This is a genomic window from Phyllobacterium sp. GQ127, assembly GCF_059758635.1.
Genome location: NZ_JCAXDZ010000003.1, coordinates 396401 through 450969, shown reverse-complemented (window position 1 = coordinate 450969; position 54569 = coordinate 396401). Strand labels below are relative to the sequence as shown.

Sequence of the window (54569 nt, the reverse complement as noted above, 5' to 3'; positions counted from 1 at the left end):
TGCAGGCAGCGAGGCCATGGCCCCCAACTGGTCGCGGATCGTTTCCAGTCCGGCAATCTGCTTGCCTTTTTCCTTGGCTTCCTGTGCCAGCTTGATATCAAGAAACGCGGCACCCTGCTTTTTCCGGGCCATTTCACAGGCGGGTAGGGCAAGCATGCTTGTGAGCATCCAGGGTTGCATCTTGTTTACAGAGCTCAACGGAATTCCCCGTTCTGAAAGGGCGGCTTTGACACCATCCAGCTTGTCTGCGGGGATGACCTTTTCCAAGGTCGTTCCATCTGTGAACATCATCAGTTCCGGCGACTCGGCCATTACCTTCATTATGCCTTTGGGATCCAGAATTTCATCTGTTTCGATCACAATCGGATCGGCGGCACTATAAGCCGCTTGAGCCGCATCGGAGAGCTTCAGAACACGCGGATCAGTCAGATGCATTGTGCCGTAAAGCCAGGAAGGTTTGATGCCGGGCTTTTCGATTTTCCAGAGGAGCCCATGGCCATTGGGTGTGGCGGCGGCCTCTTTGCGCAATGTTTCAAGTTTTGCAGGGTCCGATTTGGCCATTTCCTCTATCAGATTACTGCCCGCGCACGTTTCGTCCGCGCGGGCATAGCCAGCGCTAAAAACCACGGCGAAAAATGATGCCAGCAGAAGCCAGCTCAATCCCGCGCAAAGCCGCAACAAGGCATCGGCATAACGGTCAAATGGAGACGAAATATTATTGTCCATCAATAGTCTCAACTGCTTCAATCACGCGCGGGGATGCGCTTTGTCGTAAATTTCCATCAGGCGATCCGTATCGACGCCCGTATAGACCTGTGTCGTTGAAAGGCTGGCATGACCGAGCAGTTCCTGAATGGTCCGCAGATCACCGCCACGACCCAGCAAATGCGTCGCAAAGGAATGGCGTAGCGCATGTGGCGTTGCAGTATCAGGCAGGCCCAGCGCTCCACGCATTTTCTGCATATCGCGCTGGATTATGGCCGAATGCAGATCGCCGCCGCGCGCACCGCGAAACAGCGGCTTGCCTTCCTCCAAATCATAGGGGCAAAGCTTGCGATATTCCGCAATCGCCCGGTGTACAATCGGAAGCAGGGGAACCATGCGTGTCTTGCCGCCCTTTCCGGTAATGGGAATTGAGCGGGCATCGGGATCGGTCAATGCTCCACCATCCAATCCGAGCGCTTCGGAAATGCGCAGGCCACAGCCATAGAGCAGTGTCAGCACGGCGGCATTGCGGGCTGCGATCCATGGCTCTTCATTGAGCTGCCCGCCAATCTCGACAACGCGCCGTGCGTCGATTGTTGTTAGCGGCTTTGGCAGTGATTTGGGCTGTTTTGGCGCACGCATGGCGATGGAGGCCGCCGCATTGGCCATCCCCTGCTTTTCCAGATAGCGCAGGAAGGAGCGGATACCGGCAAGCCCGCGTCCGAGCGTGCGTGCGCCCGCACCATCATTGCGTCGCCGCGCCAGAAATGAGCGAAGATCGGCAATCCGTAATGTCGCCACGTCTTTCAGCGCCGGAGGTTCACCCAGATGGCCGGTGAGGAACTGAAAGAACTGCCGCGTGTCACGCTCATAGGCTTCAAGCGTATTAGTGGCGAGGCGGCGCGTGTTCTTGAGCGACTTCAGCCAGTTTTCGCGCGCATCGATCAGATCGGGGCGCGCGGAAATAAGAAACTGTTCGGTTTTCGGTTGGACACCCACGGCATCGCTCCTCGGCTTTGTTATGCGGACAATGGCATAGGAACCCTTACGAGAACGTTTCGCCTTGGTTTTATCCGGCGTTTGCTCTAATTCGGGCAGAACAGATTTTAAATGGATAGACCAATGGCAAAGTTGAATGATCCGGTTCAGTTGGCGGTGATCGGTGCGGCACATGGAACGCGCGGCGAACTCAGGGTAAAAACATTTACCGGCGACCCCATGGCGCTTGCCGATTATGGGCCGCTTTATGATGTGACCGGCAGGGCTTTCGAAGTGCTGGATATCCGTCCGTCCAAGACTGTCGTTGTCGTGCGTTTTCGCGGCGTCAATGACCGTAATATGGCCGAGGCACTGAATGGAACAACGCTGTTTATTGAGCGTTCGCAACTGCCGCAGGATCTGGACGAAGACGAATATTACCACTCGGATCTGATCGGGCTGGAAGCAATCGACGCAGATGGCAACAGGCATGGCAAGGTGTCGGCCATGTTTGATTTTGGTGGTGGCGATCTGCTGGAGCTTTCCATACCGGGCAAACGTCCCATGCTGATCCCTTTCACATTGGCTGCTGTGCCGCAGGTTGACCTCAAGGCCGGACATATCGTTGTCGATCCCGCCGCCGCTGGTCTTCTTCCTGATGAGAATGAGGATGAGGAGCGCCGCCGTCAGCTTGGCGGTGAAGGCAAAGACAAGTCCTGATGACCGGCTTTCGCGCAACTGTCCTGACGCTTTACCCTGAAATGTTCCCGGGACCACTTGGCATTTCGCTGGCAGGCAAAGCCTTGGCCGAGGGGGCATGGTCGCTCGAGACCGTACAAATACGCGATTATGCGACAGACAAGCATCGCATGGTCGATGATACGCCTGCGGGCGGTGGTGCGGGCATGGTGATGAAACCCGATGTACTGGGGCGTGCGGTTGATCAGGTGGCGGACGAGCGTCCGAAACTGTTCATGAGTCCGCGGGGCAAACCTTTGACACAGGCGCGTGTACGCGAACTTGCGGCAGGCCCAGGGGCAATCTTGCTTTGCGGACGTTTCGAGGGCGTGGATGAGCGCCTGATCGAAGGACGCGGCTTTGAAGAAGTCTCCATCGGCGATTATATTCTGTCTGGCGGCGAAACAGCGGCCATCGTCGTGCTTGATGCGATTGTGCGGCTTCTGCCAGGTGTCATGGGCAATGTGCTTTCAGGTGAAACCGAGAGCTTTGAGACGGGACTGCTTGAGCATCCACACTACACCAAACCGCAGGAATGGGAGGGGCGCCGTATTCCGGATGTGCTTCTTTCCGGCAATCACGGCGCTATCGATAAATGGCGGCGGGCCGAAGCTGAAAGACTGACGCGTGAGAGGCGTCCGGATCTGTGGGATAAAAAGAATCCGCAAAACAGGTGACAAAGCGGCTTTTATGGTGTAATTGCCCGCCAACTCGGAAAATCCGAAGTCTGTTAATCAATGAATGGTGAATTCGCCCCTGTCTCTTGCGAGACATAGAAATGCGGCCAAAGTTGCTGCTTTCCAGTGTGGACGCTCTGACTGTTTGAACAATAAAAGGATAAGACAATGGCCGTCGATATTATTCGTCAGCTCGATCTCGAACAGAGAGCAAAAATCGAAGCCAAGCGCGTGCTTCCAGATTTCAAGCCAGGCGACACAGTTCGTGTCAATGTTCGTGTTACCGAAGGTACACGTACCCGCGTGCAGGCCTATGAAGGCGTTTGCATTGCCCGTAATGGCGCCGGCATCAATGAGAACTTCACAGTTCGCAAGATTTCCTATGGCGAAGGCGTAGAACGCGTATTCCCGATCATTTCACCGCTGGTCGAAGGTGTTGATATTGTTCGTCGCGGTAAGGTACGTCGTGCGAAGCTTTACTATCTGCGTGGTCTTACAGGTAAGGCTGCTCGTATCGTCGAGAAAAAAGACAACCGCAAGAACAAGACTTCAGTTCCTGCAACAGGCACTGCCGAAACAGTGACTGAAGCAACTGTTGCAAAGGCACCTGCTGCTGAATAAGCGCTATGCATGAATTTTGAAAAAGGCGGTCCTTGGGCCGCCTTTTTGTTTTTGAGCGTTTTTTCCTCGTGACTGCCGTTAGAAGAAACAGACATGCTTGCGGGGATTGACGCGCCGGTGACAAGGTGAAATCAGTTTGCCAACTATTTCACGACAAGGGGACTCCGATGAACTTGCGTTCCATTTTTTCGGCCGTTTTTCTGGCAGCGATAACGCTGGCCATGCTTCCCATTTCCGCTTTCTCCGCTGATCTGCCTGATCTGGGCGGCAAAGAGGTGACTGTGGTTACGGAGAATGCCTATCCGCCGTTACAATTCGTCGATCCCAAGACCGGTAAGCCGGTGGGCTGGGAATATGATGCGATGAACGAAATCGCCAAGCGCCTCAACTTCAAGATCGAGTATCTCAATACAAGCTGGGATGCGATGATCCAGGCTGTCTCCGATAATCAATACCAGATCGGTATGACCGGCATAACCATCAATGACGAGCGCAAGCAGAAGGTGGATTTTTCCGAGCCCTATATGCGGTCGGAACAATTCATGCTCGTCCGCAGCGACGAGAAGCGCTTTACCGACGCCAAGAGCTTTTCGGAGTCGAAGGATACGCTGGTTGGCGCGCAGCCGGGAACGAGTAATTTCTATGTTGCCGTCTACAATGTCCTCGATGGCAATGAGCAGAATCCGCGTATCAAGTTGTTTGAAACATTCGGCGCAACCATTCAGGCGCTGAAAACCGGCGATGTTGATCTGGTCCTGACTGACAGCACCGCGGGCAAGGGCTATGTGGATGCATCCGGCGGTGCATTGAAGCTGATTGGCGGGCCGCTCGGTGCGGAAGATTTCGGCTTTATCTTTCCAAAAGGCTCCGATCTAGTCGCTCCGGTTAATGCGGCCATTGCTGCATTGAAGGCTGACGGCACATTCGACGCGCTGAACAAGAAGTGGTTTCTCGACTACAAGCTTGGTCAATAGGTGAGTATGCGTTCTTGAAGCCCGAAGCCGCATCACGCCTGGCGGAAAAGGCTGATTTTCCGTGGTGGCTCATTGTCGCCGCGGGGATCGCTATCGCCTTGGGTCTCGCTATTCTCATCAATCCGCTTTACGGGCAGGTTTTTTCAACTGTTGCGCAAGGCATCTGGATAACCGTCTGGGTGTCTATCGTTGCGTTCTTTCTTGCATCGGTGTTGGGGCTCGTTTTGGCCATTATGAGCCGGTCGGAATATATCGCCGTCCGGCAGATTGCGCGGTTTTATGTTGAGATCATGCGCGGTGTTCCACTGCTGGTGCTGTTGTTCTATATCGCTTTTGTCGGCGCCCCGGCCCTGGTCTATGCATGGAATTTCATAACGCAACCATTGCAAAATGCTGGCTACACTGAGCCGCTGCTGGTGCGGGATTTCTCCCTGCTCTGGCGTGCGATCATTGCGCTCGTTCTTGCCTATTCAGCCTTTCTTGCAGAGATTTTCCGCGCTGGCATTCAAGCTGTCGATGCAGGCCAGATCGAAGCAGCCAAGGCGCTCGGGCTTCGGCGCTTTCCGCGTTTCCGGCTGATTGTGATGCCGCAGGCGATCCGCACTATTTTGCCGCCTTACGGCAATGATTTCATCGCCATGGTGAAGGATTCATCGCTGGTGTCGGTCCTCGGGGTTGTCGATATTACTCAGATGGGCAAGGTCTATGCCTCAGGGTCATTCCGCTTTTTTGAAACCTATTCTGTGGTCGCCTATATATATCTTATCTTGACCATCAGCCTTTCTTTGCTGTTGCGATGGGTTGAACGGCGTCTTGCGCAACGCAACCGGTGATTTCACCTGACAGGTAGCGGCGCATTGTCACTTTTCATGCTTGTTTCTTGACGTTGAGAGGCCTCAAGTGCATATGTCCACGAAATAATCGAAAAGACCCCACTGCCAGGATATCGCGATGATTGCGCCACGCACACTTTATGACAAGATCTGGGATGACCATTTGGTTGACAGTCAGGATGACGGCACCTGCCTTCTCTATATTGATCGCCACCTTGTGCATGAAGTCACCAGCCCGCAGGCCTTTGAAGGTTTGCGCTTGACCGGTCGCAAGGTTCGCCATCCGGAAAAGACGCTTGCGGTGGTTGATCATAATGTTCCCACTTCGCCGGATCGTATCAACGGTATCAAGAACGAAGAAAGCCGTATTCAGGTTGAAGCATTGGCGAAAAATGCTGCGGATTTCGGCGTCGAATATTATTCGGAAAAAGACATTCGTCAGGGCATCGTTCATATTATCGGGCCGGAACAGGGTTTCACCTTGCCTGGCATGACCATTGTCTGTGGCGATAGCCACACTTCGACCCATGGCGCGTTTGGCGCATTGGCCCATGGTATCGGCACGTCGGAAGTCGAGCACGTGCTTGCCACACAGACGCTCATTCAGTCGAAAGCCAAGAACATGCTGGTGCGTGTCGATGGTGTCCTTCCAGAGGGTGTGACAGCCAAGGATATCATTCTCGCCATCATCGGCGAAATCGGCACCGCTGGCGGCACCGGCTATGTCATCGAATATGCGGGCGAAGCCATTCGCGCATTGTCGATGGAAGGTCGCATGACCATCTGCAACATGTCGATTGAGGGTGGCGCACGCGCTGGCCTGATTGCGCCTGATGAGACGACATTCGCCTATGTGAAAGACAAGCCGCGCGCCCCCAAAGGCGAGCAGTTTGATCGTGCTGTGGAATATTGGAAGACTTTGCAGAGCGATGAGGGCGCGCATTTCGACAAGGTTGTTGTTCTGAATGCTGCTGATTTGCCGCCCATCGTTTCCTGGGGCTCATCACCGGAAGACGTCATCTCCGTCATGGGTGCTGTTCCAAATCCAGACGATATTGCGGATGAAACCAAGCGCTCCTCAAAATGGCGCGCTCTGGACTATATGGGCCTGAAGCCAGGTACTCCGATCACTGATATCAAGCTTGATCGCGTCTTCATCGGCTCATGCACCAATGGTCGTATCGAAGACCTTCGCGCTGTCGCCAAAGTTGTTGAAGGCCGCAAGGTCAGCCCGACTGTGGATGCGATGATTGTGCCAGGTTCCGGTCTGGTCAAGGAAATGGCGGAAGCTGAAGGTCTCGACAAGATTTTCAAGGAAGCAGGCTTTGACTGGCGCGAGCCGGGCTGCTCCATGTGCCTTGCCATGAATGATGATCGCCTGAAGCCAGGTGAGCGTTGCGCATCGACATCAAACCGCAATTTTGAGGGCCGTCAGGGCTTCAAGGGCCGCACACACCTCGTGTCGCCAGCCATGGCCGCCGCCGCTGCAATTGCCGGACATTTTGTCGATATTCGTGAGTGGAAGTAAGCCTACCGTAGCTTTCTCTCCATAGGGAGCAGGGTTGTTACTGCACAGGATTGGAATCCAATCGCTTCCCTCTCCGTCATCCTCGGGCTTGACCCGAGGACCCACTCTTACCTTCTGTGCGAGTATTAGGGGGCAAGCCCCTCCTCAACTAGTTCCTCGGGTCAAGCCCGAGGATGACGGAGAGGCGGGGGCTATGAAACGAATTACCGTCCCCGATAGCTCGGCACGCCCTGATCCGGCAACCACAACCCTTCCGGCATCGGCCCTGTTTGCCAAAAGACATCAATGGGAATGCCGCCGCGCGGGTACCAGTAGCCGCCAATGCGCAGCCATAAGGGCTTGACGGTTTCAACAATGCGCTTGCCAATACTCACAGTGCAATCTTCGTGAAACGCCCCATGATTGCGGAAACTGCCCAAAAACAACTTGAGCGATTTGGACTCAAGCAATGTCTCGCCCGGCGCATAATCGATGACGAGATGACCGAAATCCGGCTGGCCCGTCACGGGGCAAAGCGAGGTGAATTCGGGGCAGGCGAAACGTGTGAGGAACAATGTTCCGGCCTGCGGGTTGGGAACTGCTTCCAGAATTGCCTCATCGGGATGCTGCGGCAGCTTCACATTCTTGCCCAACATGGTTGAGCTTTCTGCATAATGGCTCATGCTGCGACCCTCCGCGTTTCATACTCGCCCTGATATTCGCAGCCTTCGCCGCAAGTATCGCGATAGACACCGATCTGCGCAAGGCTCGGCAACTCAGGATAGAAATGCCGCCACAGCCACATGGCGATGTTTTCCAGAGTTGGGGTTTCGAGCCCTTCGATCTCGTTCAGATAGCGATGGTCCAGCTTTTCCCGGGCAGTGCCGAAAGCGGTCTCGACCTGTCCAAGGTCGGCGATAAGACCGGTCCTTTTGTCAGGCTTTCCCTCGAGCGTCACACGCACGCGGAAACTATGTCCGTGCAGGCGCGTATTGACGTGCCCGTCAGGAAAAACATGCGGCAAATGATGTGCCGCCTCAAACGTAAATTCGTTGAAGATTCTCATAAGTGCTCCATTAGCCTTGGCGCAATACAGGCGCCCGCAAAGTCAAACACGGCACCGAAAGGGTTTGCCCTATGGAAGACCGTTCATCTTATGTGTCTGCGTGCTCAGCCGCCAAAGCGGATGAGCGAGGCAATAGGCCGCTGCAGATGCCACATGCGCGGCGGTTTGCGCCGGATCACCGATGACGTCAAGAGGTTGAAGGTAGAAATGCTCAAAGGAAAGCTGCTCGAAACGTGAAGGATGCGTCTCGCTTTCCTTTTGCGGGAAGACCAGTTTCAGCTCGTTGCCGCTGGTTTGGACGAGCGGCGCTGCCGCTTTTGGCGAGACGCAAATCCAGTCAATGCTGCCCGGGGCTTCCAGCGTGCCATTGGTCTCGATCCCGACCTCAAAGCCCCGTGCATGAAATGCGTCGATGAGGGAGCTATCAAGTTGCAGCAGCGGTTCGCCGCCTGTGCAAATCACATAGGGTTTGCCACCGCCACCTTGCGGCCACTGGGCGGCAACAGCATCGGCAAGCGCGTCGGCAGTTTTGAATTTGCCGCCGCCCGGTCCATCAATGCCGATAAAATCCGTATCGCAAAACTGGCAGATCGCCTTTTTGCGATCCCGCTCGAGACCAGACCATAGATTGCATCCGGCAAAGCGCATGAATACCGCTGCGCGGCCCGTATGATTGCCTTCGCCTTGCAAAGTCAGGTAGATTTCCTTGACAGCGTAGGTCACGCGGCCTCCGCCTTGAACTTTTGCCAGCCGCTTGATCGCAGCTCGCAGGCGGGACATGTGCCGCAACCATAGCCCCAGTCATGACGCTTGCTTCTATCGCCGAGATAGCAGGTATGGCTGTTTTCAACGATCAGGCCGAGCAGTGATTGACCGCCAAGTTCTTGGGCCAGTGCAAATGTCTGCGCCTTGTCCAGCCACATGAGGGGTGTTTCGATGGTGATACGGCGATCCAGCCCCAGCGAAAGAGCCACTTGCTGGGCTTTCAGCGTGTCGTCGCGGCAATCAGGGTAGCCGGAATAATCGGTTTCGCACATGCCTCCGACGATCACCCGCAATCCGCGGCGATAGGCCAATGCCGCCGCCAGTGTAAAGAAAAGCAGATTGCGTCCCGGAACGAATGTATTGGGCAGGCCATTTTCTGCCATTTCAATGGCAATGCTCTCAGTCATGGCCGAGCCGCCCAGCTGGCCGATAATGCCGGCGTCGAGCATATGGTCCTCGCCGAGTTGCAACGCCCATTCGGGAAATTGTTTGGTCAGCGCCGCACGGAATTCCTTGCGGACCTCAAGTTCAATTTTGTGGCGTTGGCCATAGTCGAAGCCGACAGTTTCAACGCGGTCAAACTGCGATAGTGCCCAAGCCAGACAGGTGGCGGAATCCTGTCCGCCGGAAAATAGAACGAGGGCGCCCCCGGAGCGCTGAGTCATATTCAATACCTTTCAAATGTGCGGGTGCCATACAGGCGCTGCGCATTTGAGGCAAATTAAATCTGTCCTTAGATCAGTCGAGGCAGCCGGGATGTTCAAGGATTGCGATCTCGTTACGATCCAGACCATAGCGATAGCTCAAGCCCTTGATGACGATTGGTGCATCACAGCTCGTATTGGGGGCGGGTATGACACCCACGACCAGGTGATCGGCAGCAGGGTAAATAACAGAAGGTCCGCTGGCGCGTTTATAGACAGGTGTTGTGCGCCGCACATCCCGTCCGATCACGTCGGACTTTGCCGCTCTTGACCCGACGAAGATGATCTTCGGACCGCCCGCTTCCTGCATGATGACATTGCCATATTCATCGCCATAGGTGTTGCCGTCAGCAAGCGCGATACCCGGTAGACCCGACAGGACGGACAAGACCAGAAGTGATGTGCGCAGCATGAAGCAGACCTCAAGACAGGTGGTGGTTACATCAGCTTTAACCATTTGTTAACGATTGTCATCTGCCTGAATGGATTCAAATCGATTTTCATTCCGGGTTAAGGTTGACGCGAACGGCACAATCAACCAATCCTGAAGCACCCCGGCAACGGTAGGCAGTAATAAAGGGACGGAAGCGACAATGACCAAGAAAGCTCCAGACGAACACGCCATTGATATATCCCTGCTGCATTTGAACGATGCGCATGAATTTTCACCACTGCTTGCCAGCTACGCGCAAGCGTTGAAGCGTGGCGCACCGCGCCGCCCGGACGATTACTATGCTGAAAACCTCTTGCGCGACCGTGCCGCGGAGATTGCTGGTGCGCGGCTGGATGGCAAGCTGGTCGGGTTCGTTATTTTTTATGATCTTCCTGAACCGGTTTCAGGCATGCGGGCAGGGCAGGTGGACCATATTTATGTACATCATGATCATCGCGGCAAAGGTATCGCCAAGGCGTTGATCGACGTGCTTGCCGATAAGGCGGAAGAGCGCGGCTGGACCAAGCTGTCCCTCAATGCGCCGCGTGTGCCGGAGGATGGCCGCAAGCTATACGAGCAGGTTGCAGCGCCTGCGGACTGGACGAGCTTCGTCATCCGCTTCGGCAATCAATAGTCGGCAAATAGAGGATGGAGTCGCTCCAACCTGTGAGCGACTCTTATCGTCGCAGATGAACTTGCCCATATTGCGCTGAATTCAACCGCGCTAGGGTAAATCTGGATAGACTCACTCAACTATTTTTAACGGCATTTTGATTGGTAAATCTGACCTTCGGATCGTCAATTTTCCGCGTTTAAACGATTGAATTTTATAGAAAAACCTTATTGACTTGCTATTCGGGCCAATTCGCCGCATGAGGGTTTTGAATGGGGCTTTGACGCAGTGCAAAAACCGCATTAAAACCCTTCTAAATTGGCTTTAACAGCCTTTCGGCCCTGCCCGCCTTTCTGTCATCCCTGCGGCGTGGCTTTTCTCATTGGGGACGCTATGAGCAAAACAAATTTGCATGCAAACCGGCCTTTGTCGCCTCACTTGCAAATCTACAAACCAATCCCGACCATGGTCATGTCCATTGTCCACCGCATTACGGGCTGTGCCCTCTATTTCGGTACATTGCTGGTTGCATGGTGGTTGATCGCAACTGCGACGAGCGAACAGCAGTTCGATATTGTTTCCATGGTCTATGGTTCCTGGATCGGCCTTCTGGTGCTTCTTGGCTACACCTGGGCGCTCATTCATCACATGATTGGCGGCATCCGCCATCTGATCTGGGATACAGGGCGTGGGCTGGAAAAAGACACCACGACGAAAATGGCATGGGCGTCGCTCATTGCATCCGTTCTGCTGACGGCCCTTGTCTGGGTCGCCGTATTCACACTGCGTTGAGGAGCTTTAGCAATGGCTGATATGCGCACGCCGCTTGCCAAAGTTCGCGGATTGGGTTCTGCGAAAGAAGGCACCGAACATTTCTGGCGTCAAAGGCTGACAGCAGTCGCAAACATTCCGCTGATGCTGTTTTTCATCGGCCTGATTGTTTCGCTGCATGGGGCAAGCTTTGAGGAAACCCGCGCGGCACTCTCACATCCGCTGACAGCGCTGGTTCTCATTCTGGTACTTTTGTCCGGCCTTTACCATATGCGCCTTGGAATGCAGGTCGTTATTGAGGACTATGTGCATGCAGAAGGCGCAAAGCTCGCCTGCATCATGCTCAATACCTTCTTCACCATCGCAGTCGGTGTTGTTTCGCTCTTTGCGATCCTCAAGCTGAGTTTCGGAGTTTAAGCTCTATTATGGCAACTACAGAAAACAAAGCCGCAAAGCCCTACACATTCGTTGACCACAAGTTCGATGTGGTTGTCGTCGGTGCTGGCGGCGCCGGTCTTCGCGCCACGCTTGGCATGGCCGAACAGGGCTTGAAAACAGCCTGTATTACCAAGGTTTTCCCGACCCGTTCCCATACGGTTGCGGCGCAGGGCGGTATTGCCGCCTCGCTCAGCAATATGGGTGCAGACTCCTGGCAGTGGCATATGTTCGATACCGTCAAGGGTTCCGACTGGCTCGGCGATACCGATGCCATGGAATATCTGGCCCGCGAGGCACCAGCGGCGGTTTATGAGCTTGAGCATTATGGTGTGCCTTTCTCCCGTACTGAAGAAGGCAAGATTTACCAGCGTCCATTTGGCGGCCATATGATGAATTATGGCGACGGTCCGCCCGTGCAGCGTACTTGCGCTGCGGCAGACCGCACCGGTCATGCTATCCTGCACACGCTTTATGGCCAGTCATTGCGCCACAATGCGCAGTTCTTCATCGAATATTTCGCGCTTGATCTCATTCAGGATGAAGACGGCACGATTACTGGCGTTGTTGCTTGGAACCTTGATGACGGCACAATTCACCGCTTTGCCGCCAAGATGGTGGTCATGGCAACAGGCGGTTATGGCCGCTCTTATTTCTCCGCAACCTCGGCGCATACTTGCACTGGTGATGGTGGCGGCATGGTTGCCCGCGCTGGCTTGCCTTTGCAGGACATGGAATTTGTCCAGTTTCACCCGACCGGTATTTATGGCGCCGGCTGCCTGATTACTGAAGGTGCGCGCGGCGAGGGTGGCTATCTGGTCAATTCCGAAGGTGAGCGCTTCATGGAGCGTTATGCCCCTTCCGCAAAGGATCTTGCTTCCCGCGACGTGGTTTCCCGCTGCATGACGTTGGAAATTCGCGAAGGTCGCGGTGTCGGCAAGGACAAAGATCATATTTTCCTGCATCTGGATCATCTTGACCCTGCGGTTCTGCATGAGCGTCTGCCCGGCATTTCCGAATCGGCAAAGATTTTCGCCGGTGTCGACCTGACCCGCGAACCCATTCCGGTTCTGCCGACAGTTCACTACAACATGGGCGGGATTCCCACCAATTATTGGGGAGAAGCGCTCAATCCGACGCCGGAAAATCCGGATCGCATCCAGCCCGGTCTGATGGCTGTGGGCGAGGCCGGTTGCGCTTCGGTTCATGGTGCCAATCGGCTCGGCTCCAATTCGCTGATCGATCTGGTTGTGTTCGGTCGTGCCGCTGCCATTCGCGCCGGTCAGGTGATCGACCGCAATTCAAAAATCCCGGAAATTAACGAGGCCTCGGTCACGAAGATCATGGATCGCTTTGACCGGCTGCGTCATGCCAATGGCGGAACGCCAACGGCTGTGCTGCGCGAGAAGATGCAAAGGACAATGCAGGAAGATGCTGCTGTGTTCCGCACATCGGACTCGCTGAAGTCCGGCGTCATCCGCATGGAGAAAATCTGGAGCGAGTTGCCTGACGTGAAGGTGACCGATAGGTCGATGATCTGGAATTCCGATCTGGTGGAAACGCTGGAGCTGGAAAACCTCATGGCCAATGCTCTGACCACAGTTGTTGCTGCGGAAGCCCGCAAGGAAAGCCGCGGCGCGCATGCGCATGAGGATTTTCCGAACCGCGATGATGTCAACTGGCGCAAGCACAGTCTTGCATGGCTGACGCCTGAGGGCAAAGTTACGCTCGGCTATCGTCCTGTCCACCTTGATCCGCTGGTCAAGGAAGAGGATGGCGGCATCAGCCTCGCCAAGATCGCGCCAAAAGCGCGCGTGTACTAAGGGAATAAGAGCATTATGGTTGAACTTGCACTTCCCAAAAATTCGAAGATGCAGCCCGGCAAGACCTGGGAGCGTCCGGCCGGTGCCAATAATTTGCGCGAATACCGGATTTACCGCTGGTCGCCGGATGATGGTGAAAACCCGCGCATCGATACATATTATGTCGATCTGGATGATTGCGGCCCGATGGTTCTTGATGGGCTGTTATGGATCAAGAACAAGATCGATCCGACGCTAACTTTGCGCCGCTCCTGCCGTGAAGGCATTTGCGGCTCATGTGCCATGAATATTGATGGTACAAACACACTCGCCTGCACCAAGGGTATGGATGAGATCAAAGGCGCAGTGAAGATTTATCCTTTGCCGCACTTGCCGGTGGTCAAGGATCTGGTGCCGGACCTGTCGAATTTCTATGCGCAGCACCGCTCGATTGAGCCCTGGTTGAAAACCGTATCGCCGGAGCCTGCAAAGGAATGGCTGCAAAGTCATGAAGACCGCGCCAAGCTGGACGGCCTTTACGAATGCATCCTGTGCGCATGCTGCTCGACATCCTGCCCAAGCTATTGGTGGAATGGCGACCGCTATCTCGGCCCTGCTGTTCTCTTGCAGGCCTATCGCTGGCTGATTGACAGCCGTGACGAGGCAACAGGCGAACGCCTGGACAATCTGGAAGATCCTTTCCGGCTTTACCGTTGCCACACGATTATGAACTGCGCGCAAACTTGCCCCAAGGGTCTGAACCCTGCCAAGGCAATTGCCGAAATCAAGAAGATGATGGTGGAGCGCCGGGTTTAACATAGCAACGGGCGCAAGAGCGCCCGTTCTTAATTTTATGCAATTTTTGATTTATCAGATCAAGCCAGCTTGGCGTCCAGCGTTACTTCAATCGCGCCGAGTGCCTTTGAAAGCGGGCACGTTGCCTTGGCCTGACCGGCAAGCTTTGCAAATGTATCGGCGTCAATGCCGGGAACATCGCCGACAAGCGTCAAGGCGCTTTTGGTGATCTCAAAGCCACCGCCCGCTGCAGGGCTGATGGAAACGACTGCCTTGGCATCGAGGTTGGCGGCCGGTGTGCCGTTCTCAGCCAGAAAATGCGAAAGCTGCATGGCAAAGCAGCCGGCATGGGCAGCAGCAAGCAGTTCTTCCGGATTGGTGCCTGATTTGCCGCTTTCATCTTCGAAGCGCGCCTTGAAATTATAGGGAAGAGCTTTCAGGGCACCACTTTGCGTGTCCAGCGTGCCTTTACCGTCTTTCAGCGCGCCCTGCCAAATTGCCGTTGCTTGTCTGTCCATGAGTGTCTCTCCCTCGTTGAGATATGTATCGGTGTACGTCCGTTAACGTGTAATATCTATCAGTGTTCCGTATCAAATCCATGGCGGCCCTACCTTGGCATAATATACAAACGGATATCCTCCCTGTAGAACGAAAAAATCAAACGGGATCTTGTAAATGCATATTCTTCTGGCTTTGCTTGGAATGGTCGGGGGCGGTCTTTTCTGGTGGTATCGTATGCGCACCTTGGGTGACGCAGCAAGTGATGTCATTGATACTGCCGGAAAGGCGCGTGGCTATCTGCGTCGCAGAAAGATACGCATTCAGCATGAACACTCGCCTTTGACGGCGATTGAGGATCCGGTTCTTGCTGCGGCAACGCTCATCTTCGCCATTGTTTGTGAAGATACTCCGATCACAGAAAAACACTACGAAGCCGTACGGAATGCGATTATCGATATTTGCGATCCTGCCAAGGCGGATGAGGCCGTGATCTATGCAAAATGGGCTTCAAGCCAGATCGATGATGCGGTCACCGTCATCGAAAAGACCTCGCCACTTTTGCGGCAGAGGTTAAACGATATGGAAAAGCTTGAATTGATTGATATGGTAGGCAAAGCTGCGGCTGCTGTCACCGTTCCTCCCACTTACGGCCAGCGTGTCAAGAAGCTCAAACAAAAGCTTGGCCTTGAGGTCGACTGATCAATCGAGATAGGAAACTTCCCTTGAAACTGAAGAAACTTGGCCGGACGGATATTGACGTCACGGAAATCTGCCTCGGCACCATGACCTGGGGTGTACAGAACACTGAAGCCGATGCGCACAACCAGATCGATTATGCTCTGGATGCGGGCGTCAATTTCATGGATACGGCGGAAGTCTATGCAATTCCATCCAGTCCCGAAACCTATGGTAAAACCGAGTCCTATATTGGCAGCTGGTTCAAGAAGACCGGTAAGCGTGATCGCTTTGTTCTGGCGACAAAGATTTCGGGTGGCGGCAATAGCTGGATTCGTGAAGGCAACAAGCCAAGCCGTGCCAGTGTGCGCGAAGCGGTGGAAGGCAGCCTGAAACGGCTGCAGACCGATTATATCGATCTTTATCAGGTGCATTACGCCGCGCGCGGCCATTATCATTTCGGTACAGCATGGAAGTACGCGCCGCATACCCAAAACCAGACTGAGGTTCTTGACCAGATTGAAGATGCGCTGCTTGGCCTTGGAGATATGGTCAAGGAAGGCAAGATCAGGCAGATCGGCCTTTCGAATGAAACCGCTTGGGGTATCGGTCAATGGCTGAAACTTGCGGAGCGCAGCGACTTGCCGCGTGTTGTCTCCGTGCAGAATGAATACAGTCTGATCCAGCGCGTGTTCGATCTCGACCTTGCCGAACTCAGTCACCATGAGGATGTGGGCCTATTGGCCTATTCATCGCTCGCTTCAGGTGTGCTCACCGGCAAATATCTGGATGGAAAAATTCCGGCGGGTACACGCGGTGCGATCCAGACCGGCGGGCTCTGGCGCAATAATGAGCATTCCGAGCCAGCGGTGCGCGCCTATGTGGAACTGGCGCGGAAACACGGCCTTGACGTGGCACAAATGGCCATTGCTTTCGCGCTCACCCGGCCATTCATGACTTCCGTGATCATTGGAGCAACTTCAATGGATCATCTGAAGACCGACATAGCTGCGGCCGATCTCAAGCTTTCGCCGGAAGTTCTGGCTGAAATCGAAACGATCTACCGGAAATATCCGCGCCCGCTTTAGGCGGCGACTGTAGTGCAAATGTTAAATCGACTGCCCCTGCAACAATTTGGGGGCGGTCGGTGACAATCCTGCGGCTTGGCGGATGAAGAACCCCTTCAGCCGCGGCATACGTTCGACAAGGCCAAGGCCAAAATCACGCAATGCGCGTATGGGCACGTTGTCATTAGAGAAAAGCCGGTTGAGAACGTCCGTGGTTACTCCCATCTGCACCGTATCGAAACGGCGCCATGTCTGGTAGCGCTCCAGCACTGCAATAGAGCCAATATCGAGGCCGAGCCGGTCCGCATCGACGATCGTTTCCGCCAGCGCTGCTGCATCCTTGAAGCCGAGATTAAGGCCCTGACCGGCGATGGGATGGATACCATGGGCCGCATCACCGACAAGCGCGAAACGGGGCTTGATGAAATCCCGAGCCAGCGTCAGGCTCAGCGGGAAAGCTTTGCGCGGACCTTCCACGCGCAATTCGCCAAGCTTCAACCCGAAGCGTTGTTCGAGTTCGGCATCAAACACGAATTCATCTTCCTTGACGAGCCGGTCAGCATCCGCAGTCCTTTCAGTCCAGACCAGCGACGAGCGATTGCCTTTCAGCGGCAGCACCGCGAAAGGGCCTGCGGGCAGGAAGTGCTCTTCCGCGCGGCCATTGTGCGGACGCTCATGGGCGACTGTGCACACGATTCCGGACTGGCCGTATTCCCAATTGACCGTCTTGATGCCTGCCATATCGCGCAGGCGTGATTTCACGCCATCCGCCGCAATCAGCAGCCGCGCCTGCAACGATTTTTCGTCGCCATAGCGGACCGTCAGACCGTTATCACCTTGCTCAAAGCCATGCACCGGCGCGCCTTCAATAAAGACAATGCCGAGTTCATCTGCCTTTTCTCGCAGCGAAGCATTCAGAAGCCGGTTTTCTACCATATGCGCAAATGGCTCTCCCGGTTCAATCTCGCCATCAAAGGTCAGGAATACGGGCCGAACTGGATCGGCGGTGCGTGAGTCCGTCACGACCATCTCATTGATCGGTTGAGCCTCCGGCAAGATACTCTGCCAGCATCCAAGCTTGTCCAGCATGCGGCTCGCCGCCGCTGCAATGGCGGAAGCCCGTGTATCATTACGCCAGACGCCAGCGGGGGCTGCATCGATAACGGTCACCCCGAGATGCGGTGCAGAAGACTTCAGCGCGACAGCAGTGGCCATGCCGACATAACCTGCTCCGGCGATAATAATGTCTGTGCGGGTTGCGTCCATGATTGCCTCCGGATGGTGAATACTTGACTTGTCGGGCTGTTCCTGTTGCAAGCGATGAAACAGACGAACTGGAGATGTCCGATCATGTCCGAAGCACCCAAGTCAACAGCTATGACCGAGCTTCTGTCCATACTCGACCTTGAGACGCTTGAACACAACCTGTTTCGAGGTCGCAGCCCCCAGGTGGGCTGGCAGCGCGTTTTTGGCGGCCAGGTCATCGGACAGGCGCTGGTTGCGGCGCAGCGGACAGTAGACCCGCTCCGACACGTACATTCCCTGCATGGTTATTTCATGCGGGCGGGCGATCCCAAAGTGCCGATCATCTACGAGGTCGACCGCATCCGCGATGGTTCGAGCTTTACCACACGGCGCGTTGTGGCAATCCAGCACGGCCATGCCATCTTCTCTCTGGAAGCCTCATTCCAGATTGAGGAGGAAGGACTCGAGCACCAAAAGCCGAAACCGTTGGATGTTCCCGAACCGGAAAATCTCATCTCTGACAAAGATATGAAGGAGCAATATCTCCAGAATGCTCCCAAGATTATCCGGCAATATTGGGAGCAGGACCGGCCCATCGAGATCAAGCCGCTTTCGCTTCGGCATTATCTGACCCGCGATAAGCTCCCGCCCGAGCAGAGCGTGTGGATAAAGGCCACCGGTCCCGTGCCGGAGGATCGTGCGATCCAGGCAGCAGTTCTTGCCTATCTTTCAGACATGACGCTGCTCGATACGTCGCTTTACGCGCATGGCCGTAATATTTTTGATCGGGATCTGCAGGTTGCCAGCCTCGACCACGCCATGTGGTTTCACAGGCCCTTCAGTTTCGATGATTGGATGCTCTATACCGCAGATAGTCCCAGTACATCGGGCGCCAGGGGCTTTAATCGTGGCGCACTTTATAGCCGTGACGGCACTTTAATCGCCTCTACCGCGCAGGAAGGCCTAATTCGTGTGCATAGTACGGGGTGAACTCTGATCGCTACCTGCTAATCGCCTAAATTTTAGGCACATTGCTGCATTGCACTGATATTGTAAGCCGAACTTAAAAAATATCTTTTTGATTTCAGTATATTAGAAGTATTTTTCGAATCTGGCACGGAACTTGAATACTCCTGAGCAGTCACCAATGGCCTATGGCCAGAGGCGATGGGTTCAACGCGGTTGCTGAGAGTTCAGATAATTCCATCTGAGGGGCACCGCGCAAAGCGCAGGGGTATAGTCAATGAAAATTGTGATGGCCATCATCAAGCCGTTCAAGTTGGACGAGGTGCGCGAAGCACTCACCGCTGTCGGCATTCAGGGCCTGACCGTCACTGAGGTGAAGGGTTACGGCCGCCAAAAGGGGCACACCGAAATTTATCGTGGCGCGGAATATGCCGTCAGCTTTCTTCCCAAACTGAAGGTGGAAGTCGCTGTCGCATCCGATCTCGTCGATACCGCCGTCGAAGCCATCACTGCCGCCGCCAAGACCGGCCAGATCGGTGACGGCAAGATTTTCGTTCTCAGCATCGAGCAGGCCGTCCGTATCCGCACGGGCGAGACCGACACCGAAGCGCTGTAAATTATTGGGGTTCAAGGAGAGCATAATGAAAATTCCAAACAGTTTAACCAAAGCGGCAGGCAGCTCCCTTCTGGGATCGCTGGCTTTGACCGCATTCGGCTCGCTGGCCGCTTTTGCGCAGGAAGCAGCGCCCGCCGCTCCTGAAGCTGCAGCTGCAGCCGTGGCGACAATCAACAAGGGCGACACCGCCTGGATGATGGTTGCCACAATCCTCGTCCTGTTCATGATCCTCCCGGGTCTTGCCCTGTTCTATGGCGGTCTTGTCCGCGCCAAAAACGTTTTGTCAGTGCTCATGCAGTGCACAGGTATCACGGCTGTCGTGATGATCATCTGGGTTGTCTATGGTTATTCTTTTGCGTTTGGCGGCAGCACCAGCCCTTATTGGGGCGGATTGGGCAAAATTTTCCTTGCCGGCGTTACCCCTGATTCTGCCGCTGCCACCTTCACCGATGGCGTCCAGATTCCGGAATTGGTTTTCATCTGCTTCCAGATGACATTCGCTTGTATCACTCCGGCGCTTATCGTCGGTGCCTTTGCTGAGCGTATCAAGTTCTCGGCGACCATCCTGTTCGTCGCGCTTTGGGTTACCTTCGTTTACTTCCCGATTGCACATATGGTCTGGGATGCAAACGGCCTGATCTTCGGCTGGGGCGCTCTTGATTTCGCGGGCGGTACGGTTGTTCACATCAACGCGGGTGTTGCAGGTCTGGTCGGCGCTATTGTCATCGGCAAGCGCGCAGGTCTTGGCCGCGATATGATGGCTCCGCACTCCATGCCGCTTACCATGATCGGTGCTGCAATTCTGTGGGTTGGCTGGTTCGGTTTCAATGCCGGTTCGGCGCTCGAAGCCAATGGCACAGCGGCGCTTGCCATGATCAATACCTTCACCGCAACAGCGGGTGCTATCGTAGCTTGGGTTGCCATTGAAGCCTTTGCTCGCAAGACAGCATCCATGCTCGGTGCAGCATCAGGTATTGTTGCCGGTCTGGTCGCAGTCACGCCAGCAGCGGGTACTATCGGACCGGTGGGCGCAATCGCCCTTGGCGCGATTGCCAGCGCGATCTGCTACTACATGGTCGCAGTGGTCAAGCCGAAGCTCGGTTATGATGACAGCCTCGATGTGTTCGGCGTGCATGGCATTGGCGGTATCGTCGGCGCTATCGGCACTGGTATCTTCACCAGCGCGGCCCTTGGCGGCACAGGTTTCGCCGATGGCGTAACAATGGGCAGCCAGGTCTTTGTACAGATCAAGGCAGTTGCCGTGACCATCGTATGGAGCGGTGTGGGTTCGTTCATCCTCTACAAGATCGTCGACGTGCTGGTTGGCCTGCGTCCAACGGCCGAAAACGAGTCTATCGGTCTCGACCTCACCTCACATGGTGAAGCTGCCTATCATAATTGATAGCTGCACCCATGGATTTCGAAAGGCCCGGTTTTCCGGGCCTTTTGTTTTGAGGTTAGACCTTCGTTGAATTTACCCGCCTGAACTTGATGTGCAGTCTTACGCGCGGAGGACTTGCATGCCGGGCTATGTCTACATCCTTGCCAACCAGCAATATGGAACGCTGTACATCGGTGTGACGTCCGATCTCGTCACGCGTGTTTACGATCATCGTGAAGGCAGAACTCCCGGATTTGCATGGAAATATGGCTGCAAGCGTCTGGTCTGGCACGAAGAGCATGACCGGATTGTCGATGCAATTCAGCGGGAAATCCTTGAAACGCTGGTACCGGCAATGGAAGATAGAATTGATTGAAGGAATCAATCCAAATTGGGACGATTTGCAGAGATCAGCGAAACACCTTCTCAATATCCAAAATCGAAAACGGGCATTCAAGATCGGTCCTCGGGTCAAGCCCGAGGATGACAGAAAGGGGCATGCCAAGATCAGGGCGAGGCGAAGTCTCCGTCAGCATCCTCTGCTAACCTGACAATTTCCATGACATTCGCCCATGGTTAATAGCCCCTTAACCATCCACCCCGTAAGTTTGGAATCAGCTCCGTGGATTGCACAGCCACAGGGATAGACTCACGTGGGACCGGATTTCATGCGTCAAGGTTATTCAGCCTCTTATGCCATCGATGACGATAGGACTGGCTTCTACAGCCTTTTCCGCAGGCAGATAAATATTCTGATCGGCTTGGCGATCCTTTGTCTTGTCGCTTTGGCTGTCGGTAGTCTGGCAACTTGGAATGTGCTTGATCCAAGCTTCAGTCATGCCACGTCCAATCCCACGCAAAACGCCCTTGGTTATGCCGGAGCAGTGTTCTCCGATCTTGGAATGCAGTTTTTTGGCCTGTCGACCGTTGTTGCTCTGATGCCTGCCGTGTTCTGGGGCGGGTTGTTCATGACCGGTCGCGGTGTTGACCGCATGGCGCGGCGCGCTGTTGCTTGGTTCTGCGCGTCGCTGCTTGCTGCAGCCATGGCCGGTTGTTTCGCCATACCCGAAAGCTGGCCAATGCCCATTGGTCTTGGCGGCGTTCTCGGAGATATGGTTCTCAAGATTCCTGCTATTTTCACGGGCACTTTCCCGCGCGGTGGCCTTGCCATGATCCTGGTCGGTGTCCTTGCCGTTCCTACTTTATGGATATTTGCCTTTGCCAGCGGTCTTACCTATCGCGGCAGCGAGCCTGCCATTGCCAAAAAGACAACGCGTCACGTGGCCGAAGCCGATGACTTCGACGATGACGAGGATGAGGATGATGAGCGCGAAGGCGGAGGCTTGCTTGCTCTGGGTGCTGTCACGCATTTCTTTTACAGTACGCGTGCCTTGTTCCGCCGTCTCTCCGGCAGGGGCGCCGGAATCTATAATAGCGCGCGTAATATTGGCGCTCGCCATGATGATGGGTTTGATGACATTCCGGTGTCGCGTCAAAAAGTCAGCAATAATGGCGAACGCCGCGAGCCAGGCTTTTACAGCGCATCGCCGCAAATTGAAGCGCCGTCGATTGAAATCGACAATGATGATTTTGACAGCCAAGCTGACCGCTTTGATCCCTTGGCCTTCAGCGACGAAGATGAGGCCGTGGATGACTGGGCCCCGCAGGCAGCCCCCGCTCGCCCGTCAGCGAAGCCCGCGACCCGCGTCGCAACCCCGGCGCCAGCTCCAAAGGCTGGAGCGCGCATTCAGCGCGAGGCGCAAGCCTCGCTTATCAAATCTGATGGTTTTGAAATGCCACCGCTGCATTTCCTCAGCGAACCAAAGAATGTCGTGCGCAACCCCAGCCTTTCCAAAGAGGCATTGGAACAGAATGCGCGTCTTCTTGAAGGTGTCCTGGAGGATTTCGGTGTACGCGGCGAAATAATCCACGTCCGGCCTGGCCCGGTTGTCACGCTTTATGAGCTGGAACCAGCACCTGGAATCAAATCCTCGCGCGTCATCACGCTTGCCGATGATATTGCCCGCTCCATGAGCGCGATCGCTGCTCGCGTTGCCGTTGTTCCGGGCCGCAATGCTATCGGCATTGAGCTGCCCAACCAGACACGTGAAATGGTTTATCTGCGCGAACTGCTGGCCAGCCGCGATTTTGAGCAGACCAAAACCAAACTTGCCCTGGCATTGGGCAAGACCATCAATGGCGAGCCGGTCATTGCAGACCTTGCCAAGATGCCGCATTTGCTCGTGGCTGGTACAACAGGCTCGGGTAAATCTGTCGCCATCAATACCATGATCCTCTCCTTGGTCTACCGGATGACGCCTGAACAATGCCGCCTGATCATGATTGATCCGAAAATGCTCGAACTTTCCATCTATGACGGCATTCCGCATCTGCTCACTCCGGTTGTTACCGACCCCAAGAAAGCCGTTGTGGCGCTCAAATGGACGGTCAAGGAGATGGAAGACCGCTATCGCAAAATGTCGAAAGTCGGTGTCCGCAATATTGACGGCTTTAACCAGCGCGTTGAGCAAGCCCGGCAGAAGGGCGAGCGCATTGCGCGCACGGTGCAGACCGGGTTTGACCGCGCCACCGGCGAGGCAGTCTATGAGACCGAAGAACTCGATCTGACCGCGATGCCCTATATTGTGGTCATCATCGACGAAATGGCCGACCTCATGATGGTTGCCGGCAAGGATATTGAAGGTGCCGTGCAGCGTCTGGCGCAGATGGCGCGTGCCGCCGGTATTCATGTGATCATGGCGACGCAGCGTCCGTCAGTCGATGTTATCACGGGTACGATCAAGGCCAACTTCCCGACGCGTATCTCCTTCCAGGTTACCTCCAAGATCGATTCGCGCACCATCCTTGGCGAGCAGGGCGGCGAGCAGCTGCTTGGCATGGGCGACATGCTCTACATGGCTGGTGGGGGACGCATTCAGCGCGTGCATGGACCATTTGTTGGTGACGATGAAGTTGAGAAAATCGTTCAGCACCTCAAATTACAGGGCGTGCCGGAATATCTCGATTCGATCACCGAGGAAGATGATGAGGAAGATGGCGGGGCAGGACCTGCAGGAACGTCCAATCTTGAGGATTCCGATGACCCCTATGATCAGGCCGTCGCGGTCGTGCTGCGCGATAAAAAAGCTTCGACGAGCTATATCCAGCGCCGTCTTGGCATCGGCTATAATCGTGCTGCTTCGATTATTGAACGCATGGAAGAGGAGGGGCTTGTCGGCCCGGCCAATCATGCGGGCAAGCGTGAGATTCTCGTACCAACACAGGATGATGATTTTTAACAGGCAAAAAGGCATTAAACTGCTGAGACTGCTTAAAAATTCAAACATAACGTAACGGCACATCATGCGTTATGGAACTGAGTCCTTCCAGTTCCTGTGGCAGTCCGGTGTTACGTGACGGAAATATGGAACCGGGTGCCGCAACCCGCCGTTTCTTAGCCATACTCAAGCCAAACTGATCGAGTATTGCTTAAGGCAAGATGACAGGAGACCCTAAACCCATGAAAACCATCACAGCATTGTTTCGCGTTGCAGGCCCGCTCGCACGGCGCGTTGTAGCTGCTTCGATACTTGGCGTGGGACTCCTTGCTGCACCGGCTCTTGCTCAGAATGCGGTGCCGGGCGCAGCCCAGCAGATTGCCAATCAATTCTCCAGCGTAAAGACTCTAACAGGTGACTTTGTGCAGTTCGGGCCGCGCGGCGAGCAGACGGAAGGAACATTCTATATCGAGCGTCCGGGCAAGATACGTTTCAACTACAACAAGCCATCGCCGATTCGTGTCATTTCGGATGGCGAATCCGTTGTGATCAATAATCGCAAGCTCGACACATGGGATTTGGTCCCGCTGTCGAAGACGCCATTAAAGCTGCTTCTGAGCGATCAGATTAATTTGACCGGCAATACGGTCAAATCGGTCAAAGAAGAGCCCGATATGACAACGATCGTTCTTGGCGACAAATCAATCTTCGGTAATTCGACCATAACGATGATGTTTGATCCGAAGACTTTCGAACTGCGTCAATGGACTATCACCGATGCGCAGGGTCTCGATACGACAGTGATGATCACCAATGTCCGTACCGGTGTTCGCTTCGCCAAGGATATGTTTACAATTGACTACACCCGCATTGCGATGAAGAACAAATAAGGCTTGAACAGTCGTTCAAGCTGGCGATATCCGGTTCCAATCATCCGTAACTTGTTTTAGTCTTGCTGCTCATTCATCACCCGCGAGACTAATTTTCCATGCCTTTTTCCGTTGCTACCTGGAACATCAATTCGGTGCGCTTGCGCTTGCCGCTCGTTCTGCAATTTCTGCGCGATTATCAGCCTGACGTTCTGTGCCTGCAGGAAACCAAATGCCCCGACGATTTGTTTCCGCGGGAAGCTTTCCACATGGCCGGTTATGAACATATCGAAATCAGCGGCCAGAAAGGGTATCACGGGGTAGCAACGCTCTCCCGCCGTCCTTTGACAGAACCGGCACGTGTTGGTTTTTGCAATATCCCCGATTGCCGTCATTTGAGCACAGTTGTAACTGCCGGCTCAAAGCGGATGCGTATCCACAATTTCTATGTTCCGGCAGGCGGAGATGAACCCGATCCGGAGATCAATCCCAAGTTCAAGCACAAGCTCGGCTTCCTTGATGAAATGAAAGCCATGAATGCGGTTTATGGGGATGGCCATGCCTCCCTGCTGGTGGGTGACCTCAATATTGCGCCGCTTGAAACCGATGTCTGGTCGCATAAACAGTTGTTGAAGGTTGTAAGCCACACGCCCATCGAAACGGAAGGTCTGGAAGCCTTGCGCAAAAATGGCGGCTGGAGCGATCTGATGCGCCATCATATTCCACCCTCCGAGAAAATTTATACATGGTGGAGCTATAGGGCCGCCGATTGGGCGGCTGCGGATCGTGGCCGGAGACTGGATCATATTTGGGGATCGCCCGACCTTGAGGCCGATCTGAGAGACATCACAATCCTGCGCGAAGCACGTGGGTGGGAACGACCCTCCGACCACGTTCCGGTTATCGCGCGGTTTGATCTGGATTAATCCGATTTTGAGCAGGATTTCCGCGACCTGACATTAAATTCCACAAGATGCGGCGATTTTTGCCGAGAAAAGGTCGATTCTTGCTGAAGATTTTCAATCGTAGCGAGAAAATCAGTTGTGTAGAGGCGAGTTAGCTCTCGCCAAACAGATTTTCATACTTGGAAATTTCCGCGATCATTTCGGTCAGATCTGAGGAAATCTGGTCGTGCAGCGCAGCGGCAATTTCCGGATATTCTTCAAGGATACGCCGGAACAATGAGCGGTTGAGACGGATGACCTCGGTCTCAGTGTCTGCCATTGCGCTGGTGAGGCGCTTGGTCTGGGCGATGATTGCCATTTCGCCAAGAACCGCTCCTGGCCCCACGGTTTTCAGAGCGACGCGACCAGAAGGACCTTCGCGGAACAAGGAAATCGTACCGCGATCAATGACATAGGCGCAATCAGCCGACTGACCCTCGCGGTAAAGCTCGCGGCCTTCCCGCAGGACAAGCCGCTCTGTTCCGAAGGCGAGCAGACGCAACTGGTCGCGCGTAAACGTGCCGAACAGCCCCACTGTCTCCAGAATGCGAATATCATCTTCAATTGCCATGCAATTACAGACATATACCTAGATTGACCCGATCGGCATCAAGGAATGAGCTTGTATCCCCCGCTTTCCGTGACGAGTATGGTTGAATTCGATGGATCCTGCTCAATTTTCTGTCGAAGTCTGTAAACATGGGTTTCCAGCGTATGTGTGGTTACCCCGGAATTGTACCCCCATACTTCCTCCAGAAGAATATCGCGCGTGATGACCTTGCCACCGGCGCGATACAAATATTTGATAATTGCGACTTCTTTTTCAGTCAGCCGGATTTTGCCGCCCTTTGCATCGATCAGCATTTTCTGGCCGGGCTTGAACGTATAGGGGCCAACAACGAAGGTAGCGTCTTCGCTCTGCTCATGCTGGCGCAATTGCGCGCGGATGCGTGCTAACAGCACAGCAAAGCGGAATGGTTTGGTGACGTAATCATTGGCACCGGACTCCAGGCCAAGAATCGTATCAGAATCAGTATCATGGCCGGTCAACATGATAACCGGCGCCTTGAAACCGCCCTTGCGCAAGAGCTTGATGGCTTCACGCCCATCCATATCCGGCAAGCCGACATCCATGATCAACAGGTCAACAACGCCATTGCGGGCGGCCTGTATGCCTTTAGTCGCATTGTCTTCCTGAACAATCTGAAACTCTTCATAAAGGCTCAGTTGCTCAACCAGAATGGCCCGCAGGTCTGCATCATCGTCGACGATTAGAATGGTACGTGCTGTCATGGGATCTCCCGCGGATGGAAAGAAGTCGTTGGAATTTAAGTCGAATTCTACAGGAAAGAAAGAGCATCGACTTGATATTGCTTATGCGGCGCATCAGTCTGACATAAAAATGCTTTTTATGAGGCAAGCATGCCACTAACCACTTTGAAGTATATCGATGTCCGCCCGCGCCCCGGCCACAAAAGCCAAGGCCAGCTGATTGCTGGCCCGATCGTCTTGCGTTGCGCACTTGGCAAGGGCGGTATTACATCGAGGAAACGTGAGGGCGATGGTGGAACTCCCTTGGCATCCATGCGGCTTCTTTATGGGTTTAAAAGACCGGATAAACAGGTGAGGGCTACGGCGCTATTGCGGCTTAACCCATTGAAAATAAACGATGGGTGGTGCGAGGTCAGCAGTGACCGCAACTATAATAGGCAAGTTCAGGTACCCTATAATGCGAGCCACGAAACCATGTGGCGCAAGGACGATCTGTACGATGTCTGTATTGTTCTTGACTGGAATATCCGGCCACGCAGAAGGGCCGGGGGCAGTGCGATATTCTTCCATCTGGCGCGGCCGGGCTATACACCAACTGAGGGCTGTATTGCTTTGAGTCGCGCAGATATGAACCGACTTTTGCCGCTTCTATCGGATAAAACAATCATTCGTGTGCTGCGTTAGGTTGGAAAACGCCAGACCGTGGTTTTCTTGATATCAGCGTCCTCAAGAACGCGCGTCACCGGAACCGAATAAACAGCCAATGGCTGAAGAGAACCCTTGGGAAAATAAGATCGCCCCGGATCGCCGACGATTACCTCGGCGCCGCGTGAAGCAAGTTTGGCAAACCAGGGAAGAAGCAGGTCTGCCAAAGGCTTATCATAGAAAACATCGCCTGCCAGCACGACATCCCAACCCGCATCTGTGCCGATGAGATCAGCTATTTGCACGTCCATCACCACATCATTGGCAGCGGCGTTGAGGGAGATTGCGGGTTGAGTAAAAGGATCGATATCGCAGCAAAGAACATGTTTCGCATTGGCCATTGCAGCGGCGATACCAACCAAACCTGAGCCTGAAGCGAAATCAATAACCGAGCGGCCACTGACCATTTGCGGGTTATCAATTACATAGCGGGCGACACCTTGCCCGCCCGCCCATGCAAAGGCCCAAAATGGTGGCGGAAGCCCGATCGTTGCGAGTTCGTCTTCCGTGCGTTGCCATAGATCATGAGCTTCATCGGCGAGATGAAGCTTTATCTCCGGAACGTGGGGCGGTGATTGTATTGACGTATTTGCCAGTATGAATTGGCGGTAGCGTTCACTGGTTGGATCTAGCGCAGTCTCAGTGATCATTTGGGGGCTGGAACGAGACCACCCATCCGGCAAACTTCTTCCCACTCGTCCTCGGTAACCGGTTGCACGGAAAGCCGCATCGAAGTGACAAGTGCCATTTTCTCAAGCTTTGGATTGGCTTTGACGTCCTTAAGAGTCACCGGCTTTGGCATATCTTGAACCGCGCGGATATCAACGCAATCCCAGCGCGGATCATCAGTTGTCGAATCCGGATGGCTGAGTGCGCAAACTTCGACGATACCGACGACTTCGAGACCCTCATTGGAGTGATAGAAGAAGCCTTTATCGCCAATCTTCATGGCGCGCATATTATTGCGGGCGAGATAGTTGCGCACGCCGGTCCATTCTGTGCCCTTAGCACCTGCAGCTTTCTGCTTTTCCCACGACCATGCGTCGGGTTCTGATTTGTACAGCCAATATGCCATGTTGAAACCTATTTGTTGTCCGGATTCTTGATTGCCCAATTCCAAGGGCGGATATCGACAGAGGCGAAAAGTCCTGCCTTTGCATAGGGGTCATTGGCAGCTATCTGCTTTGCTGCCTCCAGATCGACAGAATCTACGACGACCAGACTGCCATTTGGCTTTGTGTCATCGCCCAGAAAAGGGCCGGCGAATTTTAGCTGATCACCAAGGCCATTCAGATAATCAAGATGCGCGGTCCGCGTATCAAGGCGCAATTGCAGGCTATCGGGCTTGTCGTTGCATAAAAACGCAAAAAGCATCCTATTCTCCTAGTCCTCATTTTTGAGCGGTCTTGAAAGCAGCGCTTCCATAGCCTCATCTACAGTAATGTCCGCAGCCAATATTCTTGCCACGGCTGAAATGATCGGGACATCGATAGCATGGCGCGCGGCGAGTTCAACTGCAATGGAGGCTGTTGCGACGCCTTCTGCCAGCGGACGCCCCGTCAAGTCTTCGCCTTTGCCCAATGCAAGACCGTAAGAGTAATTGCGCGATTGCGGTGTCGAACAAGTCAGCATGAGATCGCCAAGCCCGGAGAGGCCCATGATAGTCTCGGATCTTGCCCCCAAGGCATGCCCAATCCGGCGCAGTTCAACGAAACCGCGCGTCACAAGCGCCGCCTGTGCGCTGGCACCATATCCCCTGCCTATAGCGGCACCGGCGGCGATAGCGAGCACGTTCTTCAGTGCTCCGCCGATCTCAACGCCGGTTACATCATCTGTCGAGTAACAACGGAACGTTGTGCCCGAGAGAGCGACGGCAATGCTGTCAGCCAGCGCTTGATTACGGGACGCGACGGTTACTGCGGTAGGCAACCCCTTTGCAACGTCACTTGCAAAGCTTGGCCCCGAAAGTATGCCAAGCGGATGACCGGGAAGTATTTGATCTGCCACCTGCGACATGAGAAGTCCGGTGGATCGGTCAATTCCCTTGGCGCAGATGATCAGCGGTGTCGCCGCGGGAATGTGATCTTTAAGCTCGTTTAAAGCCGTCGAAAGTGCCTGCGCCGGAACAGCGCACAGAATATATTGTCCATGTGTTAGAGCGGTCCGGGCATTGTTGCTGGCTGTCAGTAATGGGTGGAGGGAGATGTTCGGCAAATGGGCATCATTGCGATGCGTGTTATTTATCGCTGCGACTGTGGTGGAATCACGGGCGTAAAGCACCACTGAGCTGCCATTGGATGCAGCCATTGTTCCAAGCGCCGTACCATAGGCGCCCCCGCCCAATACGGCGATTGGTGGCCGCTCATTCATGCCTTTGCTCCACGACGGCCGGCGCCGATCAGGGGTGCGGAATACATATCCAATGGCCAGCGTGAGCGGGGCGCAATATTGAGGGAATCGGGAGGTGTCTGGTTTGCCCGTTCGGCACCCGCCCATGCGATCATGGCCGCGTTATCTGTACATAGAGCCATCGGAGGAGCAATGAAACGAAAGCCATTCTTGTCGCAAAGCTGCTGAAGCACGCTACGCAGAACCTTATTGGCGGCAACACCTCCGGCAACGACCAAAACAGGATGATCTACAGCAGGAAATGTTTCGCGAAACCGCATAAGAGAGCGTGCAACGCGGTCGTCCAGCGTATCGGCCACGGCGGTCTGGAAAGCTGCGCAAATATCATTGACATCCGTTTGAGATATCGGTTCCAGACTGGTGGCCAGTTGTCGCACGGCAGTTTTGAGGCCAGAGAAAGAAAAATCCAGGCGTTCTTCACCCTTCAACGGGCGCGGGAGGGAGAAACGCGTCGAATCGCCGAGCATTGCCGCCTTTTCAACCTCAGGTCCGCCCGGATAGGCGAGCCCGAGCATTTTGGCGGTTTTGTCGAATGCTTCACCAAGCGCATCGTCAATGGTCGTGCCAAGTCGCTCATAGTCTCCCAGTCCCTTGACCAGAACCATTTGCGTATGGCCGCCGGAAACGAGGAGCAAGAGATAGGGAAATTCAATGTTATCGGTCAGGCGAGGTGTCAGTGCATGACCTTCAAGATGATTGATTGCGTAAAATGGTTTTTGGCTTGCCAAGGCTATTGCCTTGCCGGTCATCAGTCCGACAATCAGTCCGCCAACAAGGCCCGGCCCCGCAGTTGCGGCTATGGCGTCAACATCGTTGAGCGTCAAATGCGCTTCGTGCAGTGCTTGTCCGATAAGCCGGTCGAGCACTTCAACGTGAGCGCGTGCGGCAATTTCCGGCACGACACCGCCAAAGGGCGCGTGCTCTTCGATTTGGCTTAAGACGACGTTTGAAAGAATAGTGCCATGGCCAAGCTCATCACGCTCGACAATGGCTGCCGCCGTCTCATCGCAGCTTGTTTCAATACCCAGAACCCGCATCGATATCCTTCGTCGCATTGCCCGTCGAATAAAAGCCCGTTAGTAGAGGCCATGAACATGGAACTCGCGTAACACGGACTGCGGCCAATGCAAACAAAAACGCTCAAGATCGGTACACGTGGGAGTGCTCTTGCGCTTGTGCAAGCCCATGAGACACGCGACCGGTTGGTCAAAGCTCATGGTTTGAACGAGTCCGATATAGAGATCGTCGTTATCTCGACAAGTGGCGACCGGATTCAGGACAGGCCCCTGTCGGAAGTTGGCGGCAAAGGTCTTTTCACATTGGAGATTGAAGAACAGCTTGCCGATGGGCGTATTGATTTTGCTGTTCATTCATCGAAGGACATGCCGACATTCCTGCCCGAAGGGCTGCATCTGTCGGTGTTTCTTGAGCGTGAAGATCCCCGGGATGCTTTCATCGGACGGGACGTTAAATCGCTGGCTGACTTGCCCTTGGGCGCAATTGTGGGCTCTGCATCACTTCGGCGTCAGGCATTGATCAAGCGCCTTCGGCCTGATCTGAAACTTGTCAATTTTCGCGGCAATGTGCAAACGCGCCTGCGCAAGCTTGCCGATGGAGAAGTTGACGCAACATTTCTGGCCTATGCAGGCTTAAAGCGCCTTGATCTTGGCCATGTCGTAACGGAGTTGATGGATTCCAGGGCTTTTCCTCCAGCACCAGGACAAGGTGCAATCACGGTCGAAAGCCGTATTGGCGATGACCGGATCGACAACCTGCTCGCTCCGATCAATCATCTGCCAACTTCGACTGCCCTGGCTTGCGAGCGTGCGTTCCTTGGCACTTTGGATGGTTCCTGCCGGACCCCGCTCGCCGGGCTTGCGACAATCTCGGGTGAGGTATTGCATTTCCATGGAATGATCTTGCTGCCTGACGGTAGCGAGGTTCATGAGGTTACCGGTGAGGGATTTGTTGCCGATGCCGCACAGATCGGACGCGATGCGGCGCTGCGTGTTCGGGAAATGGCGGGTGCTCATTTCTTTACGGATTGGCTCTGATATGAAATCTGTTTTGGTTACACGGCCCGAACCCGGAGCAACCAGAACAACCCAACGACTGGCCGATTTGGGCTTCCAGCCTCTGGTTTTGCCGCTTAGTGCAATCAAACCCCTGCCAATATCACAAGTACCCAGGCACTATGATGCCGTTGCATTTACCAGTGCGAACGCGTTGCGGCATGTGCCAGAAGAATTTCTTGCTACGCTTTATGACCTTCCCTGTTTTGCGGTTGGTAGCTCCACCGCGCAAATAGCTCGTGCAAAAGGTTTCAAACAGGTTCTTTTGGGAAACGGGGATGGGCTATCACTGGCTGCACAGATCAATAATTCAACGTCTGAAAACGCACGGATACTTTACCTTACCGGGCGAGTCAGGGCGCCTCAGTTTGAAGATATTCTGGGGCAGTCCGGTCGAAGGGTGATAGCAATTCCTGTCTATGACACGATTTTGAACCATTATGAGGCCGATTATTTGGCCCAGTTTTTCGAGTCATCGCCCGTCGATATTTGTCTACTCTATTCGAAAAGGGGTGCTTTGGCGCTTCTCGCCGTGATTGGCAAAGCGAATGCTCATCATCTATTTGAAAATGCACAGTTTTTATGTCTGTCTGACAATATAGCGCACATCGTTTTAGACCAGGGTTTCCGCCATGTCCACGTTGCCAGAGTGCAAGATGAAGCAGGATTATTTGAATTGCTGCATGCTTGATCCCGCCTGTTAGCAGCCAAGCTTGTACGACGGGTGGTTTCATATGAGGAACTTCCTTGCTAGCTTTAGAGTTCAATCGAAGCATCTGTTCCTGAAGAGAGTTTCCATGGCCAAATCTACTGTTCCGCGTCATTCCAAAACGACCCGCAAATCGATGACGATCGAACTGGAGCCCTCTTCGATACAAAAGTCCGCCGTACCCCCAAAAAATGTACCGGAGCCGGAACCCGTAGGCTTTGATCCAGCGGCTAAAGCAACTGCAGCAGCGGCAGTTGAAACGGTCGAACGAAAGGTAAGTGCAGAGCCGCCATCCTCAGTGCCAAATTTCGGTCGCGCTGACCCAGCGCCGGACAAAAATCCGCCAAGGATGAGTTCTGTCAGCGCCGCCCCTCCCCAAAAGTCGACCGACTCATTGGGGCGACTCGTTTCAGGTCTCATTGGCGGTGTTGTTGTTCTTGCCGGTGCTGCTGCGCTGCAATGGGCTGGTATATTTCCCTCACCCAAGACAGACGTTTCCGCTTTAGAACAGCAGATCGCGCAGTTGCGGGATGCGCCGGCAAAACCTCTTGATGAAGCCAGTCAAACGGCGCTGAATGAGGCTTTGGCGAGCGCCAAGCAGGCGACTGATCAGGTTGCTGGGCTAGCGGCAGAGTTGAGTTCGGTAAAACAGAGCCTTACTGAGATCCAAAACGGTGCTTCGCCTACAGGTGCTGCTGTCGACACCAGCGCTATCGATGCACGCATCGCGACTTTGGAAAAGGAAATCAGTGACAACAAGCAGCAGGCTGTTCAGGCTGATGGTGCGGCTGCGGGCGCAACAACAAGGCTTGACGCGCTCGAAGCGAAGGTCAATGACACGTCTGGACAAGCCAATATGGCGCTCGCAATGGCCGCAACGGGATTAAAGGCTGCCGTTGATCGAGGCGAGCCTTACAAAGCCGAGCTTGATACCTATCTGGCTGTTGCTCCGGCGGCAGGAGAGGTTGAATCGTTACGGCCAGCCGAAACTAAAGGCATACCCACCGTCAATGCGCTGGCAAGCGAATTTGGCGATGTCGCCGCCAGGATCATATCAAGCACCCGCACTGTCGACCCCAATGCCGGAATTCTGGATCGTCTCTGGGCGAGTGCATCTGGTTTGGTCGAGGCGCGACCAGTCGGTATGGTTGAAGGCGAGGGCGCCGACGCGATATCGGCGCGTATAGAAGCTCATTTAAATGCCGGTGATCTGAGCGCTGCGATTGCTGAGTGGGAAAAACTCCCAGATGCAGCTAAAACGGCGACTGCAGATTTTGGCAGTGCTATGAAGGCACGGCAGAATGCAAGCGCAGTGGTGTCAAAAGCCCTGTCCGATGCCCTGAGCGGCATCAAGACCTCGACCGGTCAGGAGTAAGAAGATCATGATGCGCATTCTGTTCTTCTTCATTGTCGTGTTGTTGCTGGGTGTCGGCTTTGCCTGGCTGGCAGATCGACCCGGCGATCTGGTTCTGACCTTCGCTGGCATGCAATATAAAGTCAGTCTTATGGTGGCAGCAACGAGCATTGTTGCCATTGTTGCCGGCGTCATGCTGAGCTGGTGGCTGGTGAAAAGCATCGTCACCTCGCCCTACGCCTTGCGGCGGCATTTCCGTGCGCGCAAACGCGACCGTGGTTATCAATCACTTTCCACAGGCCTCATTGCCGCTGGTGCAGGCGATGGGCAAACAGCACGTTTGATGATCAAGCAGGCTGAAAAGCTTCTCAATGTCGATCAGGAGCCATTGATCAAACTGCTGGATGCGCAAGCTGCAATGCTTGAAGGCCGCACTGATGATGCGCGAGCCAAGTTTGAAGCCATGTTGGATGATCCTGAGACGAAGTTGCTCGGTTTGCGAGGGCTTTATCTGGAAGCACAAAGATTGGGTGCACGTGATGCGTCCCGCCATTATGCCGAAGAGGCTGCCTTGCTGGCTCCCAATGTCGAGTGGGCGGCTACCGCAGCACTTGGTCAAAAAACCACCCATGGCGATTGGGATGGTGCTCTGTTGCTGCTCGACAAGCAGAAAGCGACCAAGCAGATCGACAAGGAAAAGGCCAAGCGTGAGCGCGCCGTCATCCTTGCCGCAAAAGCAATCGAGACATATGAGAGTGATCCGACGAATGCGAAGCCACTGGCCATAGAAGCAAACAAGCTGGCTCCGGATCTTGTTCCGGCGGCAATCGTTGCGGCCAAGGCGCTGTTTGCTCAAGGCGATTTGCGCAAGGGTTCGAAAATTCTTGAGTATACCTGGAAGCGGGAGCCGCATCCCGGCGTTGCAGATACCTATGTTCATGCCAGGGTTGGGGATTCACCTATTGATCGCTTAAAGCGCGCGCGCCACTTAGCCGGGCTCTATCCGCATCATGCAGAATCCAATTTGGCAATTGCTCACGCTGCTCTTGCCGCTGGCGAACTCAAGGAAGCGCGTGAAGCCGCCGAAGCAGTTCTGCGCAGTACGCCTCGTGAAAGTGCCTATTTGCTGCTTGCGGATATTGAGGAAGCGCAGACCGGCGATCAAGGCCGTGTCCGGCAATGGCTGTCCCGCGCGGTAAAAGCGCCACGCGATCCCGCATGGACCGCCGATGGCTACGTCTCCGATCGCTGGGCGCCAGCCTCCCCGGTAACGGGAAAGCTGGACGCGTTTGTGTGGAAAGTCCCGGTAGAACAAATTGGTCCTGTGATCGATGCGGGCGATGATTTTGACAAAGCGTTGGCGACGGAGCCGTCAAGACCGGAGCAGCCTACAATAGAGGCAAAACCGATTTTACCCCCACGCAAACAGGACACAAAATCGCAGCCGGTGGAGCTTTCTGAGGATCAGGACGTGGTGGATGCGGAAATTGTGCCGTTTGAGTCGCCAACACCACAAACTGCAAAGGCTTCGTTGGACAAATCTTCGGCGAATTCGGATTCGCCCCAGAGAATTGCATCGGTTCTGCCACGGCTGCCGGAGAAGCCAGAGGAATCTACTAGCGAGCCATTTGTTGGACCGGTACCGGATGATCCAGGTGTGAAACCGGAGTATAAATCATCGCAATCGAACAAGAAATTCAAGTTGTTCTGATGGTGGTAAAAGCCATCGGGTCTTGTTTGCGGCAAGATGCACAGTAGCGGGATAGGACGACTCGGGCTATCAATTGAAAAGTGATACCAAAGCGGAAAGACTCCCATAAATGCTTGATCGCCTTGTTACTTTTTTTAAAACCTTACCGTCCGGTGAAAGTGGCGCCGAGCATTTTTCAAAATCTGATCCCCGTCTTGCGGCCGCTGCCCTCCTTTTTCATGTCATGGATGCAGACGGTTCAAGCAGCAAAGAAGAACGCAAGCGTGTCTCACAACTCATATCCAATGCTTATGGGCTGAAGGGCGAGGCACTGAAGCGCCTTTTGAATGAGGGTGAGCAGGCCGATCAAGAGGCAGTTGATCTTTACAGCTTTACCAGCATCATAAAGCGCAATCTTGACGAGGATGCCCGGATCAAATTCATTGAGTTGATGTGGGAAGTTGTTTTTGCAGATGGGGTTGCCCATGAACTTGAGGACAATGTTGTCTGGCGGGTTGCCGAACTGATCGGCGTATCCACCCGAGACCGGGTTACCATGAAGCAACGTGCTGCAGTTCGAGCCGAACGGGATGTGCCCAAAGAATAGGACAAAAGCGGATGTTCCAGACAGAATGGATGGAAGCGGCGGGTCATACACAGCGCCCAAAAATCCTCGCAGTTCTGCATCAGGAAAGATCTAGCACTGGACGCGTCGGACAGCTGCTGCTGGAAGCCGGGTTTGTGTTGGATATCCGGCGCCCGCCGCTTGGCGATCCATTGCCGGATACTTTGGAAAATCACGCCGGCGCTGTTATTTTTGGCGGGCCAATGAGCGCCAACGATCCAGAAGAATATATAAGGCGGGAAACGGATTGGCTGTCGGTACCGTTGGCTGAGGAAAAGCCATTTCTTGGTATCTGCCTTGGGGCCCAAATGCTGTCCAATCACCTCGGTGGAAAAGTTTCCCCTCATCCCGACGGGCTGGTCGAAATAGGCTGGTACCCTTTGGAGCCGACAGAGGCTGGCAGGACCCTTATGGACTGGCCATCCATGGTCTATCACTTTCATCGTGAAGGCTTTGAACTGCCAAAATCAGCCACTTTGCTGGCTACGGGCAACACCTATGCCAATCAGGCTTTCCGCTACGGCAAGAATGCCTGGGGCGTGCAGTTCCATGCGGAGTTGACGCGCGCCATGATGCAGCGCTGGGTGGTTCGCGGGTCGGAACGGTTTTCGCTTTGCGGCGCCCAGCAGGGCCGGGATCATCTGGAAGGCCGGATGATCCATGACGCTGTTCTAAAAGCTTGGCTACAACGCTTTTTAGGTATTGTTTTCGGCGCTCCGGTTGCTGCCTAAAAGCTTCAGGTCCTGCCTTGCAAGTTACGAGCCTTGCGAAGCTGCGGAAACCACCAAGCCCACAATCCGGCAACGGCAACAGTTCCAATTCCACCAAACACCACGGCTGGAATTGTTCCAATCATAGAGGCCATGATCCCTGCGCGGAATTCTCCCAATTCATTTGAGGCGCCGACAAACACCATATTCACGGCATTAACGCGGCCACGCACATTATCCGGTGTCCAGAGTTGAAGCAGCGTTTCGCGAATGTAAACGCTGACCATATCTGCCGCGCCCATCAATGCGAGAACCACTATGGAAAGCCAGGCAAGGTTTGACACGCCAAACATGATGGTGAGCAAGCCAAACAGGGCTACGAAGACAAACATGATAAGTCCGGCATGATCGCGGATGGGATGGCCTGTCAACCAGACAGCGGTCAGGATTGCGCCGATACCGGGTGCCGCACGCAGCATGCCCAGCCCCCATGGTCCGAGCTCCAGAATATCGCGCGCATAGACGGGCAATAGCGCTACAGCACCACCGAGCAAAACTGCAAAAAGATCCAGTGAAATGGCACCAAGGACGACTTTCTCTTTCCAGATATAGTGGAAGCCTGCCAGCAGGGTTTGAAGAGATTTTTTCTCATTCAATGTATGTTGCGTGGGTTTAGGAATGGAGAATATGGCAAGGACGGAAATGAGCAACATGATGCAGGCGACGCCATATGCTGCCACAGGCGATATACCGTAGAGCAATCCTCCGGCGACGGGACCAACCAGCGTAGCGATTTGCCAAGCCGAGGAGTTCCATGAAACGGCGTTCGAGAATATCTCGGCAGGCACGAGATTGACGACAAGTGACGAAGAGGCAGGGCCGAGAAATGCCCGCCCGACGCCAAAACCAGCCAGCACGAGGAAAACATGCACAGGGCTGAAGCTGTGTGTCACGGTAAGCAAAAGCAACAGCGCAGCGCAGATCAACTCGACGCCGATCGACAATCCCATGATGAGGCGGCGCCCGAAACGGTCCGATGCAGCGCCGGTAACCAGAACCAGCAAGAGCGCTGGTGCGAACTGCACGAGCCCCACCATGCCAAGATGAAAGGGATCCCGTGTCAGATCATATATCTGCCAGCCAACCGACACACTGATGATCTGAATGGCAAATGAGCCAAAAAATCGTGAAAGCCAGTAAAGTGTGAAGGAGGAGTGGCGAAAGGCGGCGTAACGATCGTGAACCGCATCCGTTGCAGGAATGGTCATTTCGGTGAGGAAAACTCCGGGAGATGGAAATTTCTTCTAGAACAATTTACTGCGGAAGTAGAGAAAAAAGCGGCACTTTATATTGCAGAGTGAAAGTAAGTGGGAGCGAGCAGGTTTTACGCGGCTCGCTCCGGCAGGTTGTTAGTCTTTGCCGAGCAAAGATTTCCAAATAACTGCACCAATGGCAGCGCCAATGAGCGGGGCTACCCAGAAGAGCCAAAGCTGGCCGAGGGCCGCAGTTTCGGCAAACAGGGCCACGCCCGTGGAGCGGGCCGGATTGACTGAAGTGTTGCTGACAGGGATGGAAACCAGATGGATCAACGTCAGACCAAGGCCAATAGGAATTGGCGCGAAGCCTGCTGGAACGGAAGCAGAAGTTGCCCCCAGGATAATGATCAGAAAGAATGCCGTCAGCACGACTTCGGCCACAAGCACTGCTGTTAGTCCATAGCCGCCCGGTGAGAGCGTATCATATCCATTTGATGCAAAGCCCCCAGCGGCAAATCCGGCCTTCCCGGATGCAACAAGATAGAGCACGGCTGCCGCAGCGATTGCTCCAATTACCTGTGCTATCCAGTATGGGATCAGCTGTTTAACATCGAAGCGACCGGCTATAGCCAGTCCAAGCGATACTGCCGGATTGAAATGCCCCCCTGAGATACCGCCGACCGCATAGGCCATGGTGAGAACGGTAAGACCAAAGGCCAATGCAACGCCTAGATAGCCGATACCAACGTCAGGTAGCCCGGCTGCCAGAACAGCACTGCCACAACCACCAAGAACTAGCCAGAATGTACCGAAGAATTCCGCTGATAGTCTATTTAGCATGGTAAACCCCCTAGATGAAAAAGGGCCGGATTGGCCCGAATCACACGCTCTATATTTATTCCTGTTTTTTTGGTTCAACAATATCTAGTGGGTTACCTTGGTAAATGGACCGGCTCTAGTCTTTCTAAGACAGTACACGACATGGAAATACTATGAGCGACCTTTGAACGAGCAACTGGGAAAATACGCCTGGCCATTGGCCTCTTGCTCGTAGGCCAGTCAATCGCTACATAACCTGTGACTTTCAGGAGAAACAGATGCTCGCTATCATCCGAACCATAGATCTTGCCCTCGATATCTATACCTGGATTCTTATTGCCAGCGCGATTTTTTCATGGCTTTACGCTTTCAATGTCATCAATTCGAGCAACAGGTTCGTCGCTTCCATTGGCGATTTTCTCTATCGCGTGACCGAACCCGCCTTGCGCCCGATACGGCGGTTTCTCCCCGATCTCGGTGGGATCGATATTTCTCCCATAGTCCTGCTGTTGCTGATCTTCTTCATCCGTCAGCTGCTATGGACCACTATTGCGCCAATCCTGCTTTAAACAGTGACGAGCCAGTACTTTCGCAAGGAAGTTGACGGTCTCACGGTTTTTGTACGGTTGACTCCAAAATCTGCAAAAGACGCAGTGGAGGGTGTGGAAACAACGGATGATGGCCGTGCGCATCTCAAGGCGCGGGTGCGGGCAGTTCCCGAAGATGGAAAGGCCAATGCAGCACTTATAAAGCTATTGGCAAAATGGCTGGATGTGACACCGCGGAATATCACGATTGTTGCAGGGGCAACGTCGCGGCTTAAACAAATCAGATTTGAAGGCGATCCGGACAGCCTGATTGCCAAGCTGTCCGGTTCAATAAAACTCTAAATAGATTACGCAGTGCCAACTTTAGCGTTATGGCGCTCAATCGCTTCTCTGATCAACTGGCGTGCGGCATCTTCATCGCCCCAATCGCCGATCTTCACCCATTTGCCGGGCTCGAGATCCTTATAATGTTCAAAGAAATGTTGGATCTGCTTTAGCGTGATTTCCGGCAGGTCTGTGTAATTGTGGACCTTCTCGTAACGCAGCGTCAGATGCGGCGAGGGAACAGCAATGATCTTTTCGTCCTGGCCCTTATTGTCTTCCATGACAAGAACGCCAATCGGACGGACATTGATCACGCTTGTAGGCATCAATGCGCGGGTATTGCAGATAAGAACGTCGATGGGATCCCCATCATCCGATAATGTATGGGGTACGAAACCATAATTGCCTGGATAGGTCATGGGCGTGTGCAGAAAGCGATCGACGAAGAGCGCGCCGGAATCCTTATCCAGTTCATATTTGATAGGTTGACCGCCGACGGGGACTTCGATGATCACGTTAACGTCTTCAGGAGGATTGTTGCCGACAGGAATGGCATCGATGCGCATATTCTAGGAGTCCTTGTTGGTTTGGGAGTGCTGTACTGATTTTTGGCCCTTTGCGCAACAAGGCGCCGCCTTTTAGGTCGTCATCCAACCTATTCTTGCGACGATTGGGCGCAAAATCAGGATATATCGTAGTATGATTGATGCAGAGAGATGATTTCAACTCCAGACGAAAGCGCGCTTCTTGAGCATCTTGCCGTCGCAACATTCGACACCCTCAGCTACGTCACGGCCCCCCGCACCGTGATAGAACGAAACGGCAAGATCATTGTCCTCAAGCACCCAGATGACCATACCCTTAAGACCTTGGTCGCCCAAGCTGCGCCTTGCTGCGCCGAGCAATCGTGAGCCGAGACCGCAGCCTTGATATTCCGGACGGATGTAGAGTTCGTAAACCTCGCCCTTCTCCGGCAATTGGCGGGCGCGGTTAGGCCCGAGCGTTGCGTAACCCGCGACGACGCCCCCAATATCGGCCACCAGAATTTGCGTAGAGCGCTTGATGGCTCGTGCCCACCAATCTGCTCCTCTGCGCTCCAGCATGGTGTTAAGAGCGCGATGAGGAATGATGCCGGTGTAGGCACCGCGCCAAGCAGCCAGATGAATGGCAGAAATTGCCACCGCATCAGCCAAACCGGCTTTTCTTATCTCGGTTACGTGCGTGCTCATGGCAAAGAGCATAAACCTGCGACACGCGATTTCGCAACGGCATTACGAACGATTTTTTGGGAGCATCAAAAAGAAAAGCGGCGATAAACGTCGCTTTTCCAAAGTCTATAAGTTATGGCGATTAAGCTGCGCCGGCAGCCTTATTGCTCTTTTCGAAACGCTTGCGTTCATTCGGATCAAGGTAAAGCTTGCGCAAACGAATGGACTTCGGCGTAACTTCCATAAGTTCGTCATCCTGAATCCAAGACAGAGCGCGTTCGAGCGTCATGCGGATTGGCGGGGTGAGCTTGACGGCTTCGTCCTTGCCGGCAGCGCGGATATTGGTCAGCTTCTTGCCCTTGAGGATATTCACTTCAAGATCATTGTCGCGCGAATGGATGCCAATGATCATACCGGCATAGACCTTAACGCCTGCTTCGATAATCATCTGACCACGGTCTTCGAGGTTCCACATGGCGAATGCCACGGATTCACCCTGATCGTTGGAGATCAGAACGCCATTGTTGCGACCTGCGATTTCGCCCCGGAAAGGCTCATAGGCGCGGAACAGCCGGTTCATGATCGCGGTGCCGCGTGTATCTGTCAAAAGCTCTGACTGATAGCCAATGAGGCCGCGTGTCGGTGCGTAGAAAACCATCCGGACACGATTGCCGCCAGAGGGACGCAGCTCAACCATTTCGGCTTTGCGCTCTGACATCTTCTGAACAACCGTACCGGAATATTCTTCATCAACGTCGATCAGAACTTCTTCGATAGGCTCGAGCAGATTGCCTGCATCGTCCTTTTGCATCACAACGCGCGGGCGGGAAACACCAAGCTCAAAGCCTTCACGGCGCATGTTTTCGATGAGAACGGCGAGCTGCAATTCACCGCGACCGGATACGAAGAATGAGTCCTTTTCGCCCGATTCCTCGACCTTGAGCGCAACATTGCCTTCAGCTTCCTTCATCAGGCGATCACGAATGACGCGGCTGGTAACCTTGTCGCCTTCAGTACCGGCGAGCGGGCTGTCGTTGACGATGAAGGACATGGTAACCGTTGGCGGATCGATAGGCTGCGCATGAAGCGGTTCGGTCACTTCAAGAGCGCAGAAAGTATCAGCAACAGTCCCTTTTTGCAGACCGGCGATTGCAACGATGTCGCCCGCATGGGCTTCGTCAATCGATTGGCGCTCAAGACCACGGAAGGTCAAAATCTTTGAGATACGGCCGGTTTCGATCTGTGTGCCATCGCCGTGCAAAACCTTGACGGGCTGATTGGACTTGACTGTACCGGAATGGATGCGGCCTGTGATAATGCGACCCAGGAACGGATCGGCTTCAAGGATTGTTCCGATCATCTTGAAAGGGCCTTCGCCAACGGTTGGCGCGGGCACATGATCAAGAACCATGTCAAACAAGGCGGATAGGCCCTGATCCTGCGGGCCTTCTGGATTTTTTGCCATCCAGCCATTGCGGCCTGAACCATAAAGGATCGGGAAATCAAGCTGTTCGTCAGTAGCGTCCAGTGCAGCAAAAAGATCGAAAACTTCGTTTACGACTTCTTCGTGACGTGCGTCGGGACGGTCGATCTTGTTGATCGCTACGATTGGACGAAGCCCAACTTTCAAAGCCTTACCGACAACAAACTTTGTTTGTGGCATCGGACCTTCAGCCGCATCGACGAGAACGATGGCGCCATCGACCATCGAAAGAATACGTTCGACTTCACCACCGAAATCGGCGTGGCCAGGTGTATCAACGATGTTGATGCGGGAATCTTTCCAGACTACGGAAGTGGCCTTCGCGAGAATGGTGATCCCGCGTTCCTTTTCGATGTCGTTGGAGTCCATCATTCTTTCGGCAACGCGCTGATTATCGCGGAAGTTGCCGGACTGTTTCAATAGTTCGTCAACAAGCGTGGTTTTGCCATGGTCAACGTGTGCGATGATCGCGATGTTGCGCAGTTTCATGAGGTTCTCTTTGGAGGATTGTGGACGCAAAATTGCATGCGACGCTTTACATTTGCGCGCTCCATACATGTTTTTTCGCAATTGCGAAAGGGGGCGGCACAGGAATATGCCGCCCAGATCGCATTCCGCCTGTCTTTTTAGAGCAAGGTTCCGGACAGGATAACCAGCGCAATGCTGAAATAAATCACCAAACCCGTGACATCGACGAGCGTTGCGACAAAAGGTGCAGAAGCACTTGCCGGGTCAAAACCAAGCCTTTGCATAGCAAAAGGCAGCATCGAACCGACGAGCGAGCCGAAGGTCACGATACCGACCAGCGCAGCGCCGACAGTGGCGGCAACCAATTGCCAATGCTGGCCGTAATCATAAAGACCAAGCATTTGCCAAGCGGCGATACGTGCAACGCCGATCAAGCCCAAGAATGATCCGAGCACCAGTCCGGTTGGTATTTCGCGCAGGGCGACCCTCCACCAATCCTTCAGCCGCAGGTCCTGCAAGGCCAAGGCACGGATAAGCAGGGACGTAGCCTGAGAACCGGAATTACCGCCGGAACTCATGATCAGAGGAATAAACAGTGTTAAAACAACAGCCTTTTCCAGTTCACCCTCGAAATGCTGCATGGCGCTGGCCGTTAACATTTCGCCCAGGAGCAAAATCCCGAGCCAACCGGCCCGCTTATGGATCATCTGAAAGAAGCCGATTTGCATGTAAGGCTTGTTCAAAGCCTCCATGCCGCCAAACTTCAGAGTATCCTCCGTCATCTCCTGCGTCATGGTATCAATGACGTCATCAACAGTAACGATTCCAATGACTTGATTGTTGTCGGTCACAACTGGCACGGCCAAAAGATCGTGCTTGCGGAATAGACGTGCAACATCTTCCTGATCGGTCAGCGGGGTAACCACGACAGGAGCAACGTCGCGCCCAACGCTCAATATGGAAGCCTCGGGCTCACTGCTGATCAGCCGACGCAATGCTACGGTGCGAAGCAAAACTTTCGTTGCAGGATCAATAACATAGATCGCATATATTGTTTCGCGGGAACGCTCTACCTCGCGGATATGCTGCAGGGTTTGCGCAACGGTCCAGCTGGATGGCACGCTGACAAACTCCGTCGTCATCAGGCTACCCGCCGTATGGGGTGGGTACCGCAGGAGTTTGCGAAGCGCAGCGGTGGTTTCAGGCCCGAGACCAGCAGCAAGACGCGCCCGGTCTTCTGGTCCGAATTCCTGAAAAATGTCGGTAACCCGGTCAATTGACATCTCATCAAGAATGTCCCGGGCTTTGGCGGCAGGCAGACTCTTGATGATTGCCGGTGCTGAATGCAGCTCGGGTTGATCAAGAATAAGCACGGCATGTTCAAGCGGCATATCATTGAAAATATCAATGATATCAGTAAGTTCTAGTTCATTGAGAAGCTCGATCGCATCGGCTGCATGCATGGATGCGAGGCGCTGCGTGATGTTCAGGTCTGCGTTTACCGCATCCTGATGTACGAGGATGTTGTTCATTTTACTCGCCTTTCCGTCGATCCGCCGTCAAGGGGGATCAAGGCGAGTTGATTTCAAATCAGGCCAGGATCACCGCTGACGGCGCAAACAATCGACTACTGTCGTCGTTGGGCATGGAAGTAGATTCCTGGTTAAAACAAGCAGGCGCGGAATGCGGACCCTGCACGGCGTCATTTGGCTCCGCGGCAAGGGAAAGTCAACCCCGCATGAACATTGCTACCGAGCACAACCAAAACACACCAACAAATAGCAAAAATTGGGTAAGAATCGACGATTCTTCGGGAAAAATCGGCGAAACTCCAGCCATGGTCTGCCATTTGAGGAAATTCTCCCCGTAAAACGCCGGAAGAGCGTTGAACTGATCCGAATTTTATTGCGGGCTCGGAAAGAACGAGGTGAAATTTCCGTTCAGGCTTTCACTTTCACGTTCTGCGGGTCGTAAAGCGGTTCGATGTGCAACTCTGCCGCGAAACGTTCATTGGCAATGATGAGTTCATATTTGCCCTCCCGAAGGAAGTCGCCGGTAACGCCTTCATCATTTCGCACATACCCATATGCGACCGGTTTTCCGATCGTATATCCGAAGCCGCCGCTGGTGAGGTATCCGGCAAAGACTCCGTTGCGCAATATTGTTTCACGGCCAAGAAGGACAACATTGCTGTCTGCGACAGTAAAAGCCGCAAGGCATTTCTTCAGTGGTTTGGCATTGATGGCTTCGCTCGGAGCGCGGCCGATAAAATCGGTATTCTTGCGAAGCTTGACCGCCCAGCCAAGTCCGGCCTCGAAAGGGGAATCATTGGGCGTAATATCCGAGCCCCAGGCTCGGTACCCTTTTTCGAGGCGGAGCGATTCAATGGCGCGGTATCCGACGGGCCGGATACCGAACTCTTCGCCCGCTGACATGAGTGCGTCGAATACCGCTCCGGTTGCAGCAAGCGGTACATGCAGTTCCCAGCCGAGCTCGCCGACATAGGTGATGCGCAATGCGCGAATAATCGTTCCGGCTATTTCAATTTCGCGAACATGACCGAACGGAAAAGCACTGTTGCCGACATCGGCACTGGTAACCTTTGCCAACACCTTCCGGGCCATTGGGCCCATAAGGGAAAGCGTCCCGTAATTTTCAGTTATGTCGGTAAGTTCGGCGTCAAGACCTTGGCCGATGTGATCCCTGATCCAGGCAAAATCGTGGGTGCGGAAACCCGTTCCGGTGACGATGTAGAACTTGTCTTCGGCAAGCCGCGCGACAGTCAGATCGCACTCAATGCCGCCTCTGGTATTGAGGAGCTGGGTATAGGTGACGCGGCCTGCGGGCCTGGAAACATCATTGGCGCAAATGTAATCCAAAGCCTTGGCGGCGTCCTTGCCTGAAAGTTCAAACTTGGCAAAGGATGATTGGTCGAAAATGCCCACTTTCTCCCGGACCAGCCGGTGTTCTTCGCCCACGGCGTCAAACCAGTTCTGGCGACCCATAGAATAGACGTCTTCGGAAGGCGCGCCTTCCGGCGCAAACCAGTTGGGGCGCTCCCAGCCAAGTTTTGAACCAAAGACGGCGCGATACTTTTTCAAACGTTCATAAAGCGGCGAAACAATAGCGGGACGGCCAGAGACATATTCCTCATGCGGGAAGCCGATTGTGTAATGCTTGCCATAGGCTTCCAGCGTCCTGTCCCGTACCCAAACCCGATTGCGATGAAGATTGGAGAAGCGGCGAATATCGACGGCCCACAGATCGAGCGGTGCTTCCCCATCGATCGCCCATTGCGCCAGAACCCAGCCTGCACCACCGCCGGAGGCAATGCCGAAAGCATTGAAGCCAGCGCCAACAAACATATTCGAGCATTCCGGTGCGACACCGAGGATGAAATTGCCATCCGGGGTGAAGCTTTCCGGTCCGTTGATCATTTGCTTGACGCCTGCCGTTTCCAGCGCCGGAATGCGTTCAATGGCTTGAAGCATATGTTGCTCAAAATGATCGAAATCATCGTCAAACAAGCGGAATTGCCAGTCATTGGGCACGTCGCCTGTCATCCAGCTTTGCGGATTGGGCTCATAGCCGCCCATAACCAGTCCGCCGACCTCTTCCTTGAAGTAAGTGCGCCGATCCGGATCACGCAATGTCGGCGCGTCGGCAGCAAGCCCTTCGATCTTTTCAGTGATAATATATTGGTGTTTTACCGGCTGCAAAGGCACGTTGATACCTGCCATATCCCCGACCTGCCGAGCCCATTGCCCGGCGCAATTAATGACTTTTTCGCAAACAATATCACCCTGGTCCGTCTTGACCTTCATGATCCTGTCGCCGTCCATTTCGAAGCCGGTAACCCTTATGTTCTCGATAATCCTGGCGCCATTCATCCGCGCGCCCTTGGCCAGCGACTGCGTGATATCCGAAGGACTGGCCTGCCCATCCGTTGGCAACCAGCTCGCGCCGACGAGATCATCGACATTCAAAAGTGGCCACATTGCCTTGACTTCTTTCGGCGATAAAAGCTCCATATCCATACCGAAGCTGCCAGCCGTGGTTTTAAGCCGCTTGTATTCGGTCCAGCGGTCCTGATTGGTGGCAAGCCGAAGGCACCCGGTCATTTTCCACCCGGTCTCAAGTCCCGTTTCCGCAGCAAGCCGCTTGTACAGATCAACGGAGTATTTGAGAACGCGCGTTATGGATGCCGAGGAGCGCAGTTGACCGACCAGGCCAGCGGCATGCCATGTGGACCCGGATGTCAGTTGACCCATTTCGAGCAGAATAACATCAGCCTTGTGATCCTTGGCAAGATGGTAGGCTGTGGAGCAGCCAATAATGCCGCCGCCAATGATGACAATTTGAGCGTGGGAAGGAAGGGTCATGATGTGAGCACTCTGCTGTTTATTGCATATCGATATTGCGTGGTTCGCCCTTCGACAAGCTCAGGAGGGCTCACCATGAGGAAGGTCACAGTGCTGCAACGAGAGCCGCCAGTGTTGTGCACTTCATGCCCTGCAAGCAAACCATCATGGTGAGCCGCGTCGAACCACGCACAACTAGGATTGCAGTTTGGAATTTATCCATAACTTGTCCGATACCTCTCCATTGCCTGGTCGAGCCGAAGCAGGTTTTCAGCCGTATAGGCGGCGTAATCAACGCCCGGTGCGCTGAGATGAAGTTCTGAAACCATGCTCCACATGGCTTCGCGCAGCAGAGAAGCGCATTGCATCGCTGCGTGAGAACGCTGGATTTCAGGGTCCGGCGGACCACTGAAATAGGCCTCGAGCAAGGCATTGGATTCTTCGCCGTCAAGTCCGGCATTTGATGCGAGGCCTGCAAGATCAAACATCGCTGTAGAGAACCCTGCATATTCAAAATCAATCAGCCACAGCCGCTCGCCATCATCGAGAATATTGGCGGGCAACAGGTCATTATGGCTGAAGATAATAGGCAGCGGTTTTTGTACTGCTTCCATTTCCTCGGCTATTTCGAGATAGGAGGGAAGTTCAGAAACAAACCGGCTTTTACCGACCTCGAGCGTACGGGCATAATCGCGAATTACATGAAATGCCCAGAACATGAAGCCGGGCCCTTGAATATATTCCGGCATGCTGGTGTGAAACTGCCGGATGAGCTGGGCAATACGTGGGATGTTTGCCCGCACATCATCGGCATTCCATGTTTTCGCACCAAGGAAGGCGGTGACCATAATGCCATCTTCCGCGTGGAACAGCTCAGGCGCGAAGCCAGCGCGATGTGCCGCCTGCGCCGTCATTGCCTCGCGGGCGCGAAATACATGATGAAAAGGATAATCCGTGCCGAAACGAACCACATACTTGCCCGTATCGTCCTCGACCACATAGCTTTCATTGCTGATGCCGCCCTTAAGCAGGGCAATGCTTATATCGCCTTTCCACAAGGGCAAGGCGGCAATCCGCGATTCCGCTAGCCTGTTATCGGCAAGGCTTGTCACAGATTTCATGCTATGCATCCGCTCCTCATTGCTCGCTAACGGAGCGCAAAGTGCAGTCAGGCAGACTCACCATGAGCAACGAACTTGTTTCATGGGATTGTGAGCTCTCCATGAACAGAACGGCTATTCAAGATGTACTGCGTAGCATCCCACTAACTGCTTTTTATTATTTGAGGATGCTTCCCCTCACGATGAGCCTGTCTAACCACGCTTCTTATTTGTCCAGGCAGGTTCCTGCATCCCACGACGTCTGTCAACAGAATTATGTGGGATTTTGTGGTTTTTGTGACTGGTAATATGAAATTCTGTGATATTTATGCCTGTATTCTTACGTTTTCGTCAAAGGTTCGGTCATGAGTTCGAAACGGCGCGGTGAAATTAAACGCCTTTTGCAAGATGAGGGGACAATTTCGATTGCCGATCTTGCCTTGAAGCTGGGTGTTTCTCTTGAAACAATCCGGCGTGACGTAAAGCCCTTATATGATGAAGGCGCAATTACCCGCGTCCATGGAGCAATAGGCCTGCCGCTCCACCTTGGAGAGGCGCCATTTGAGCTGCGTATGCGGGAGAATGCCGATGCAAAGCGTATGATCGCGCATTATGTGGCGCGCACCATCCAGAATGGCGAATCCGTCATGCTGGATACTGGAACAACGACGAGCTTTCTCGCCCGTCAACTTCTGCAGCATCGCAATCTGACGGTGATTACCAATTCGTCCGATATTGCCCGCACTCTGGCAACGGTTAACGGAAACAGGGTTTTCATGGCTGGCGGAGAATTGCGCAGCGATAGTGGTGCGGCGTTCGGAGTGTCCGCAATGGAATTTGTCAGCCGGTTCAGTGTCAATCACGCCGTCATTTCCATAGGCGCAATCGATGCCTCAGGCGGCATTATGGACTATGATCTGGAGGAGGCAGAATTTGCGCGTACCGTGCTTTCGCGGGGCGCCCGCAAACTGGCAATTTCCGATGCCACAAAATTCGGGCGGCGCGGATTGGTCAAAGTGTGCGGTTTCGATGGGTTTGACGAGTTGGTGACGGATCGGGAGCCGCCCGCGGATATAGCCCAGGCTCTGGCTGATGCCGGGGCGATTTTGACCATAGCCGCGCGCCAATAGCTATCGAGCAAGAAACGGATTGGCTCTGAAACATTCGCAGCTATTCTTAAGCTGAGTCGGAGCGCGCCTATGTCCAAACTGCTGCTTAGCAAATCCATCCATACCAAGATCGGTCCAATGATTGCCATGGCTACCGGCGAAACCCTGGTTCTGCTGGAATTTCACGACCGGCCGATCCTGCCTTATGAGTTGAAAGAGTTGCAGCAACGCTACGGCTATTCGATTGCCTCGGGAAGCAATGCCGTGCTTGAACAGACACAAGCAGAATTGGACGCCTATTTCGATGGGGAATTGACAAGGTTTGAAACACCTTTGGTGTTGCCAGCCATGCCTTTCCAAAAACAGGTCTGGACGGCGCTGCAAGATATTCCCTACGGAGAAACCCGCACCTATGGCCGTATCGCTGGCGATCTCGGAAGGCCGAATGCGAGCCGGGCAGTCGGGGCGGCCAATGGACAAAACCGTCTGGCGATTATTATTCCCTGCCACCGCGTGATTGGTGCCGATGGAGCCCTGACCGGATATGGCGGGGGCAAACATCGCAAACGCTATTTGCTGGATCTGGAACACCGCGTAGTTGCGGGTATTTCCGGAAGCCCGGTGTTTCACCCGATTACTGCGCAAAGCAGTATGTTCTAGGATGGTGACGCCGCTATCTCTTTTTAGCGCGGAGAGATAGCGGCATATTAGAGCGGCGGCAAATCAGATATTTGCGCCGCCATCAATGACGAAGCTTGACCCCGTGATGAAGCGGCCCTCTTCACCTGCGAGAAAGGCTACCAGTCTGGCAATATCCTTCGCTTCGCCAAATTTCGGGATCGCCATTCGGGCGCGTTGGACTTCCGCATGATCGCCATTTGCGGGATTCATATCCGTATCGGTAGAACCCGGGTGGACGATATTGGCTGTGATTTCCCGCGGGCCAAGATCCCGCGCAAGCGCTTTGGTAAGGCCAATGAGTGCCGCCTTGCTGGTGGAATACGCGATCAGCCCGGCCGAGGGAACGATCTCGGCAAGATTGCTGCCGATGGAAATGATGCGGCCGCCAGCGCCCATATGCACTGCTGCCGCCTTTGAGGCGACGAAGCTGGCGCGGACGTGAATGGACATAACCCGGTCAAATTCAGCCAGTTCCAGCTGGTCTACGGTGTCCATGGTGTAGACGCCCGCATTATTGACGAGGATATCGAGACGGCCAAGCTTGGCGTGGGCTTCGTTAACAGCGTTTTCGAGGGCCTTAACATCAAGGTTATCCGCTTTGATGGCGAGGGCGCGGCGGCCTAGCTTCTCGATAGCCTTGACAGTTTCATCGGCTTTTGCTGCGGCGCTGGTATAGGTGATAGCAATATCTGCCCCATCCTGTGCCAGTTTAAGCGCAATGGCTGCGCCCATTCCGCGGCTTCCGCCAGTGATGAAGGCTACTTTATTGTCGAGGCGGGACATGGCATTTCCTTTTATGTAATGATCGATACATAATGCTTGTCATGGTTGCATCCAGAGGTCAAGTGATTTATGTATCGATCATTATAGAAAGGATTCCATCATGTCAGCGAAAGGCCGTCCGCGCGCATTTGACCGCGATGCTGCGCTTGAACGCGCGATGCAGGTTTTCTGGAAACGGGGCTATGAGAGCGCCTCGATGGCTGACCTGACGGCGGCAATGGAAATCAATGCGCCCAGCCTTTACGCGGCATTTGGCAGCAAAGCTGATCTCTTCAAGGAGGCCGTGGAGCTTTATACCAACAAGATTGGACAGCGCATAAAGAACTCCCTCCCCAATGCAGCCACCGCAAAGGAAGGCGTTGCCGACTTCCTCATGCAAACCGCAATATCGCATACGGACCCCGACCAGCCGCATGGATGCATGGTGGTACTCGGCGCGCTGCATGGTGACGAGGCGGTGGGCACGCCGTGCTCGCTATTGCGCGAGCGCAGGCTCGACAATGTAACGTTATTGCGCGGAAGGCTGGAGCGCGGCGTGCGTGAGGGTGAAATTGCGCCTTCCGTCGATCTTCAGCAAGTGGCCGAATTCTATGCGACCGTGCAGCATGGCATGTCGATTACGGCGCGGGATGGAGCCACATTGGAGCAATTGACCAAGACCGCCCAAGCTGCCATGGCGGCGTGGGAAGGTCTGGTCTCGGAGTGACCGGCATTAAGGGTGCATGATTGCTCCCTTGGTGATTTTGTCGACAGCTCTTTTTTCAGCCCGCAATGCGATTCCCACCAGCTTGGCATTGTCTGGTTCGAAACGGCCGAACATTTCGCGGTTGGCAACGTCATTGCCGGTTGCAAACATCTCCTCGACATAGGCTGAGGTGGTTATGTTGCGTTCAAGTGAACGTCTGTGAATTTTCCGCAGCGTCTCTTGATCTGCGGCCAGCACCACCATGGGCTGGATTGCCATCGCATTATAGACATTTCCCGCGCCATCCCTATATGGTTCGCCAATGATGACCGGATACTGGGCCGTAATGCCGCTTGTCAGAAAGGCTGCTACATTGAGCTTTTGCCAAGTGGCAAGGTCATCGCGCAGAACGATAACAATCTTGGTATCAGACATGAAATCAAACTCCATTCGTGGATATGCTGAAACGTCGGCCATAGCAGTCGGGGGAACTGAGGGTCTTGTACGTTTGTGCAACACGGGGAGGGATGGAATCGTCCATGCGCCGCCCTCACGAGGTATTGAAAGGATTGAAGCCCGTTTCTCTGGCCAGGGTTTCGAACCACACCGGCATGACACCTATGCGCTTGGACTAACCCTTTCAGGCGTTCAGACCTTCCGATATCGCGGCGCTTCGCGCTTCAGTCTGCCAGGCAATATTATCATTCTCCATCCCGATGAAGTGCATGATGGTGCGGCCGGAACCGATAGTGGCCTGAGCTACCGGATGCTGTATCTCCCGCCGGAACGCCTTATCGAAGCGGCGGATACATTGCGTTCCTTGCCATTCGTTGCCGATCCTGTGATTTCGGATGTAACATTCCAACGCTGTCTCGCCGAGGCTCTTTGTCAGATTGAAACAAGGTTGGATGACCTTCAGCTTGACGATCTTATCGGGCGGTTCGCTGAAGGACTTGATCGTCATTCCGGCCAACAATCGCGCACATCGAACCGAATTGCGGTAAAAGCGGTTCTGCTATGCCGTGAATTTCTCCAGGACAATTGCGACCGCGTTGTTTCATCTGGAGAACTGGAAGCAATCTGTGGTCTTGATCGATATACGCTGGCCAGACATTTTCGCTGTCTTCTTGGCACAAGCCCGCATCGTTATCTCCTGATGCGTCGTCTGGACAAAGCCAAGGCGTGGCTATCGAAAGGTGCCGATCTTGCCGATGTGGCAGTGAGTTCCGGATTTGCCGACCAAGCCCATTTTACACGGCACTTCAAGAAGACCTTCGGCATGACGCCGGGTCATTGGAAAGGGCTTACATTTGCCGCCAGCCGACGCATCGCAATTTGAATGAAGACAATTCATGCGCCGAAAGCAAAACGGGCGGCACAAGGCCACCCGTTTGCATTCAATAAGTGAAACTGCCGATTAGCTGGCAGCTTCTTCTTCGGCAGGTGCTTCTGCAGGAGCAGCAGCAGCTTCGGCGGCAGCGGCCTTGGCAGCTTCAGCGGCTTCTGCTTCAGCGGCAGCCTTTGCCTTCGCATCTTCTTCAGCCTGCTTGGCCATAGCAACGCGTTCCTGCGCCTTCTTGCCTGGCAGTGCCTTTTCAGGATTGCTGCGGGTGTCGCGCTTGGCGATACCAGCCTGATCAAGGAAGCGAAGAACGCGGTCTGTTGGCTGTGCGCCGTGACCGATCCAGTAGTTGATACGCTCTGCATCAAGCTTGACGCGATCGCCATCCTTGGGGAGCATCGGGTTCCATGAGCCGACGTTTTCGATGAAACGGCCGTCGCGTGGCGAACGGACGTCAGCAACGACGACGTGGTAGTAAGGGCGCTTCTTCGACCCTGCACGGGCCAGACGGATTTTCAATGGCATTGTTAGTCTCCTAGCTTTCTTTTCTGTTGCCGCAATTCCTGATGGAAAACCGAAATTCGCTTTTCCTGGGATTGCTTAGCTGCCGTTTTCTTTGGCAGCTGTTGTTTCGTGATGCCTGATCACTTCCTTGACGATGAAGTTCAGGAACTTCTCGGCAAAATCGGGGTCGAGGTCGGCAGACAGCGCCAGAGTGCGCAGTCGTTCGACCTGTTGTTTTTCGCGGTTCGGGTCAGCCGGAGCCAGACCGTTCTTCGCCTTGAGAACGCCAACCGCCTTGGTGCAGCGAAAGCGCTCTGCGAGCATGTGGATCAACGCGGCATCGATATTGTCGATGGATGCGCGCAGTTCGAGCAATTCTTTTGGCAGGGATGA

60 protein-coding genes and 1 pseudogene (2 of these 61 running past the window's edge) are annotated in these 54569 nt (G+C 54.2%); 33 read left to right on the top strand and 28 right to left on the bottom strand.

All coding sequences use genetic code 11. The features are described 5' to 3' along the window. Together AC6CHM_RS14230 and AC6CHM_RS14225 are read right to left on the bottom strand one after the other, a co-directional pair. On the bottom strand, positions 1–726 hold the 5' portion of the coding sequence (locus tag AC6CHM_RS14230) for a TraB/GumN family protein (RefSeq protein WP_115054431.1). Its footprint begins 336 nt before the window's first position; 726 of the gene's 1062 nt are visible here — the first part of the coding sequence; the start codon lies at positions 724–726; the stop codon falls past the left edge of the window. A gap of 21 nt (positions 727–747) precedes the next feature. Continuing rightward, a complete protein-coding gene (locus AC6CHM_RS14225; RefSeq protein WP_115054430.1) occupies positions 748–1704 on the bottom strand; it encodes a tyrosine-type recombinase/integrase in 957 nt (318 codons plus the stop codon). 123 nt (positions 1705–1827) lie between these two features. Between AC6CHM_RS14225 and rimM the strand changes: the two genes are divergently transcribed. From rimM to leuC, 6 genes are all read left to right on the top strand, one after another. Beyond that, complete coding sequence (gene rimM / locus AC6CHM_RS14220; RefSeq protein ID WP_307281301.1) at positions 1828–2403, top strand: ribosome maturation factor RimM; 576 nt, start codon at positions 1828–1830, stop codon at positions 2401–2403. Continuing rightward, positions 2403–3098: a tRNA (guanosine(37)-N1)-methyltransferase TrmD gene (gene trmD / locus AC6CHM_RS14215; protein ID WP_498173575.1), complete on the top strand. Its 696-nt coding sequence runs from the start codon at positions 2403–2405 to the stop codon at positions 3096–3098. The genes rimM and trmD overlap by 1 nt, the downstream gene beginning before the upstream one ends. 168 nt (positions 3099–3266) lie before the next feature. Then, the gene (gene rplS, locus AC6CHM_RS14210) at positions 3267–3719 is read left to right on the top strand and encodes a 50S ribosomal protein L19 (protein WP_115054427.1); all 453 of its coding nucleotides are present in this window, start codon (positions 3267–3269) and stop codon (positions 3717–3719) included. Between the two features lie 221 nt (positions 3720–3940). Next, positions 3941–4693, top strand: coding sequence for a transporter substrate-binding domain-containing protein (locus AC6CHM_RS14205; protein WP_435530123.1), 753 nt, complete (start codon positions 3941–3943; stop codon positions 4691–4693). Positions 4694–4707: 14 nt separating this feature from the next. Continuing rightward, positions 4708–5526 carry an amino acid ABC transporter permease gene (locus AC6CHM_RS14200; protein WP_498173574.1) on the top strand — a complete coding sequence of 273 codons (819 nt, stop codon included), beginning with the start codon at positions 4708–4710 and terminating at the stop codon, positions 5524–5526. 118 nt (positions 5527–5644) lie between these two features. Further along, positions 5645–7054 (top strand): 3-isopropylmalate dehydratase large subunit, encoded by a 1410-nt coding sequence (gene leuC, locus AC6CHM_RS14195; RefSeq protein WP_115054424.1) that lies wholly within the window; start codon positions 5645–5647, stop codon positions 7052–7054. Between the two features lie 203 nt (positions 7055–7257). Here leuC and queF read toward each other — a convergent pair whose 3' ends face one another. The 5 genes from queF to AC6CHM_RS14170 all read right to left on the bottom strand — a co-directional run bounded on the left by queF (position 7258) and on the right by AC6CHM_RS14170 (position 9980). Continuing rightward, the gene (gene queF / locus AC6CHM_RS14190) at positions 7258–7689 is read right to left on the bottom strand and encodes a preQ(1) synthase (RefSeq protein WP_498173677.1); all 432 of its coding nucleotides are present in this window, start codon (positions 7687–7689) and stop codon (positions 7258–7260) included. 23 nt (positions 7690–7712) lie between these two features. Beyond that, entirely contained in the window at positions 7713–8099 is a 387-nt protein-coding gene (locus AC6CHM_RS14185; RefSeq protein WP_115054422.1) for a 6-pyruvoyl trahydropterin synthase family protein, read from the bottom strand. Positions 8100–8168: 69 nt separating this feature from the next. Continuing rightward, a complete protein-coding gene (gene queE / locus AC6CHM_RS14180) occupies positions 8169–8822 on the bottom strand; it encodes a 7-carboxy-7-deazaguanine synthase (RefSeq protein WP_498173573.1) in 654 nt (217 codons plus the stop codon). Next, positions 8819–9529 carry a 7-cyano-7-deazaguanine synthase QueC gene (gene queC / locus AC6CHM_RS14175; RefSeq protein ID WP_440808265.1) on the bottom strand — a complete coding sequence of 237 codons (711 nt, stop codon included), beginning with the start codon at positions 9527–9529 and terminating at the stop codon, positions 8819–8821. Before queC ends, queE begins: the two co-directional genes overlap by 4 nt. A gap of 73 nt (positions 9530–9602) precedes the next feature. Further along, on the bottom strand, positions 9603–9980 hold the full coding sequence (locus tag AC6CHM_RS14170; protein ID WP_498173572.1) for a hypothetical protein: 378 nt from the start codon (positions 9978–9980) through the stop codon (positions 9603–9605). Positions 9981–10161: 181 nt separating this feature from the next. Here AC6CHM_RS14170 and AC6CHM_RS14165 point away from each other — a divergent pair, with 181 nt between their 5' ends. The 5 genes from AC6CHM_RS14165 (at position 10162) to AC6CHM_RS14145 (ending at position 14438) form a co-directional block, all read left to right on the top strand. Continuing rightward, complete coding sequence (locus AC6CHM_RS14165; RefSeq protein WP_115054418.1) at positions 10162–10635, top strand: GNAT family N-acetyltransferase; 474 nt, start codon at positions 10162–10164, stop codon at positions 10633–10635. A 372-nt stretch (positions 10636–11007) separates the two neighbouring features. Beyond that, positions 11008–11406: a succinate dehydrogenase, cytochrome b556 subunit gene (gene sdhC, locus AC6CHM_RS14160; RefSeq protein WP_307281276.1), complete on the top strand. Its 399-nt coding sequence runs from the start codon at positions 11008–11010 to the stop codon at positions 11404–11406. Positions 11407–11418: 12 nt separating this feature from the next. Beyond that, positions 11419–11802: a succinate dehydrogenase, hydrophobic membrane anchor protein gene (sdhD, locus tag AC6CHM_RS14155; RefSeq protein ID WP_115054416.1), complete on the top strand. Its 384-nt coding sequence runs from the start codon at positions 11419–11421 to the stop codon at positions 11800–11802. Positions 11803–11810: 8 nt separating this feature from the next. Further along, entirely contained in the window at positions 11811–13643 is a 1833-nt protein-coding gene (sdhA, locus tag AC6CHM_RS14150) for a succinate dehydrogenase flavoprotein subunit (RefSeq protein WP_115054415.1), read from the top strand. Positions 13644–13658: 15 nt separating this feature from the next. Continuing rightward, on the top strand, positions 13659–14438 hold the full coding sequence (locus tag AC6CHM_RS14145) for a succinate dehydrogenase iron-sulfur subunit (RefSeq protein WP_115054414.1): 780 nt from the start codon (positions 13659–13661) through the stop codon (positions 14436–14438). 59 nt (positions 14439–14497) lie between these two features. Here AC6CHM_RS14145 and AC6CHM_RS14140 read toward each other — a convergent pair whose 3' ends face one another. Further along, positions 14498–14935, bottom strand: coding sequence for an OsmC family protein (locus AC6CHM_RS14140; RefSeq protein WP_115054413.1), 438 nt, complete (start codon positions 14933–14935; stop codon positions 14498–14500). A 157-nt stretch (positions 14936–15092) separates the two neighbouring features. Between AC6CHM_RS14140 and AC6CHM_RS14135 the strand changes: the two genes are divergently transcribed. Together AC6CHM_RS14135 and AC6CHM_RS14130 are read left to right on the top strand one after the other, a co-directional pair. Next, positions 15093–15617 (top strand): hypothetical protein, encoded by a 525-nt coding sequence (locus tag AC6CHM_RS14135; RefSeq protein WP_498173571.1) that lies wholly within the window; start codon positions 15093–15095, stop codon positions 15615–15617. 23 nt (positions 15618–15640) lie between these two features. Further along, the gene (locus AC6CHM_RS14130) at positions 15641–16681 is read left to right on the top strand and encodes an aldo/keto reductase (RefSeq protein ID WP_336440368.1); all 1041 of its coding nucleotides are present in this window, start codon (positions 15641–15643) and stop codon (positions 16679–16681) included. Between the two features lie 21 nt (positions 16682–16702). On the opposite strand, the gene AC6CHM_RS14125 is transcribed toward AC6CHM_RS14130, so the two are convergent. Beyond that, the gene (locus tag AC6CHM_RS14125) at positions 16703–17926 is read right to left on the bottom strand and encodes a ubiquinone biosynthesis hydroxylase (RefSeq protein WP_498173570.1); all 1224 of its coding nucleotides are present in this window, start codon (positions 17924–17926) and stop codon (positions 16703–16705) included. A gap of 84 nt (positions 17927–18010) precedes the next feature. Here AC6CHM_RS14125 and tesB point away from each other — a divergent pair, with 84 nt between their 5' ends. The 7 genes and pseudogenes from tesB (at position 18011) to AC6CHM_RS14090 (ending at position 25941) form a co-directional block, all read left to right on the top strand. After that, complete coding sequence (gene tesB / locus AC6CHM_RS14120) at positions 18011–18895, top strand: acyl-CoA thioesterase II (protein ID WP_498173569.1); 885 nt, start codon at positions 18011–18013, stop codon at positions 18893–18895. A 253-nt stretch (positions 18896–19148) separates the two neighbouring features. Continuing rightward, complete coding sequence (locus tag AC6CHM_RS14115; protein WP_008122182.1) at positions 19149–19487, top strand: P-II family nitrogen regulator; 339 nt, start codon at positions 19149–19151, stop codon at positions 19485–19487. Between the two features lie 25 nt (positions 19488–19512). After that, positions 19513–20889: an ammonium transporter gene (locus AC6CHM_RS14110; RefSeq protein ID WP_115054409.1), complete on the top strand. Its 1377-nt coding sequence runs from the start codon at positions 19513–19515 to the stop codon at positions 20887–20889. Between the two features lie 118 nt (positions 20890–21007). Continuing rightward, positions 21008–21272 (top strand): annotated as a pseudogene (locus AC6CHM_RS14105) (GIY-YIG nuclease family protein); the annotation flags it as partial. Between the two features lie 264 nt (positions 21273–21536). Beyond that, positions 21537–24167, top strand: coding sequence for a DNA translocase FtsK (locus AC6CHM_RS14100; protein WP_498173568.1), 2631 nt, complete (start codon positions 21537–21539; stop codon positions 24165–24167). Positions 24168–24388: 221 nt separating this feature from the next. After that, entirely contained in the window at positions 24389–25036 is a 648-nt protein-coding gene (locus tag AC6CHM_RS14095) for an outer membrane lipoprotein carrier protein LolA (protein ID WP_115054407.1), read from the top strand. Positions 25037–25134: 98 nt separating this feature from the next. Continuing rightward, complete coding sequence (locus AC6CHM_RS14090; protein WP_115054406.1) at positions 25135–25941, top strand: exodeoxyribonuclease III; 807 nt, start codon at positions 25135–25137, stop codon at positions 25939–25941. Positions 25942–26071: 130 nt separating this feature from the next. On the opposite strand, the gene AC6CHM_RS14085 is transcribed toward AC6CHM_RS14090, so the two are convergent. Then, a complete protein-coding gene (locus AC6CHM_RS14085) occupies positions 26072–26530 on the bottom strand; it encodes a cyclic nucleotide-binding domain-containing protein (RefSeq protein ID WP_498173567.1) in 459 nt (152 codons plus the stop codon). Positions 26531–26568: 38 nt separating this feature from the next. Continuing rightward, positions 26569–27252 carry a response regulator transcription factor gene (locus AC6CHM_RS14080; protein ID WP_008122166.1) on the bottom strand — a complete coding sequence of 228 codons (684 nt, stop codon included), beginning with the start codon at positions 27250–27252 and terminating at the stop codon, positions 26569–26571. A 129-nt stretch (positions 27253–27381) separates the two neighbouring features. Here AC6CHM_RS14080 and AC6CHM_RS14075 point away from each other — a divergent pair, with 129 nt between their 5' ends. Further along, positions 27382–27915, top strand: a complete 534-nt coding sequence (locus AC6CHM_RS14075; protein WP_354343211.1) for a L,D-transpeptidase family protein — start codon at positions 27382–27384, stop codon at positions 27913–27915. Here the strand turns inward: AC6CHM_RS14075 and AC6CHM_RS14070 are convergent. The 5 genes from AC6CHM_RS14070 to tsaD are packed head-to-tail and all read right to left on the bottom strand — an operon-like array spanning position 27912 to position 31382. After that, entirely contained in the window at positions 27912–28586 is a 675-nt protein-coding gene (locus tag AC6CHM_RS14070) for a class I SAM-dependent methyltransferase (RefSeq protein ID WP_498173566.1), read from the bottom strand. The genes AC6CHM_RS14075 and AC6CHM_RS14070 overlap by 4 nt on opposite strands. Beyond that, a complete protein-coding gene (locus AC6CHM_RS14065) occupies positions 28583–29011 on the bottom strand; it encodes an EVE domain-containing protein (RefSeq protein WP_115054402.1) in 429 nt (142 codons plus the stop codon). Before AC6CHM_RS14065 ends, AC6CHM_RS14070 begins: the two co-directional genes overlap by 4 nt. 8 nt (positions 29012–29019) lie before the next feature. Continuing rightward, a complete protein-coding gene (locus AC6CHM_RS14060) occupies positions 29020–29310 on the bottom strand; it encodes a YciI-like protein (RefSeq protein WP_336440373.1) in 291 nt (96 codons plus the stop codon). 9 nt (positions 29311–29319) lie between these two features. Continuing rightward, positions 29320–30306 (bottom strand): NAD(P)H-dependent glycerol-3-phosphate dehydrogenase, encoded by a 987-nt coding sequence (locus AC6CHM_RS14055; RefSeq protein ID WP_498173565.1) that lies wholly within the window; start codon positions 30304–30306, stop codon positions 29320–29322. Continuing rightward, positions 30303–31382: a tRNA (adenosine(37)-N6)-threonylcarbamoyltransferase complex transferase subunit TsaD gene (gene tsaD, locus AC6CHM_RS14050; RefSeq protein WP_498173564.1), complete on the bottom strand. Its 1080-nt coding sequence runs from the start codon at positions 31380–31382 to the stop codon at positions 30303–30305. Before tsaD ends, AC6CHM_RS14055 begins: the two co-directional genes overlap by 4 nt. An 87-nt stretch (positions 31383–31469) precedes the next feature. Here tsaD and hemC point away from each other — a divergent pair, with 87 nt between their 5' ends. From hemC to AC6CHM_RS14020, 6 genes are all read left to right on the top strand, one after another. Continuing rightward, a complete protein-coding gene (gene hemC / locus AC6CHM_RS14045; RefSeq protein ID WP_336440376.1) occupies positions 31470–32399 on the top strand; it encodes a hydroxymethylbilane synthase in 930 nt (309 codons plus the stop codon). Between the two features lies 1 nt (position 32400). After that, complete coding sequence (locus AC6CHM_RS14040) at positions 32401–33108, top strand: uroporphyrinogen-III synthase (protein WP_498173563.1); 708 nt, start codon at positions 32401–32403, stop codon at positions 33106–33108. 106 nt (positions 33109–33214) lie between these two features. After that, on the top strand, positions 33215–34501 hold the full coding sequence (locus AC6CHM_RS14035; protein WP_498173562.1) for a COG4223 family protein: 1287 nt from the start codon (positions 33215–33217) through the stop codon (positions 34499–34501). Between the two features lie 7 nt (positions 34502–34508). After that, a complete protein-coding gene (locus AC6CHM_RS14030; protein WP_498173561.1) occupies positions 34509–36191 on the top strand; it encodes a heme biosynthesis protein HemY in 1683 nt (560 codons plus the stop codon). A gap of 109 nt (positions 36192–36300) precedes the next feature. Beyond that, positions 36301–36777: a tellurite resistance TerB family protein gene (locus AC6CHM_RS14025; RefSeq protein ID WP_498173560.1), complete on the top strand. Its 477-nt coding sequence runs from the start codon at positions 36301–36303 to the stop codon at positions 36775–36777. Positions 36778–36788: 11 nt separating this feature from the next. Continuing rightward, the gene (locus tag AC6CHM_RS14020) at positions 36789–37526 is read left to right on the top strand and encodes a glutamine amidotransferase (protein ID WP_115054393.1); all 738 of its coding nucleotides are present in this window, start codon (positions 36789–36791) and stop codon (positions 37524–37526) included. A 5-nt stretch (positions 37527–37531) separates the two neighbouring features. Here AC6CHM_RS14020 and AC6CHM_RS14015 read toward each other — a convergent pair whose 3' ends face one another. Both AC6CHM_RS14015 and aqpZ read right to left on the bottom strand, forming a co-directional pair. Further along, positions 37532–38773, bottom strand: coding sequence for an MFS transporter (locus AC6CHM_RS14015; protein ID WP_115054392.1), 1242 nt, complete (start codon positions 38771–38773; stop codon positions 37532–37534). Positions 38774–38914: 141 nt separating this feature from the next. Further along, on the bottom strand, positions 38915–39601 hold the full coding sequence (gene aqpZ / locus AC6CHM_RS14010; protein WP_115054391.1) for an aquaporin Z: 687 nt from the start codon (positions 39599–39601) through the stop codon (positions 38915–38917). A gap of 257 nt (positions 39602–39858) precedes the next feature. Between aqpZ and AC6CHM_RS14005 the strand changes: the two genes are divergently transcribed. Beyond that, positions 39859–40149, top strand: coding sequence for a YggT family protein (locus tag AC6CHM_RS14005; RefSeq protein WP_115054390.1), 291 nt, complete (start codon positions 39859–39861; stop codon positions 40147–40149). Positions 40150–40152: 3 nt separating this feature from the next. Beyond that, entirely contained in the window at positions 40153–40470 is a 318-nt protein-coding gene (locus AC6CHM_RS14000; RefSeq protein ID WP_336440380.1) for a DUF167 family protein, read from the top strand. 5 nt (positions 40471–40475) lie between these two features. Here the strand turns inward: AC6CHM_RS14000 and ppa are convergent, their stop codons facing one another. The 6 genes from ppa to AC6CHM_RS13970 form a co-directional block, all read right to left on the bottom strand. Beyond that, entirely contained in the window at positions 40476–41018 is a 543-nt protein-coding gene (ppa, locus tag AC6CHM_RS13995) for an inorganic diphosphatase (protein ID WP_115054388.1), read from the bottom strand. A 156-nt stretch (positions 41019–41174) separates the two neighbouring features. Further along, complete coding sequence (locus tag AC6CHM_RS13990; protein ID WP_498173559.1) at positions 41175–41681, bottom strand: GNAT family N-acetyltransferase; 507 nt, start codon at positions 41679–41681, stop codon at positions 41175–41177. Positions 41682–41802: 121 nt separating this feature from the next. Then, positions 41803–43632: a translational GTPase TypA gene (gene typA / locus AC6CHM_RS13985; RefSeq protein WP_115054778.1), complete on the bottom strand. Its 1830-nt coding sequence runs from the start codon at positions 43630–43632 to the stop codon at positions 41803–41805. A gap of 137 nt (positions 43633–43769) precedes the next feature. Continuing rightward, complete coding sequence (gene mgtE, locus AC6CHM_RS13980) at positions 43770–45143, bottom strand: magnesium transporter (RefSeq protein WP_498173558.1); 1374 nt, start codon at positions 45141–45143, stop codon at positions 43770–43772. A 408-nt stretch (positions 45144–45551) separates the two neighbouring features. Continuing rightward, positions 45552–47993 carry a GcvT family protein gene (locus AC6CHM_RS13975; protein WP_498173557.1) on the bottom strand — a complete coding sequence of 814 codons (2442 nt, stop codon included), beginning with the start codon at positions 47991–47993 and terminating at the stop codon, positions 45552–45554. Positions 47994–48187: 194 nt separating this feature from the next. Further along, positions 48188–49093: a phosphotransferase gene (locus AC6CHM_RS13970; protein WP_498173556.1), complete on the bottom strand. Its 906-nt coding sequence runs from the start codon at positions 49091–49093 to the stop codon at positions 48188–48190. 344 nt (positions 49094–49437) lie between these two features. Here AC6CHM_RS13970 and AC6CHM_RS13965 point away from each other — a divergent pair, with 344 nt between their 5' ends. Beyond that, a complete protein-coding gene (locus AC6CHM_RS13965; RefSeq protein WP_336440384.1) occupies positions 49438–50202 on the top strand; it encodes a DeoR/GlpR family DNA-binding transcription regulator in 765 nt (254 codons plus the stop codon). A gap of 69 nt (positions 50203–50271) precedes the next feature. After that, complete coding sequence (locus tag AC6CHM_RS13960) at positions 50272–50841, top strand: methylated-DNA--[protein]-cysteine S-methyltransferase (RefSeq protein ID WP_498173555.1); 570 nt, start codon at positions 50272–50274, stop codon at positions 50839–50841. Between the two features lie 63 nt (positions 50842–50904). Here AC6CHM_RS13960 and AC6CHM_RS13955 read toward each other — a convergent pair whose 3' ends face one another. Continuing rightward, positions 50905–51645: an SDR family oxidoreductase gene (locus tag AC6CHM_RS13955; protein WP_498173554.1), complete on the bottom strand. Its 741-nt coding sequence runs from the start codon at positions 51643–51645 to the stop codon at positions 50905–50907. 100 nt (positions 51646–51745) lie between these two features. On the opposite strand from AC6CHM_RS13955, the gene AC6CHM_RS13950 reads away from it, so the two are divergent. Beyond that, positions 51746–52351: a TetR/AcrR family transcriptional regulator gene (locus AC6CHM_RS13950; RefSeq protein WP_307281197.1), complete on the top strand. Its 606-nt coding sequence runs from the start codon at positions 51746–51748 to the stop codon at positions 52349–52351. Positions 52352–52357: 6 nt separating this feature from the next. Here the strand turns inward: AC6CHM_RS13950 and AC6CHM_RS13945 are convergent, their stop codons facing one another. After that, positions 52358–52765: a DUF2000 family protein gene (locus AC6CHM_RS13945; protein WP_498173553.1), complete on the bottom strand. Its 408-nt coding sequence runs from the start codon at positions 52763–52765 to the stop codon at positions 52358–52360. Between AC6CHM_RS13945 and AC6CHM_RS13940 the strand changes: the two genes are divergently transcribed. After that, the gene (locus AC6CHM_RS13940; RefSeq protein ID WP_498173552.1) at positions 52764–53669 is read left to right on the top strand and encodes an AraC family transcriptional regulator; all 906 of its coding nucleotides are present in this window, start codon (positions 52764–52766) and stop codon (positions 53667–53669) included. The genes AC6CHM_RS13945 and AC6CHM_RS13940 overlap by 2 nt on opposite strands. Positions 53670–53747: 78 nt before the next feature. Here AC6CHM_RS13940 and rpsP read toward each other — a convergent pair whose 3' ends face one another. Both rpsP and AC6CHM_RS13930 read right to left on the bottom strand, forming a co-directional pair. Next, positions 53748–54197 carry a 30S ribosomal protein S16 gene (gene rpsP / locus AC6CHM_RS13935; protein WP_307281193.1) on the bottom strand — a complete coding sequence of 150 codons (450 nt, stop codon included), beginning with the start codon at positions 54195–54197 and terminating at the stop codon, positions 53748–53750. Positions 54198–54272: 75 nt separating this feature from the next. Next, positions 54273–54569, bottom strand: partial view of a chorismate mutase gene (locus AC6CHM_RS13930; protein WP_115054378.1) — the 3' portion only. 9 nt of this gene lie beyond the right edge of the window; 297 of the gene's 306 nt are visible here — the last part of the coding sequence; its start codon lies off the right edge, out of view; it ends in the stop codon at positions 54273–54275.

Excerpts from the sequence above, each read along its gene's own strand:
- rimM (WP_307281301.1), top strand. The coding sequence starts at position 1,828 with ATGGCAAAGTTGAATGATCCGGTTCAGTTGGCGGTGATCGGTGCGGCA.
- trmD (WP_498173575.1), top strand. The coding sequence starts at position 2,403 with ATGACCGGCTTTCGCGCAACTGTCCTGACGCTTTACCCTGAAATGTTC.
- rplS (WP_115054427.1), top strand. The coding sequence starts at position 3,267 with ATGGCCGTCGATATTATTCGTCAGCTCGATCTCGAACAGAGAGCAAAA.
- AC6CHM_RS14205 (WP_435530123.1), top strand. The coding sequence starts at position 3,941 with ATGCTTCCCATTTCCGCTTTCTCCGCTGATCTGCCTGATCTGGGCGGC.
- leuC (WP_115054424.1), top strand. The coding sequence starts at position 5,645 with ATGATTGCGCCACGCACACTTTATGACAAGATCTGGGATGACCATTTG.
- queF (WP_498173677.1), bottom strand. The coding sequence starts at position 7,689 with ATGTTGGGCAAGAATGTGAAGCTGCCGCAGCATCCCGATGAGGCAATT.
- AC6CHM_RS14185 (WP_115054422.1), bottom strand. The coding sequence starts at position 8,099 with ATGAGAATCTTCAACGAATTTACGTTTGAGGCGGCACATCATTTGCCG.
- queC (WP_440808265.1), bottom strand. The coding sequence starts at position 9,529 with ATGACTCAGCGCTCCGGGGGCGCCCTCGTTCTATTTTCCGGCGGACAG.
- AC6CHM_RS14170 (WP_498173572.1), bottom strand. The coding sequence starts at position 9,980 with ATGCTGCGCACATCACTTCTGGTCTTGTCCGTCCTGTCGGGTCTACCG.
- AC6CHM_RS14165 (WP_115054418.1), top strand. The coding sequence starts at position 10,162 with ATGACCAAGAAAGCTCCAGACGAACACGCCATTGATATATCCCTGCTG.
- sdhC (WP_307281276.1), top strand. The coding sequence starts at position 11,008 with ATGAGCAAAACAAATTTGCATGCAAACCGGCCTTTGTCGCCTCACTTG.
- sdhD (WP_115054416.1), top strand. The coding sequence starts at position 11,419 with ATGGCTGATATGCGCACGCCGCTTGCCAAAGTTCGCGGATTGGGTTCT.
- sdhA (WP_115054415.1), top strand. The coding sequence starts at position 11,811 with ATGGCAACTACAGAAAACAAAGCCGCAAAGCCCTACACATTCGTTGAC.
- AC6CHM_RS14145 (WP_115054414.1), top strand. The coding sequence starts at position 13,659 with ATGGTTGAACTTGCACTTCCCAAAAATTCGAAGATGCAGCCCGGCAAG.
- AC6CHM_RS14140 (WP_115054413.1), bottom strand. The coding sequence starts at position 14,935 with ATGGACAGACAAGCAACGGCAATTTGGCAGGGCGCGCTGAAAGACGGT.
- AC6CHM_RS14135 (WP_498173571.1), top strand. The coding sequence starts at position 15,093 with ATGCATATTCTTCTGGCTTTGCTTGGAATGGTCGGGGGCGGTCTTTTC.
- AC6CHM_RS14125 (WP_498173570.1), bottom strand. The coding sequence starts at position 17,926 with ATGGACGCAACCCGCACAGACATTATTATCGCCGGAGCAGGTTATGTC.
- tesB (WP_498173569.1), top strand. The coding sequence starts at position 18,011 with ATGTCCGAAGCACCCAAGTCAACAGCTATGACCGAGCTTCTGTCCATA.
- AC6CHM_RS14115 (WP_008122182.1), top strand. The coding sequence starts at position 19,149 with ATGAAAATTGTGATGGCCATCATCAAGCCGTTCAAGTTGGACGAGGTG.
- AC6CHM_RS14110 (WP_115054409.1), top strand. The coding sequence starts at position 19,513 with ATGAAAATTCCAAACAGTTTAACCAAAGCGGCAGGCAGCTCCCTTCTG.
- AC6CHM_RS14100 (WP_498173568.1), top strand. The coding sequence starts at position 21,537 with ATGCGTCAAGGTTATTCAGCCTCTTATGCCATCGATGACGATAGGACT.
- AC6CHM_RS14095 (WP_115054407.1), top strand. The coding sequence starts at position 24,389 with ATGAAAACCATCACAGCATTGTTTCGCGTTGCAGGCCCGCTCGCACGG.
- AC6CHM_RS14090 (WP_115054406.1), top strand. The coding sequence starts at position 25,135 with ATGCCTTTTTCCGTTGCTACCTGGAACATCAATTCGGTGCGCTTGCGC.
- AC6CHM_RS14085 (WP_498173567.1), bottom strand. The coding sequence starts at position 26,530 with ATGGCAATTGAAGATGATATTCGCATTCTGGAGACAGTGGGGCTGTTC.
- AC6CHM_RS14080 (WP_008122166.1), bottom strand. The coding sequence starts at position 27,252 with ATGACAGCACGTACCATTCTAATCGTCGACGATGATGCAGACCTGCGG.
- AC6CHM_RS14075 (WP_354343211.1), top strand. The coding sequence starts at position 27,382 with ATGCCACTAACCACTTTGAAGTATATCGATGTCCGCCCGCGCCCCGGC.
- AC6CHM_RS14070 (WP_498173566.1), bottom strand. The coding sequence starts at position 28,586 with ATGATCACTGAGACTGCGCTAGATCCAACCAGTGAACGCTACCGCCAA.
- AC6CHM_RS14065 (WP_115054402.1), bottom strand. The coding sequence starts at position 29,011 with ATGGCATATTGGCTGTACAAATCAGAACCCGACGCATGGTCGTGGGAA.
- AC6CHM_RS14060 (WP_336440373.1), bottom strand. The coding sequence starts at position 29,310 with ATGCTTTTTGCGTTTTTATGCAACGACAAGCCCGATAGCCTGCAATTG.
- AC6CHM_RS14055 (WP_498173565.1), bottom strand. The coding sequence starts at position 30,306 with ATGAATGAGCGGCCACCAATCGCCGTATTGGGCGGGGGCGCCTATGGT.
- tsaD (WP_498173564.1), bottom strand. The coding sequence starts at position 31,382 with ATGCGGGTTCTGGGTATTGAAACAAGCTGCGATGAGACGGCGGCAGCC.
- hemC (WP_336440376.1), top strand. The coding sequence starts at position 31,470 with ATGCAAACAAAAACGCTCAAGATCGGTACACGTGGGAGTGCTCTTGCG.
- AC6CHM_RS14040 (WP_498173563.1), top strand. The coding sequence starts at position 32,401 with ATGAAATCTGTTTTGGTTACACGGCCCGAACCCGGAGCAACCAGAACA.
- AC6CHM_RS14035 (WP_498173562.1), top strand. The coding sequence starts at position 33,215 with ATGGCCAAATCTACTGTTCCGCGTCATTCCAAAACGACCCGCAAATCG.
- AC6CHM_RS14030 (WP_498173561.1), top strand. The coding sequence starts at position 34,509 with ATGATGCGCATTCTGTTCTTCTTCATTGTCGTGTTGTTGCTGGGTGTC.
- AC6CHM_RS14025 (WP_498173560.1), top strand. The coding sequence starts at position 36,301 with ATGCTTGATCGCCTTGTTACTTTTTTTAAAACCTTACCGTCCGGTGAA.
- AC6CHM_RS14020 (WP_115054393.1), top strand. The coding sequence starts at position 36,789 with ATGTTCCAGACAGAATGGATGGAAGCGGCGGGTCATACACAGCGCCCA.
- AC6CHM_RS14015 (WP_115054392.1), bottom strand. The coding sequence starts at position 38,773 with ATGACCATTCCTGCAACGGATGCGGTTCACGATCGTTACGCCGCCTTT.
- aqpZ (WP_115054391.1), bottom strand. The coding sequence starts at position 39,601 with ATGCTAAATAGACTATCAGCGGAATTCTTCGGTACATTCTGGCTAGTT.
- AC6CHM_RS14005 (WP_115054390.1), top strand. The coding sequence starts at position 39,859 with ATGCTCGCTATCATCCGAACCATAGATCTTGCCCTCGATATCTATACC.
- ppa (WP_115054388.1), bottom strand. The coding sequence starts at position 41,018 with ATGCGCATCGATGCCATTCCTGTCGGCAACAATCCTCCTGAAGACGTT.
- AC6CHM_RS13990 (WP_498173559.1), bottom strand. The coding sequence starts at position 41,681 with ATGAGCACGCACGTAACCGAGATAAGAAAAGCCGGTTTGGCTGATGCG.
- typA (WP_115054778.1), bottom strand. The coding sequence starts at position 43,632 with ATGAAACTGCGCAACATCGCGATCATCGCACACGTTGACCATGGCAAA.
- mgtE (WP_498173558.1), bottom strand. The coding sequence starts at position 45,143 with ATGAACAACATCCTCGTACATCAGGATGCGGTAAACGCAGACCTGAAC.
- AC6CHM_RS13975 (WP_498173557.1), bottom strand. The coding sequence starts at position 47,993 with ATGACCCTTCCTTCCCACGCTCAAATTGTCATCATTGGCGGCGGCATT.
- AC6CHM_RS13970 (WP_498173556.1), bottom strand. The coding sequence starts at position 49,093 with ATGAAATCTGTGACAAGCCTTGCCGATAACAGGCTAGCGGAATCGCGG.
- AC6CHM_RS13965 (WP_336440384.1), top strand. The coding sequence starts at position 49,438 with ATGAGTTCGAAACGGCGCGGTGAAATTAAACGCCTTTTGCAAGATGAG.
- AC6CHM_RS13960 (WP_498173555.1), top strand. The coding sequence starts at position 50,272 with ATGTCCAAACTGCTGCTTAGCAAATCCATCCATACCAAGATCGGTCCA.
- AC6CHM_RS13955 (WP_498173554.1), bottom strand. The coding sequence starts at position 51,645 with ATGTCCCGCCTCGACAATAAAGTAGCCTTCATCACTGGCGGAAGCCGC.
- AC6CHM_RS13950 (WP_307281197.1), top strand. The coding sequence starts at position 51,746 with ATGTCAGCGAAAGGCCGTCCGCGCGCATTTGACCGCGATGCTGCGCTT.
- AC6CHM_RS13940 (WP_498173552.1), top strand. The coding sequence starts at position 52,764 with ATGAAATCAAACTCCATTCGTGGATATGCTGAAACGTCGGCCATAGCA.
- AC6CHM_RS13945 (WP_498173553.1), bottom strand. The coding sequence starts at position 52,765 with ATGTCTGATACCAAGATTGTTATCGTTCTGCGCGATGACCTTGCCACT.
- rpsP (WP_307281193.1), bottom strand. The coding sequence starts at position 54,197 with ATGCCATTGAAAATCCGTCTGGCCCGTGCAGGGTCGAAGAAGCGCCCT.